At 65.5% G+C, this 55,895-nt stretch carries 53 protein-coding genes and 3 tRNA genes (1 of these 56 running past the window's edge); 43 read left to right on the top strand and 13 right to left on the bottom strand.

Features of this window, described 5'->3' with window-relative positions:
* From ACFOOQ_RS18955 to ACFOOQ_RS18895, 13 genes are all read left to right on the top strand, one after another.
* Positions 1–192 carry the end of an FAD binding domain-containing protein gene (locus ACFOOQ_RS18955; protein WP_379729211.1) on the top strand. Its footprint begins 678 nt before the window's first position, so the window shows 192 of its 870 coding nt (coding positions 679–870); its start codon lies beyond the left edge, outside the window; it ends in the stop codon at positions 190–192.
* Positions 193–196: 4 nt separating this feature from the next.
* Positions 197–2,923: a molybdopterin-dependent oxidoreductase gene (locus ACFOOQ_RS18950; RefSeq protein WP_379729210.1), complete on the top strand. Its 2,727-nt coding sequence runs from the start codon at positions 197–199 to the stop codon at positions 2,921–2,923.
* A gap of 13 nt (positions 2,924–2,936) precedes the next feature.
* Positions 2,937–3,161 (top strand): hypothetical protein, encoded by a 225-nt coding sequence (locus ACFOOQ_RS18945; protein WP_379729209.1) that lies wholly within the window; start codon positions 2,937–2,939, stop codon positions 3,159–3,161.
* 9 nt (positions 3,162–3,170) lie between these two features.
* A complete protein-coding gene (locus ACFOOQ_RS18940; protein WP_379729208.1) occupies positions 3,171–4,451 on the top strand; it encodes a 6-hydroxynicotinate reductase in 1,281 nt (426 codons plus the stop codon).
* Positions 4,448–5,350: a UPF0280 family protein gene (locus ACFOOQ_RS18935; protein WP_379729207.1), complete on the top strand. Its 903-nt coding sequence runs from the start codon at positions 4,448–4,450 to the stop codon at positions 5,348–5,350. Before ACFOOQ_RS18940 ends, ACFOOQ_RS18935 begins: the two co-directional genes overlap by 4 nt.
* Positions 5,347–5,931: an amino acid synthesis family protein gene (locus ACFOOQ_RS18930; protein ID WP_379729206.1), complete on the top strand. Its 585-nt coding sequence runs from the start codon at positions 5,347–5,349 to the stop codon at positions 5,929–5,931. Before ACFOOQ_RS18935 ends, ACFOOQ_RS18930 begins: the two co-directional genes overlap by 4 nt.
* Positions 5,932–5,979: 48 nt before the next feature.
* On the top strand, positions 5,980–7,188 hold the full coding sequence (locus ACFOOQ_RS18925; protein ID WP_379729205.1) for an ABC transporter substrate-binding protein: 1,209 nt from the start codon (positions 5,980–5,982) through the stop codon (positions 7,186–7,188).
* Positions 7,189–7,281: 93 nt separating this feature from the next.
* Positions 7,282–9,180, top strand: a complete 1,899-nt coding sequence (locus tag ACFOOQ_RS18920; RefSeq protein ID WP_379729204.1) for an ABC transporter permease — start codon at positions 7,282–7,284, stop codon at positions 9,178–9,180.
* Positions 9,177–9,938 (top strand): ABC transporter ATP-binding protein, encoded by a 762-nt coding sequence (locus tag ACFOOQ_RS18915; protein ID WP_379729202.1) that lies wholly within the window; start codon positions 9,177–9,179, stop codon positions 9,936–9,938. The genes ACFOOQ_RS18920 and ACFOOQ_RS18915 overlap by 4 nt, the downstream gene beginning before the upstream one ends.
* The gene (locus ACFOOQ_RS18910) at positions 9,938–10,651 is read left to right on the top strand and encodes an ABC transporter ATP-binding protein (RefSeq protein WP_379729200.1); all 714 of its coding nucleotides are present in this window, start codon (positions 9,938–9,940) and stop codon (positions 10,649–10,651) included. The genes ACFOOQ_RS18915 and ACFOOQ_RS18910 overlap by 1 nt, the downstream gene beginning before the upstream one ends.
* Positions 10,652–10,662: 11 nt before the next feature.
* Positions 10,663–12,711: a hydantoinase/oxoprolinase family protein gene (locus tag ACFOOQ_RS18905; RefSeq protein WP_379729199.1), complete on the top strand. Its 2,049-nt coding sequence runs from the start codon at positions 10,663–10,665 to the stop codon at positions 12,709–12,711.
* A gap of 3 nt (positions 12,712–12,714) precedes the next feature.
* A complete protein-coding gene (locus tag ACFOOQ_RS18900; RefSeq protein ID WP_379729198.1) occupies positions 12,715–14,439 on the top strand; it encodes a hydantoinase B/oxoprolinase family protein in 1,725 nt (574 codons plus the stop codon).
* Positions 14,440–14,448: 9 nt separating this feature from the next.
* Positions 14,449–15,240: a hypothetical protein gene (locus ACFOOQ_RS18895; protein WP_379729196.1), complete on the top strand. Its 792-nt coding sequence runs from the start codon at positions 14,449–14,451 to the stop codon at positions 15,238–15,240.
* Between the two features lies 1 nt (position 15,241).
* Here the strand turns inward: ACFOOQ_RS18895 and ACFOOQ_RS18890 are convergent, their stop codons facing one another.
* Positions 15,242–15,736 carry a hypothetical protein gene (locus tag ACFOOQ_RS18890; protein WP_379729195.1) on the bottom strand — a complete coding sequence of 165 codons (495 nt, stop codon included), beginning with the start codon at positions 15,734–15,736 and terminating at the stop codon, positions 15,242–15,244.
* Between the two features lie 163 nt (positions 15,737–15,899).
* Here ACFOOQ_RS18890 and ACFOOQ_RS18885 point away from each other — a divergent pair.
* The 7 genes from ACFOOQ_RS18885 (at position 15,900) to ACFOOQ_RS18855 (ending at position 22,137) form a co-directional block, all read left to right on the top strand.
* Positions 15,900–15,976 (top strand) — tRNA-His (locus ACFOOQ_RS18885).
* Positions 15,977–16,303: 327 nt separating this feature from the next.
* Entirely contained in the window at positions 16,304–17,395 is a 1,092-nt protein-coding gene (locus tag ACFOOQ_RS18880) for an ABC transporter ATP-binding protein (protein ID WP_379729194.1), read from the top strand.
* A gap of 39 nt (positions 17,396–17,434) precedes the next feature.
* Positions 17,435–18,784: an ABC transporter substrate-binding protein gene (locus ACFOOQ_RS18875; RefSeq protein ID WP_449265822.1), complete on the top strand. Its 1,350-nt coding sequence runs from the start codon at positions 17,435–17,437 to the stop codon at positions 18,782–18,784.
* Between the two features lie 64 nt (positions 18,785–18,848).
* On the top strand, positions 18,849–19,703 hold the full coding sequence (locus ACFOOQ_RS18870) for an ABC transporter permease (protein ID WP_379729193.1): 855 nt from the start codon (positions 18,849–18,851) through the stop codon (positions 19,701–19,703).
* Positions 19,704–19,706: 3 nt separating this feature from the next.
* Positions 19,707–20,549, top strand: coding sequence for an ABC transporter permease (locus tag ACFOOQ_RS18865; protein WP_379729192.1), 843 nt, complete (start codon positions 19,707–19,709; stop codon positions 20,547–20,549).
* 62 nt (positions 20,550–20,611) lie between these two features.
* Complete coding sequence (locus ACFOOQ_RS18860) at positions 20,612–21,406, top strand: GNAT family N-acetyltransferase (protein WP_379729191.1); 795 nt, start codon at positions 20,612–20,614, stop codon at positions 21,404–21,406.
* Positions 21,406–22,137 (top strand): aspartate/glutamate racemase family protein, encoded by a 732-nt coding sequence (locus ACFOOQ_RS18855; RefSeq protein ID WP_379729190.1) that lies wholly within the window; start codon positions 21,406–21,408, stop codon positions 22,135–22,137. The genes ACFOOQ_RS18860 and ACFOOQ_RS18855 overlap by 1 nt, the downstream gene beginning before the upstream one ends.
* 1 nt (position 22,138) lies before the next feature.
* On the opposite strand, the gene ACFOOQ_RS18850 is transcribed toward ACFOOQ_RS18855, so the two are convergent.
* The gene (locus tag ACFOOQ_RS18850; RefSeq protein ID WP_379729189.1) at positions 22,139–22,609 is read right to left on the bottom strand and encodes a DUF2147 domain-containing protein; all 471 of its coding nucleotides are present in this window, start codon (positions 22,607–22,609) and stop codon (positions 22,139–22,141) included.
* An 81-nt stretch (positions 22,610–22,690) separates the two neighbouring features.
* On the opposite strand from ACFOOQ_RS18850, the gene ACFOOQ_RS18845 reads away from it, so the two are divergent.
* Entirely contained in the window at positions 22,691–23,785 is a 1,095-nt protein-coding gene (locus tag ACFOOQ_RS18845) for an FIST signal transduction protein (protein ID WP_379729188.1), read from the top strand.
* Here ACFOOQ_RS18845 and ACFOOQ_RS18840 read toward each other — a convergent pair.
* On the bottom strand, positions 23,782–24,837 hold the full coding sequence (locus ACFOOQ_RS18840) for an alcohol dehydrogenase (RefSeq protein ID WP_379729187.1): 1,056 nt from the start codon (positions 24,835–24,837) through the stop codon (positions 23,782–23,784). The genes ACFOOQ_RS18845 and ACFOOQ_RS18840 overlap by 4 nt on opposite strands.
* A 107-nt stretch (positions 24,838–24,944) precedes the next feature.
* Here ACFOOQ_RS18840 and ACFOOQ_RS18835 point away from each other — a divergent pair, with 107 nt between their 5' ends.
* The 4 genes from ACFOOQ_RS18835 to ACFOOQ_RS18820 are packed head-to-tail and all read left to right on the top strand — an operon-like array spanning position 24,945 to position 30,047.
* Positions 24,945–25,715 (top strand): SDR family oxidoreductase, encoded by a 771-nt coding sequence (locus ACFOOQ_RS18835; RefSeq protein ID WP_379729186.1) that lies wholly within the window; start codon positions 24,945–24,947, stop codon positions 25,713–25,715.
* Positions 25,716–25,728: 13 nt separating this feature from the next.
* Positions 25,729–27,123: a cytochrome P450 gene (locus tag ACFOOQ_RS18830; RefSeq protein ID WP_379729185.1), complete on the top strand. Its 1,395-nt coding sequence runs from the start codon at positions 25,729–25,731 to the stop codon at positions 27,121–27,123.
* A 41-nt stretch (positions 27,124–27,164) separates the two neighbouring features.
* Positions 27,165–28,565 carry an amidase gene (locus ACFOOQ_RS18825; protein WP_379729184.1) on the top strand — a complete coding sequence of 467 codons (1,401 nt, stop codon included), beginning with the start codon at positions 27,165–27,167 and terminating at the stop codon, positions 28,563–28,565.
* Positions 28,566–28,568: 3 nt separating this feature from the next.
* Positions 28,569–30,047 (top strand): NAD(P)H-hydrate dehydratase, encoded by a 1,479-nt coding sequence (locus tag ACFOOQ_RS18820; protein ID WP_379729183.1) that lies wholly within the window; start codon positions 28,569–28,571, stop codon positions 30,045–30,047.
* Here ACFOOQ_RS18820 and ACFOOQ_RS18815 read toward each other — a convergent pair.
* Entirely contained in the window at positions 30,016–31,752 is a 1,737-nt protein-coding gene (locus ACFOOQ_RS18815; protein ID WP_379729182.1) for a SulP family inorganic anion transporter, read from the bottom strand. The two genes, ACFOOQ_RS18820 and ACFOOQ_RS18815, sit on opposite strands and share 32 nt — an antisense overlap.
* Before the next feature lie 21 nt (positions 31,753–31,773).
* A complete protein-coding gene (locus ACFOOQ_RS18810; RefSeq protein WP_379729181.1) occupies positions 31,774–32,040 on the bottom strand; it encodes a helix-turn-helix domain-containing protein in 267 nt (88 codons plus the stop codon).
* Positions 32,041–32,245: 205 nt separating this feature from the next.
* On the opposite strand from ACFOOQ_RS18810, the gene ACFOOQ_RS18805 reads away from it, so the two are divergent.
* The 5 genes from ACFOOQ_RS18805 (at position 32,246) to clpX (ending at position 36,966) form a co-directional block, all read left to right on the top strand.
* Positions 32,246–32,941 (top strand): glycosyltransferase, encoded by a 696-nt coding sequence (locus tag ACFOOQ_RS18805; protein ID WP_379729180.1) that lies wholly within the window; start codon positions 32,246–32,248, stop codon positions 32,939–32,941.
* Positions 32,942–33,152: 211 nt separating this feature from the next.
* Positions 33,153–33,237, top strand: a tRNA-Leu gene (locus ACFOOQ_RS18800).
* A gap of 82 nt (positions 33,238–33,319) precedes the next feature.
* Positions 33,320–34,645 carry a trigger factor gene (gene tig / locus ACFOOQ_RS18795; RefSeq protein WP_379729179.1) on the top strand — a complete coding sequence of 442 codons (1,326 nt, stop codon included), beginning with the start codon at positions 33,320–33,322 and terminating at the stop codon, positions 34,643–34,645.
* Between the two features lie 177 nt (positions 34,646–34,822).
* Positions 34,823–35,449, top strand: coding sequence for an ATP-dependent Clp endopeptidase proteolytic subunit ClpP (gene clpP, locus ACFOOQ_RS18790; protein WP_379729451.1), 627 nt, complete (start codon positions 34,823–34,825; stop codon positions 35,447–35,449).
* Positions 35,450–35,703: 254 nt separating this feature from the next.
* Positions 35,704–36,966: an ATP-dependent Clp protease ATP-binding subunit ClpX gene (clpX, locus tag ACFOOQ_RS18785; RefSeq protein WP_379729178.1), complete on the top strand. Its 1,263-nt coding sequence runs from the start codon at positions 35,704–35,706 to the stop codon at positions 36,964–36,966.
* A gap of 45 nt (positions 36,967–37,011) precedes the next feature.
* On the opposite strand, the gene ACFOOQ_RS18780 is transcribed toward clpX, so the two are convergent.
* The gene (locus ACFOOQ_RS18780) at positions 37,012–37,347 is read right to left on the bottom strand and encodes an antibiotic biosynthesis monooxygenase family protein (protein ID WP_379729177.1); all 336 of its coding nucleotides are present in this window, start codon (positions 37,345–37,347) and stop codon (positions 37,012–37,014) included.
* Between the two features lie 126 nt (positions 37,348–37,473).
* Here ACFOOQ_RS18780 and lon point away from each other — a divergent pair, with 126 nt between their 5' ends.
* The 3 genes from lon to ACFOOQ_RS18765 all read left to right on the top strand — a co-directional run bounded on the left by lon (position 37,474) and on the right by ACFOOQ_RS18765 (position 40,906).
* Positions 37,474–39,888 (top strand): endopeptidase La, encoded by a 2,415-nt coding sequence (gene lon, locus ACFOOQ_RS18775; protein WP_379729176.1) that lies wholly within the window; start codon positions 37,474–37,476, stop codon positions 39,886–39,888.
* 37 nt (positions 39,889–39,925) lie between these two features.
* The gene (locus tag ACFOOQ_RS18770; protein ID WP_379729175.1) at positions 39,926–40,198 is read left to right on the top strand and encodes an HU family DNA-binding protein; all 273 of its coding nucleotides are present in this window, start codon (positions 39,926–39,928) and stop codon (positions 40,196–40,198) included.
* A gap of 195 nt (positions 40,199–40,393) precedes the next feature.
* On the top strand, positions 40,394–40,906 hold the full coding sequence (locus tag ACFOOQ_RS18765) for a PAS domain-containing protein (protein WP_379729174.1): 513 nt from the start codon (positions 40,394–40,396) through the stop codon (positions 40,904–40,906).
* 27 nt (positions 40,907–40,933) lie between these two features.
* Here ACFOOQ_RS18765 and ACFOOQ_RS18760 read toward each other — a convergent pair whose 3' ends face one another.
* Together ACFOOQ_RS18760 and ACFOOQ_RS18755 are read right to left on the bottom strand one after the other, a co-directional pair.
* Entirely contained in the window at positions 40,934–41,833 is a 900-nt protein-coding gene (locus ACFOOQ_RS18760; RefSeq protein WP_379729173.1) for a LysR substrate-binding domain-containing protein, read from the bottom strand.
* A gap of 25 nt (positions 41,834–41,858) precedes the next feature.
* On the bottom strand, positions 41,859–42,929 hold the full coding sequence (locus ACFOOQ_RS18755; protein ID WP_379729172.1) for a YeiH family protein: 1,071 nt from the start codon (positions 42,927–42,929) through the stop codon (positions 41,859–41,861).
* A gap of 185 nt (positions 42,930–43,114) precedes the next feature.
* Here ACFOOQ_RS18755 and trhA point away from each other — a divergent pair, with 185 nt between their 5' ends.
* Entirely contained in the window at positions 43,115–43,777 is a 663-nt protein-coding gene (trhA, locus tag ACFOOQ_RS18750) for a PAQR family membrane homeostasis protein TrhA (protein ID WP_379729171.1), read from the top strand.
* A gap of 131 nt (positions 43,778–43,908) precedes the next feature.
* Positions 43,909–43,983 (top strand) — tRNA-Val (locus ACFOOQ_RS18745).
* 135 nt (positions 43,984–44,118) lie between these two features.
* On the opposite strand, the gene ACFOOQ_RS18740 is transcribed toward ACFOOQ_RS18745, so the two are convergent.
* Entirely contained in the window at positions 44,119–44,457 is a 339-nt protein-coding gene (locus tag ACFOOQ_RS18740; protein WP_379729170.1) for an RES domain-containing protein, read from the bottom strand.
* A gap of 461 nt (positions 44,458–44,918) precedes the next feature.
* Here ACFOOQ_RS18740 and ACFOOQ_RS18735 point away from each other — a divergent pair, with 461 nt between their 5' ends.
* The 8 genes from ACFOOQ_RS18735 to ACFOOQ_RS18700 are packed head-to-tail and all read left to right on the top strand — an operon-like array spanning position 44,919 to position 52,606.
* The gene (locus ACFOOQ_RS18735) at positions 44,919–45,977 is read left to right on the top strand and encodes an ABC transporter substrate-binding protein (RefSeq protein ID WP_379729169.1); all 1,059 of its coding nucleotides are present in this window, start codon (positions 44,919–44,921) and stop codon (positions 45,975–45,977) included.
* A 45-nt stretch (positions 45,978–46,022) separates the two neighbouring features.
* Positions 46,023–46,481 (top strand): RidA family protein, encoded by a 459-nt coding sequence (locus ACFOOQ_RS18730; protein WP_379729168.1) that lies wholly within the window; start codon positions 46,023–46,025, stop codon positions 46,479–46,481.
* 47 nt (positions 46,482–46,528) lie between these two features.
* Complete coding sequence (locus ACFOOQ_RS18725; RefSeq protein ID WP_379729167.1) at positions 46,529–47,608, top strand: ABC transporter ATP-binding protein; 1,080 nt, start codon at positions 46,529–46,531, stop codon at positions 47,606–47,608.
* 44 nt (positions 47,609–47,652) lie between these two features.
* On the top strand, positions 47,653–48,465 hold the full coding sequence (locus tag ACFOOQ_RS18720) for an ABC transporter permease (protein ID WP_379729166.1): 813 nt from the start codon (positions 47,653–47,655) through the stop codon (positions 48,463–48,465).
* Complete coding sequence (locus ACFOOQ_RS18715) at positions 48,462–49,277, top strand: ABC transporter permease (protein WP_379729165.1); 816 nt, start codon at positions 48,462–48,464, stop codon at positions 49,275–49,277. The genes ACFOOQ_RS18720 and ACFOOQ_RS18715 overlap by 4 nt, the downstream gene beginning before the upstream one ends.
* A gap of 5 nt (positions 49,278–49,282) precedes the next feature.
* Positions 49,283–50,518 carry a threonine synthase gene (locus ACFOOQ_RS18710; protein ID WP_379729164.1) on the top strand — a complete coding sequence of 412 codons (1,236 nt, stop codon included), beginning with the start codon at positions 49,283–49,285 and terminating at the stop codon, positions 50,516–50,518.
* A 22-nt stretch (positions 50,519–50,540) separates the two neighbouring features.
* Positions 50,541–51,647 carry a mandelate racemase/muconate lactonizing enzyme family protein gene (locus ACFOOQ_RS18705; protein ID WP_379729163.1) on the top strand — a complete coding sequence of 369 codons (1,107 nt, stop codon included), beginning with the start codon at positions 50,541–50,543 and terminating at the stop codon, positions 51,645–51,647.
* 2 nt (positions 51,648–51,649) lie between these two features.
* Positions 51,650–52,606: a hydroxyacid dehydrogenase gene (locus tag ACFOOQ_RS18700; RefSeq protein ID WP_379729162.1), complete on the top strand. Its 957-nt coding sequence runs from the start codon at positions 51,650–51,652 to the stop codon at positions 52,604–52,606.
* On the opposite strand, the gene ACFOOQ_RS18695 is transcribed toward ACFOOQ_RS18700, so the two are convergent.
* From ACFOOQ_RS18695 to ACFOOQ_RS18680, 4 genes are all read right to left on the bottom strand, one after another.
* Positions 52,597–53,274 carry a GntR family transcriptional regulator gene (locus ACFOOQ_RS18695; RefSeq protein ID WP_379729161.1) on the bottom strand — a complete coding sequence of 226 codons (678 nt, stop codon included), beginning with the start codon at positions 53,272–53,274 and terminating at the stop codon, positions 52,597–52,599. The two genes, ACFOOQ_RS18700 and ACFOOQ_RS18695, sit on opposite strands and share 10 nt — an antisense overlap.
* Positions 53,275–53,987: 713 nt before the next feature.
* Positions 53,988–55,196, bottom strand: a complete 1,209-nt coding sequence (locus ACFOOQ_RS18690; RefSeq protein ID WP_379729160.1) for a CaiB/BaiF CoA transferase family protein — start codon at positions 55,194–55,196, stop codon at positions 53,988–53,990.
* A 77-nt stretch (positions 55,197–55,273) separates the two neighbouring features.
* Positions 55,274–55,750 carry a cysteine dioxygenase family protein gene (locus ACFOOQ_RS18685; RefSeq protein ID WP_379729159.1) on the bottom strand — a complete coding sequence of 159 codons (477 nt, stop codon included), beginning with the start codon at positions 55,748–55,750 and terminating at the stop codon, positions 55,274–55,276.
* On the bottom strand, positions 55,713–55,895 hold a 183-nt coding region (locus tag ACFOOQ_RS18680), incomplete at its 5' end, for a hypothetical protein (RefSeq protein ID WP_379729158.1). The genes ACFOOQ_RS18685 and ACFOOQ_RS18680, both read right to left, overlap by 38 nt.

Here is a 55,895-nt window from a genome sequence, read left to right as displayed (position 1 = left end):
CTGTCGTGGCTCGAATCGGAACTGACCGGCCGCCGGCTCAATGCCGGGCTGGCCAACCGGGTGAAGCCCGAGCATCTCGATGCGCTGGCACCGATCGACGACATCCGCGCCGATGCCGCCTACCGGCGCGTTGCGGCGCTGACCCTGGTCCGGCGGGCGATCGTTGCGCTCGCCAAGCAGAAGCGGAACTGATGCCATGCGTCTGATCGTCAACGGACAGCAGCATACCTATCACGGCGAACCGCAGCGGCGCCTCAGCGACGTGCTGCGCGACGATCTCGGCCTGACCGGCACCAAGGTCGGCTGCAACGCCGGCGATTGCGGCGCCTGCACGGTGATGCTGGGCGGCAAGCAGGTCTGCGCCTGCCTGACCCCGGTGGCGCAGGCCGTGGGCAAGCCGGTGGTGACCGTCGAGGGCCTGCAGGCCCATGGCACGCTGTCGCGCCTGCAGACGTCTTTCCTCAAGCATGGCGCGGCGCAATGCGGCATCTGCACGCCCGGCATGTTGATGGCGGCGACCGACCTGCTGGCCGAGGTTTCGAAGCCGGACGAACAGCAGGTGATGGATGCCATCGGCGGCGTGCTGTGCCGCTGCACCGGTTATCGCAAGATCGTCGAGGCGGTGCTCGACGCCGCACATCATCCGAAACTGCCGGCCCAGCCGGCCGACGGCGCCGCGGTCGGCGCGCGCAGTCTCAAGGTCGACGGCCTGCAGAAGGTGGTCGGCACCGAGAAATATGGCGCCGACTACATCCCGGCCGATGCCCTGTGGCTGCGCATCATCCGCAGCCCGCATGCCCGCGCCAGCTTCACGCTCGGCGATTTTTCCGCCGTGATCGCGCAATACGGCCTGGAGCGGGTGTTCACCGCCGCCGATGTGCCGCGCAACGGCTTTGCCATTTTCGAGGACAAGGACCAGCCGGTGCTGGCCGACGGCATCGTGCGCTATCGCGGCGAGGCGGTGGTGGCCGTGGTCGGCCCGCGCAATGCGGTCGAGGCGCTGCGGCCGGAAGACCTGCCGATCACCTATGTGCCGGAAGACCCGGTCCGCGGCGTGGTTGCCGCTGCCGCGTCGGATGCGAAACTGGTGCAGGCCGGCAAGCCGGGCAACGTGCTGATCCGCGGCGCGGTCACCAAGGGCGATGTGGCCGAGGGCTTTGCCGCCGCTGCCGCCATCGTCGAGGGCCAGTTCCAGACCAGCTTCGTCGAGCATGCCTATATCGAGCCGGAAGCCGGCTGGGCCCGGCGCGTCGGCGACCGCATCGAAATCCATGCCTCGACCCAGGCGCCCTATATGGACCGGGACGAGGTGGCGAGCGTCATGCAACTGCCGCCGGACCGCGTGCGCATCGTGCCGACCGCCTGCGGCGGCGGCTTCGGCGGCAAGCTCGATGTCTCGGTGCAGCCGATGCTGGCCGTGGCGGCCTGGGTGCTGGGCAAGCCGGTCGCCTGCGTCTACACGCGGCCGGACAGCATGGCGTCCAGCACCAAGCGGCATCCGGCGCGCATCGCGGCGAAATTCGCCGCCGCGAAGGACGGCCGGCTGCTCGCCGCCGAGACCCATGCCGAATTCGATACCGGCGCCTATGCCAGCTGGGGGCCGACGGTGGCCAACCGCGTGCCGGTGCATGCCTCGGGGCCCTATCTGGTGCCGCATGTGAAGAACCGCAGCGTGGCGCTGTTCACCAACGCGCCGCCGTCCGGTGCCTTCCGCGGCTTCGGCGTGCCGCAGGCCGCCATCGCGCATGAAACCCTGATGGATGACCTGGCCGCCCGGCTCGGGCTCGACCGGCTGGAAATCCGCTTCATCAACGCGATCCGCGCCGGCGACCTGACCGCGACCAGCCAGAAGCTGGAACATTCCGCCGGCCTCGCCGACTGCATCGCCGCGCTCAGGCCGCACTGGCAGAAGCTCGATACCGAGGTCGCCAGCTTCAACGCCCGGCGCAAGACGCTGCGGCGCGGCATCGGCATCGGCTGCATGTGGTACGGCCTCGGCAATACCTCGATCTCGAATCCGTCCACCATGCGGGTCGGCCTGCGCGGCGACGGCCGGGTGTTCTTCTACAACGGCGCCGTCGACATCGGGCAGGGCTCGAACACCATTTTCGTGCAGATCCTGGCCGATGCGCTTGGCGTCGCCATGGACCGCATCGATTACGTGATGGGCGATACCGACCGCACGCTGGACGCCGGCAAGACCTCGGCCTCGCGGCAGACCTTCGTGTCGGGCAAGGCGGTCGAACTGGCCGGGCGCGACCTGCGTGGCCAGATCCTGCGGCTGGCCAATGCCGGCGAGGATGCCAGGCTGAAATTCGACGGCGCGACGCTGACCGTCGACGACAAGGGGGCCGTGCGGCGCATCGCGCTCGCCACCCTGCCGCGGCTGAATGACGACGGCGACGTGCTACTGGGCGAGGGCCGCTTCGATCCGCCGACCACCATGCTGGACGAGAACGGCCAGGGCGTGCCTTACGCCACCTACGGCTTCGCCGCCCAGATGGCCTTGGTCGAGGTCGATACCGAACTCGGCACCATCAAGGTGAAGAAGATCATCGCCGCCCATGACGTCGGCAAGGCGGTCAATCCGGTCCAGGTGGAAGGCCAGATCCATGGTGGCATCGCGCAAGGTTTGGGCCTCGCGCTGATGGAGGAATTCCTGCCCGGCCGCACCGAGAACCTGCACGATTATCTGATCCCGACGGTGGGCGACATCCCGGAGATCGACGTGATCATGATCGAGGATGCCGAACCGCTCGGGCCCTACGGTGCCAAGGGCGTCGGCGAGCCGGGCCTGGTGCCGACCGCGCCGGCGATTCTCGGCGCCATCCGCCACGCCACCGGGGTGCGGGTAACCGAGGTGCCGGTGCTGCCGCACCGCCTGTTCGCCGGGCTGCAGGCCCTGCCGCAGGCGGCAGAGTAAGGGGAGGGGCGCCATGAGCGAAGCCGTCGCCACTCAGACCCCGTCGCCGAAGGACGCCGTCGTCCGCTGCGATGCCTGTCCGGTGCTGTGCCGCATCCGCCCCGGCAAGGCCGGCGCCTGCGACCGCTATGCCAATGTCGAGGGCGTGCTGACCCGGGTCGATCCGCTGGTCATCACCGAAAAGGCTGCCGCCAAGGGCGAAAGCGTCATCCCCTTCCTGTCGGGCAGCGAGGGCTAGAACGGCTCGGTGGCCGCGCCGCCACCGGAAGCCATCAAGCCGGCGTCTTTCGTTACCGGCATCGGCGCCGGCACGACGTATCCCGACTACAAGCCGGCGCCCTTCATCGTCTCGTCGCAGTATGACGGTGTCGACATGGTCACCGTGGTGACCGAGGGCATCTTCAGCTACTGCGGCGTCAAGGTGAAGATCGACACCGACCGCCACCTCGGCCCCGAGCAGGCGCCGGTGCGGGTCAACGGCGAGGCCATCGGCCATGTCACCACTGCCGAATACGGCTCGCAGATGCTGTCGCTCGGCGGCGTGCATCACCTGACCGGCGGCAGCAAGAAGGAAGGCACCGTCACCTGCGACGCGCTGCTGGCTCTGTGCAACAAGCAGCCGGTGACCGTGCAGATCGACGGCGGCGCCGCAGTGACGATCCAGGCCGACCGGGCGCCGATCGTCAACGGCGTGCCGGAAGCCCGCATGCGGGTCGGTTGCGGCTCGGCCACCATCGGCATCTTCGCCAAGCAGTGGCTCGGCCATGCCGACGAGGTGATCGTGGTCGACGACCACATCACCGGCGTGCTGAGCGAGCATCAGGCGGGCCGCTTCCTCGACATGCCGCTGGCCGGCATCCGCGTGCGCGGCCGCAAGTCGACGCCGGGCCGCTATTTCCAGGTCGCCGAGCCGGGCCTCGGCTGGGGCGGCACCAATGTCTCCGATCCGCTCGAAATCATCGAGAGCATCGATGCCAAGACCGCCTGGCCGGGCATGCGGCTGCTGATGGTCTCGACCACCGGCGAACACAGCGCCTGGTATGTGCTGGACGACAACCTGAAGCCGCAGCCGGCCGCGATGCCGGCGCCGATCACCAAGGTGGTCGAGCGTATCGCCGAGAATTGCGAACCCTCGCTGTGCACCGTGCTGTTCATGGCCGGCGCCGGCGGCTCCCTGCGTGCCGGCGTCACCGAGAACCCGGTGCGCCTGACCCTGTCGGTGAAGGACCGGCTGACCCGCGTCACCGCCGGCGGCGCCCCGGTCTTCGTCTGGCCGGGCGGCGGCATCACCTACATGGTGGATGTCGCGCGCATGCCGGACAATTCCTTCGGCTATGTGCCGACCCCGGCGCTGGTGGCGCCCATCGAGTTCACCATGCGGCGCGATGACTATGCCGCGCTCGGCGGCCATATGGATTACGTCGTGCAACTCGATGACGTGCTGCAGGGCGGGCGGCTCAGCCGCCAGAGCCAGCCGGCCGACAATCCCTGGCCGGCGGCCCTGCCGGGCTTCGGGGGGCGCGCATGAGCGGACCCCGGGTGAGCGGACCTCGGGCTGCGTGGCTCGTCGCCGCCGATGGCGGCCGCCGGCTGCATCTGCAGCACGGGCCCATTGATCTGGTGATCGGTGCCTATGGCGCCGGGGACGACACCGCCCGCGCCTATGACAAGGCCTGGGCCCGCTTCCAGGATATCCTGCCGGTACTGGCGGACGAACTGGCCGAACTGCGCCGGCCGCTCGGCGCGGCGCATCCGCTGCTGCGCGGGCCGGTCGCGCGGCGCATGGCGGCGGCCTGCTGGCCCTATCGCGACGTTTACATCACGCCGATGGCCGCCGTGGCCGGCAGTGTCGCCGACGAGATCCTGCAGGCGATGCTTGCCGATACCCGGCTCAGCCGCGCCTATGTCAACAACGGCGGCGACATTGCCGTGCATCTGGCGCCGGGCGAACACTTGCGTGCCGGTGTGGTCTGCAACCCCGAGCATCCCCATGGCGACGCCATCGCCGTGCTGCATGCGGCTCAACCTGCGCGCGGCATCGCCACGTCCGGCTGGCGCGGGCGGTCCTTCTCGCTCGGCATCGCCGATGCGGTCACCGTGCTGGCGGCGACTGCGGCGCTGGCCGACGCGGCGGCAACGATGATCGCCAATGCCGTCGATGTGGATCATCCGGCGATTGAACGGCAGCCGGCGCACGCATTGCGCGATGACAGCGATCTCGGTGCACTTCCGGTGACGGTATCCGTAGGTGTACTGCCGTTTTTTGCCGTGCAGGAAGCCTTGTCGCGCGGTGTCGCGCGCGCCCATGATCTGCGCCGGCGCGGCCTGATTCAGGCCGCGTTTCTGTCGCTGCAGGGCGCCAGCGAAACCGTCGGCGGCGACGACCTGATCGGAACCGAAGCAAAGACAGCAGTGGGGCAGGCATGAGTCTGGTGGATGTGCGCAGGATCGTGATGATCACCGAGGAAATCTTCCATGACGGTGGTCCGAAATCGGCCAGGCCGCCGAAGCGCGGCGTGATCGGCGCCATCGTGCGCAATCCTTACGCCGGCCATTATGAAACCGACATCACGCCGATGATGGAGGCGCTGAAGCCGCTCGGCATGGAGCTGACCAAGCGTCTGGTGGCAGGCCTCGGCGGCGACCCCAAGGCGGTCGAGGCCTATGGCAAGGGCGCCATCGTCGGCGCCAACGGCGAGCTGGAGCATGGCGCGCTGTGGCATGTGCCCGGCGGCTATTCGATGCGCGAGGTGCTGGGCGAAGCCAAGGCCATCGTCCCCTCGGCCACCAAGCTGGCCGGCGTCGGCGCCCGTATCGACATCCCGCTGCATCACATCAATGCCGCCTATGTGCGCAGCCATTTCGACGCCATCGAATTCTGCGCGCCCGACGGGCCGCGCGACAACGAGATCGCCTTCATTCTCGCCATGAGCACCGGCGGCCGGGTGCATGCCCGCGTCGGCGGCCTGCAGGTGGGCCAGATCAAGGGCGAGGACGGACTTCGGTAAACGCGTACCGGTTCAATGGGGGACCACGGATAACAAGGAGGCAGAGTAATGGATCGCAGAAGCTGGTTGAAGTTGAGTGCCGCTTTCGGTGCGGCGATGTTCGGACTGGCGTCGGGCGCCCAGGCGCAGGACACCATCAAGGTGGGTGAGCTGAATTCCTACAAGAATTTCGCGGCCTTCCTCGAGCCCTACAAGAAGGGCATGGAGCTGGCGGTTGACGAGATCAACGCCACGGGCGGCGTGCTCGGCAAGAAGTTCGAGATCGTCAGCCGCGACGATACCGGCAACACCGGCGAGGCGGTCCGCCTGGCCGACGAGCTGATGACCCGCGAGAAGACTGCCTTCCTGATCGGCACCTTCCCGTCGAACGTCGGCCTGGCCGTGGCGAGCTATGCCAAGGAACACAAGGCGCTGTTCATCGCCGCCGAGCCGCTGACCGACAAGATCGTCTGGGACCAGGGCAACAAGTATACCTTCCGCCTGCGTGCCTCGACCTACATGCAGACGGCCATGCTGGTGCCCGACGCGCTGAAGCTGAAGAAAAAGCGCTGGGCCATCGTCTACCCGAACTACGAATATGGCCAGGCCGCCACTGAAGCCTTCAAGAAGCTGATGAAGGAAAAGCAGCCCGACGTCGAATTCGTCGTCGAGCAGGCGCCGCCGCTCGGCAAGATCGAGGCCGGTGCCGTGGTCGACGCGATTGCGGCGGCCAAGCCGGACGCGATCTTCTCGTCGCTGTTCGGCGGCGACCTCGCCAAGTTCGTCCGCGAGGGCGAGACCCGCGGCCTGTTCAAGGGCAAGGCGGTGTTCAACCTGCTGGCCGGCGAGCCGGAATACCTCGACCCGCTGAAGGACGAAGCCCCGGTCGGCTGGTATGTCACCGGTTATCCCTGGTACGGGATCACCACGCCGGAGCACAAGAAGTTCTTCGATGCCTATGAGAAGAAGTTCAAGGACTATCCGCGTCTCGGCTCCATCGTCGGCTATTCGACGGCGATGAGCGCGGCGGCAGTGATCAAGAAGGCCGGCACGCTCGACATGGAAAAGCTGGTGGCGGCGATGAAGGGCCTGCAGGTGGAAACCCCGCTCGGCAAGGTGACCTATCGCACGCAGGACCACCAGTCGACCATGGGCGCCTATGTCGGCCGCATCGGCCTGAAGGACGGCAAGGGCATCATGACCGACTGGCATTACGCTGACGGCGCCAAGTTCCTGCCGTCGGATGCCGATGTCGCCAAGATGCGGCCGGCCGAGTAAGCCAGCCGAACCACCTGTCCTGCAACCGGCTGTCCCGCCGCGGCGCCGCGCCAAACCGGCGCCGCGGCGGGAAGCCAACCTTCCGGGCCCGCCGTGTCCTTCGCCAACATCGTTATCCAGTTCCTCAACGGCCTCGCCGGCACCTCGTCGCTGTTCCTGGTCGCAGCAGGACTGTCGATCATCTTCGGCGTCAGCCGGATCGTGAACTTCGCCCATGGCTCGCTCTACATGCTGGGCATCTATGTGGCCTACAGCCTGATCGAGTGGTTCGGCCGCTCGTCGGTGCTCGGCTTCTGGGGCGGGGTGCTGCTGGCGGCCGTGATCGTCGGCCTGATCGGCGTCGTCATCGAGGTCGTCGTGCTGCGCCGCATCTATCGCGCACCCGAGCTGTTCCAGCTGCTGGCCACCTTCGCGCTGGTGCTGGTGATCAAGGATGCCGCGCTCTACATCTGGGGTGCGGAAGACCTGCTCGGGCCGCGCGCACCGGCGCTGCGCGGCGCCGTCGAGATCTTCGGGAACCGCTTCCCGCAGTATGATCTGGTGCTGATCGCCATTGGCCCGCTGGTGCTCGGCCTGCTGTGGCTGCTGCTCAACCGCACGCGCTGGGGCACCCTGGTGCGCGCCGCTACCCAGGATCGCGAGATGGTCGGCGCGCTCGGCGTCAACCAGGCCGGCCTGTTCACCGGCGTCTTTTTCCTCGGCGCCTTCCTCGCCGGCCTCGGCGGCGCGGTACAGATCCCGCGCGAGCCGGCCCAGCTGATGCTCGACATCACCGTGATCTCGGATGCCTTCGTCATCGTCGTGGTCGGTGGCATGGGCTCGATCGGCGGCGCCTTCCTCGCCGCGCTGGTCATCGCCGAGATCAAGGCCTTCTGCATCGGCATCGGCGATGTCAGCGTGCTGGGCTTCGACCTGTCGTTTTCCAAGCTGACCCTGGTGGTCGAGTTCCTGGTCATGGCCGGCGTGCTGGTGGCACGCCCCTGGGGCCTGCTCGGCAAGCCGCAGGCGGCCCAGCGCGGCGCCGGCACCGTCGAGCCGCTGATGCATCCGCTGACCGGCAAGTTCTGGCTGGCCGTGCTGGCCGCCGTTGCCGTGCTGGCGGCGATGCCGCTGCTCGGCGACAGCTACTGGCTGGTGCTGATGATCGACATGGCGGTCTTCGCGCTCTTCGCCGTCACCCTGCATGTGCTGATGGGCCCATCCGGCATGGTCAGCTTCGGCCATGCCGCCTATTTCGGGCTCGGCTCCTACGGTGCAGCGCTGGTGCTGCTGAAGCTGCATGCGCCGATGACCCTGTCGCTGGTGGCGGCACCCGTCGTCGGCGGCCTCGGCGCGCTGCTGTTCGGCTGGTTCTGTGTCCGCCTCAGCGGCGTCTATCTCGCCATGCTGACGCTGGCCTTCGCCCAGATCGCCTGGTCGGTGATCTTCCAGTGGGATGCCTTCACCGGCGGCTCCAACGGCCTGATCGGGCTGTGGCCGAGCGAATGGCTGAAGGACCGCACGGTCTATTACTTCTTCGCCACCGCGCTGTGCACCGGGGCGATCTTGGTGCTGTGGCGCATTGTGCATGCACCCTTCGGCTATGTGCTGCGGGCCGGACGCGATTCGACGCTGCGGGCTGACGCCATCGGCATCAACGTGCGCCGCTTCCAGTGGTACGGCTTCGCGCTGGCCGGCGCCTTTGCCGGCCTGGCCGGCGGCATCTTCGCCTTCTCCAAGGGCAGTATCTCGCCGGAACAGCTTTCGGTATCGCGCTCGGTCGATGGCCTCGTCATGGTGCTGCTCGGCGGCGTGCAGACCCTGACCGGCCCGGTGGTCGGCGCCGCGGCCTTCACCTGGCTGCAGGACATGATCGCGCGCAACACCGAATACTGGCGCGCGGTGCTCGGCTGCACCATCCTCGTCATCGTGATCGCCTTCCCGCAGGGCATTGCCGGCTTCCTCAAGGAGATGGCGATCCGGGTCGGTCTGCGCCGGGAGGGCACGTCATGACGGTGCTCAGCGTGTCCGGCCTGCAGAAATCCTTCGGCGGCGTTCAGGCCGTGCAGGGCGTGAATTTCACCGTGGCCGCCGGCGAGCTGCTGGCCCTGATCGGCCCGAACGGTGCCGGCAAGAGCACCTGTTTCAACATGCTGAACGGGCAGCTGAAGGCGGATGCCGGCCATGTCACGCTGCTGGGGCGCAGCCTCGTCGGCCTGCCGCCGCGCGAAATCTGGCGCATGGGCGTCGGCCGCACCTTCCAGATCACGGCGACCTTCAATTCGATGACGGTGCGCGAAAACATCCAGATGGCGTTGCTGTCCTTCCACCGCCGCCTGATGGCCTTCTGGAAGCCGGCCGCCGATTACTACAGCGACGAGGCGATGGCCTTGCTCGATCGCGTCGGCATGGCCGACCAGAGCGAGCGGGCCTGCGGCGTGCTGGCCTATGGCGACCTGAAGCGGGTCGAGCTGGCCATTGCGCTGGCCAACCAGCCGAAACTGCTGCTGATGGACGAGCCGACTGCCGGCATGGCGCCGGGCGAGCGTATCGCCCTGATGGACCTGACCGGTAAACTGGCCCGGCAGGACGACATCGCCGTGCTGTTCACCGAGCATGACATGGACGTCGTCTTCGCCCAGGCCGACCGCATCATCGTGCTGAACCGCGGCCGGCTGATCGCCGAAGGCAGCCCGGCCGAGGTGCGCGCCAACGCGGAAGTACAGGCGGTTTATCTCGGCAGCGGCGCCGTTTTTGCGGGAGAGCACTGATGGCGGGCGATCTGCTCAGGGTCGAGGGCCTGCACACCTATTACGGCCGCGCTCACATTCTGGCCGACCTGGCGCTCGAGGCCGGGCGCGGCGAGGTGGTCGTGCTGCTGGGCCGCAACGGCGCCGGCAAGTCGACGACCATGAAGTCGGTGATCGGCCTGGTGCCGGCGGCCAAGGGCACCGTCACCTTCGAAGACAAGCGCATCGACCGTATGCCGTCCTACCGGGTGGCGCGGCTCGGCCTCGGCTACGTGCCGGAAGACCGGCGCATCTTCACCGACCTGACGGTGATGGAGAATCTGGAAGTCGGCCGCCAGCCGTCGCGCGAGGGCGCGCCGACCTGGACGCCGGACCGCCTGTTCGAGCTGTTTCCCAATCTCGGCCGCATGAAGGACCGGCCGGGCGGCCGCATGTCGGGCGGCGAGCAGCAGATGCTGACCATCGCCCGCACGCTGATGGGCAATCCGCGCCTGATCCTGCTGGACGAACCCTCTGAAGGCCTGGCCCCGGTGATCGTCGAGCAGATGGCGAACACCATCCTGCAGCTCAAGGCCGAGGGCCTGACGGTGCTGCTGTCTGAACAGAACCTGCATTTCTCGCAGATGGTGGCCGACCGTGCCTACATCATCGAGAAGGGTCGCATCCGCTACCAGGGCACCATGGCCGAACTGGAAGCCGATGCGGCAGTGCGCGAACAGTATCTTTCGGTGTGAGGACGTCATTCATGGGCTGGATCGTCGGAATCGATGTCGGCGGCACATTTACCGACCTGATCGGCATTGAACCCGCGCTGGGCAAGGTGGCGCTGGCCAAGGTGCCGACCACACTCGACAACCAGGCGTTCGGCGTGCTCGCCGCGCTGGAGAAAGGCGGCATCGCGCTGGCCGATACCGACACCATCGTGCATGGCACGACGACGACGACCAACGCCCTGCTCGAACGGAAAGTGGCCCGCATCGGCCTGATCACGACAAAAGGCTTCCGCGACAGCCTGGAGCTCGGCCGCCGCACCCGCCCGCAGCCTTACGGCCTGACCGGCAGCTTCGAGCCGCTGGTGCCGCGGCAGTGGCGCCTGGAAGTCCCCGAGCGCATGGATGCCGATGGCGGCGTGGTCGTGCCGCTCGACGAGGCCGCCGTGCGCGCTGCCGCCGAGCAGCTCAAGGCGGCCGGCTGCGAAGCCCTGGTGATCCATTTCCTGCACAGCTATCTCAACCCGGCACACGAGAAACGCGCGCTGGAGATCGCGGCCGAAGTCTGGCCGAACCACTACATCACTGCCGGGCACCAGCTGCTGTCGGAATACCGCGAATACGAGCGCGGCACGACAGCCTGCGTGAATGCCTCCGTGCAGCCGGTGCTGCACCGGTATATCGAGCGGCTGAACGGCGAGCTGAAGAGCAAGGGCTTTCGCCGCGACCTGCTGGTCATGCAGGGTAATGGCGGGACGATTGCCGCCGGCATCGTGTCCGAAGCCGCGGTGAATACCGTGATGTCGGGGCCGGCCTCGGGCGTGATGGCGGCGGCCTATACCGCGCGCGCCGCCGGCCTGCCCAACGTGATCACCTACGACATGGGCGGCACGTCTTCCGATGTCGGCCTGATCCAGGACGGCGTGCCGCAGGTCTCGTCGGAACTGGAACTCGAATATGCCATGCCGATCCATGTGCCGATGGTGGACGTGCATACCATCGGTGCTGGCGGCGGCTCGATCGCCCATATCAACGAGGCCGGCATGCTGCAGGTCGGCCCGGAAAGTGCCGGCGCCCGGCCCGGCCCGATCTGCTACGGCCGCGGCGGCACCCGGCCGACCATCACCGATGCCAACCTGGTGCTCGGCCGCCTGAACCCGGACGGCCTGTTGTCGGTCGACAGCAAGGTCTCGCTGGACGATGTGAAGACTGCCGTCGCCCGCGATGTCGGCCAGCCGCTCGGGCTGGCCACCGACGAAGCCGCGGCGGCGATCCTGCGCATTGCCAACGACAAGATGGCCGGCGCCATCCGCATGGTCAGCCTCAGCCGCGGTCACGATCCGCGCGACTTCGCACTGTTTGCCTTCGGCGGCGCCGGACCGCTGCATGCCGCGGCGCTGGCCCGCGAGCTTGGCATCCCCAAGCTGCTGATCCCGGCGCGGCCGGGCATCACCAATGCGCTCGGCTGCGTGGTCGCCGACCTGCGCCACGATTACGTGCGCACGGTGAACAAGCCGCTGTCCGACCTGCCGGACGGGCTGGTCGCCGCGGTGCTGGCCGCACAGATCGCCGAGGGCAGGGCGACGCTGGCCCGCGACGGCGTCGCCGTCGACGAGGTGCAGGTGCTGCATACCGCCGACATGCAGTTCCAGGGCCAGAGCCATCTGCTGACCGTGGCGGTGCCCGACCCGGCGATCAGCCGCGACGCGCTGCAGAAGGCCTTCGATGCCGCTTACTGGCATCGCTTCGAGGTGGAACTGCCGGAAATCCGCGCCGTGCTGGTCAACCTGCACACCGCGGTGATCGGCCGCCGGCCCGACCTGTCGCTTGACCGCCTGCTGGCGGCCGAGCCGGCGAAAGACGTTGCCGGGGCGCAGAAGGGCAGCCGCAAGGTATGGTACGATGCCGGCGGCTGGCAGGAGACGCCGGTCTATGACCGCGAACGGCTGCCGCGCGGCGCCAGCTTCATGGGGCCGGCGATCCTGGAGCAGCTCGATACCACCGTGGTGATCGAACCGGGCAACCGGGTCGATGTCGACAAACTCGGCAACCTGATCGTTGCCGTCAGCGCAGGGCAGGGCTGAACCATGGCAAAGACACCGATCGATCCCGTCACGCTGGTCGTGATCCAGAACGGCCTGCAGCAGGTCTGCAACGAGATGGACCTCGCCTTCTGCCGCGCCGCCTTTTCGCCGGTGATCTCGGAGGCGCTCGACCGCTCCGACGGCATCTACCACGGCCAGACCGGCGAACTGATCGCGCAGGGCGAACTCGGCCTGCCGGTTTTCGTCGGCACCATGCAGTTCTCGACCCAGGCCGTGATCGAACGGGCGCTGAAGGTGCCGATGCTGGCGCCGCAGCCGGGCGATGTCTACATCGTCAACGATCCCTATCTCGGCGGCACCCACCTGATGGATGTGCGCTTCGTCAAGCCGTTCTTCTACAAGGGCAAGCTGTTTTCCTGGCTGTCCAATACCGGCCACTGGCCGGATATCGGCGGCATGGTGCCCGGCGGCTTCTCGGCCAATGCCACCGAGGTCGAGCAGGAAGGCCTGCGTCTGCCGCCGGTGAAACTGTACAAGGCAGGCGTGCTCGACGAGGAGATCCTGTCGATCATCCTCAGCAACATCCGCATCGCCGACCAGCGCATCGGCGACATCAAGGCGCAGGCGGCAGCGCTCGCCATCGGCGAGAAGCGGCTGACCGCCCTGCTTGATCGCTACGGTGCCGATGTGGTCGAGCAGGCCATCGAGGAACTGAAGCAGCGCGCCAGCCAGCAGATGCGCGCCCGCATCGCCACCATCCCGGACGGCGTCTACGAGGGCTCGGCGGTGGTCGATTCCGACGGCGTGGTCGACGAGCCTTTGCTGATCAGGATGAAGGTGACGAAGACAGGCGAGGAGCTGCATTTCGACATGACGGGGTCGAGTCCGCCCTGCCGTGGGCCGATGAACAGCGTGATCGCCACCACCTATTCGTCGATCTACCTCGCGGTGAAGCACATTTTTCCCGATGTGCCGATCAACGCCGGCACCTTCGAGCCGCTGAAGATCACCGACCCGCATGGCACCTTCCTCTATGCGAAATATCCGCGGCCGGTCTCGGGCTGCGCGGCGGAAGTCAGCCAGCGCATCGCGGAGGCCGTGTTCAACGCGCTGGTGCCGGCGATGCCGGACCGGCTGTTCGCCGCGCCGGCCGGCACCTCGGGCAACCTGGCGCTCGGCGGCTACGACCCCCAGCGCGACCGCAGTTACGTGATGTATGTGATTTCCGGCGGCGGGTATGGCGGCTGGCATGCCGGCGACGGCCTGACCAACGGCTGCTCGACCATCGGCATCTCCAAGACCACGCCGATCGAGGTGATGGAGCAGTATTACCCGGTGCTGTTCGAGGAATACTCGCTGCACGAGGGCTCGGGCGGCGCCGGCCAGTATCGCGGCGGCTTCGGCGTCAACTATACGATCCGCCTGCGCCGCGGCGAGGCGCGCGCCTCGATGGTGATGGACCATGGCCGCACCGGGCCGCAGGGCGCGCTGGGCGGCGAGGACGGCGGCACCAACACGGTGGCGATCGAGACCATGCAGGCCGACGGCACGCATACCTATGTGCCGCCGCATCTGTCCAAGGACCAGGATATCGAGATCAGGGCCGGCGACCGCGTGCGGGTCTCGACGCCGGGCGGCGGCGGCTTCGGCGACCCGAAGCGACGCGATCCGGCATTGATCGCCCGCGACATCGAACGCGGCTATTACACGCCAGACCAGATCAGGCAGCGCTTCGGCGTCGCCGCGACGAAAAACGCGGCCGAGTAGGGCTACGGCTTGTTCGCCGAGCTGGTCGTCTGGGCGGGCGTCGAGGCGGCCCCCGCGGCGCGCCGGCTCGGCTATGCCCGTGCCGCGGTCAGCCTGTGGTCGCGGCGCCGGCGTTGCGCCGCCGCCTGGGCGGTGCATGAAGAGAAGACCCGCAGCTTCGCCCTGTCGGTTGCCGCGACCGCGCCGCGCCGCGACACGCTGTGGCTGCTGGGCGGCGGCACGCTCGCCGACCTGCCGCTCGCCGACCTGAGCCCGCTGTTCCGTCGGATCATCGTCTTCGATATCGCGCTGCTTGGCATGGCCCGGCGCAAGGCGCGCCGCTTTGGCAATGTCGAACTGCGCGCCGCCGATGTCACCGGCATGGTGGCGCCGCTGACCGAATGGCGGCCGGGTCTGCCGCTGCCGATTCCCTCGGCCGAGGCCCTGCGCGACCTCGATCCGGTGCCGCCCGATTGCGTGCTGTCGCTGAACCTGCTGTCGCAACTGCCGCTGCAGCCGGCGCTGTGGCTGCAGAAGCAGGGCGTCAGCCGCACCTCGGCCGACGGCTTCGGCCGTGCCGTCCTGCGCGCGCATCTCGCAGGGCTGACGGCGCTCGGCTGCCCGGCCGGGCTGGTGACCGACCGCACCCGGCTGTGGCGCAACCGGGCCGGCGAACTGGTGCTGCGGGAAAACGCCGTGCTGGATGTGCCGCTGCCGGAGGCCGGGCAGGCCTGGTCCTGGCCGCTGGCGCCGCGCGGCGAGATCGATCCGGAACTCAGCCTCGACATCGACGTGATCGCCGCCCGCCTGCCGGCAGGCTGAGTTACTTGCGCACTTCCTGCACGGACTCGATGACGAAGCCGCGCTCGGGCGGAAACTTGCGCATGATCACCCGGCGCACTTCGTCGTCGGATGTCGCCTGCAGTTCGACGTAATTGATCTCGCCCCATTTGTCGTCGAGCTGGCGGTGCTTCTCGCCCATCATGTGGGCGCGGCGGACTTCCTGGTTGTAGATGCCGATCGAGAAGGTCTTGGTGTTGGTTTCCTTGGCGACCTGCTCGGCGGCCATCTTTTCCAGCTTGGCGACCTGGGCTTCCAGTTCGATTTTCTGCCGGGTCAGTTCGGCGATCTTGTGCTGGGCGCCGCGGGTCAGCTTTTCCATCTCGTCGAGCCGCTGGCCGCGGCGCACCACTTCCTGGGCGCTCCACTCATAGGCCATGACCTGCCGTTTGTGCTGGTTGATCATCTGCAGCACGATAAAGGCCGCGCCGGGAAGGCCGATCACCAGGGCGCCGAGAATGAGCCAGAAGGACGTCATGATTCTGTGTTTAACCGACTGTGGAAAACCCTGCAAGATGCTGAAAAACCGGTGAAACTCCGTATACACGCAAAAATAGCGGCGCGCCCCGCCGGGTTGCGGCATATTCGGCAGGGAAAGCTTGACCCTGACCGGGCGGGCCGTTAAAGAAACGCTGCCTGTGGCGGGGGTAGCTCAGTTGGTTAGAGCACCAGATTGTGGCTCTGGGGGTCGCGGGTTCAAGTCCCGTTCCTCGCCCCAACATTTCGAAGGCCGGTCAAGGACACCTCCTTGGCCGGCCGTTTTCATATCCGGGGCCTGGCGCCCGCGATCCTCCCTGACCCGTGATCCTCCCTGAACGGACCTTTCGTTGCTGCGCTGTTTTATCGGGCAGCCACTGCCGGCCATGCTCAATTTTTGGCCTTCCCGCCGGATTGGTGAAACCGGTGGATACAGAAATTGCATACGATTTCCCGAAAAGCCTGTCCGAGGCTGGCGGTTAGCCGCTGGCATCTGCCTTGCATCGCTGGCCGGTATCGAACCGGCCGGTACCGAACGGCCGGTACCGGACTGACAGCGGACGGGACCATGGCCGAAAAGGGCGATATCGAACTCGCAGCGGTGCTGAAGCGATACGGCGGCACCGTCGCCGTCGATACGATCAGCCTGAAGATTCCGGCCGGCACCTATTGCTGCCTGCTCGGCCCTTCGGGCTGCGGCAAGAGCACCACCTTGCGCATGATCGCCGGCCACGAGGATATTTCCGACGGCGACATCATGATCGGCAACGAGGTCATCAACGACCTGCCGCCGGCGCGCCGCGGCACCGCGATGATGTTCCAGAATTACGCGCTGTTCCCGCATCTCGACTGCACCGACAATGTCGCCTTCAGCCTGAAGATGAAGGGCGTGGCCAAGGCCGAGCGGCGCCAGCGCGCCGTCGAAATGCTGCGGCTGGTGCATATGCAGGATTACGCCGCGCGGCTGCCGGCCCAGCTGTCGGGCGGCCAGCAGCAGCGCATCGCGCTGGCCCGCGCGCTGATCACCAATCCGAGCGTGCTGTTGCTCGACGAGCCGCTGTCGGCGCTCGATCCCTTCCTGCGCGCCCGCATGCGCGAGGAGCTGAAGCGCCTGCAGAAGGAACTCGGCATCAGTTTCATCCATGTCACCCACAGCCAGGAGGAGGCGATGGCACTGGCCGACCTGGTGGTGGTGATGAACCGCGGCAAGATCGAACAGGCGGCCACCGCCCGCGAAGTCTTCAACCAGCCGCGCACGGCATTCGTCGCCCGCTTCATCGGCGGCCACAACATCATCGACTGCACCGTGGATGCGGCGGCCGGCACCATCCGCTTGCCGGGCCACCTGCCGGGCGCCGTGCCGCTGCCGGCCCGGATCGACGGCGCCCGCCAGCCGGTTTCGGTGCGCGCCGACCGCGCGCGGCTGACTCCGCCGGCGCCGGGGCAGGCGGGCTTCGCCGGCACCGTGCGTGCGGTCGAGTATCTCGGCAGCATCGTGCATGTCGGCATCGGCGCCGAAGGGCTTGGCGACTGCACCATCGATGACGGCGAATTCGCCGTCACGGTCGACGAACGCAGCTTTTTCGCATCGCCGGTCGCCGTCGGCGACCGGGTTTCGGTTTCATGGGCGCCCGAGGAAGTTCACGTCCTCGAGGGCTAGGCAAGCGGCGGTGACCGCATAACGACAGTGGAGGCAGTTATGACAGGCAAGCGTGACAAGGCAACGGGCAGCAGGGCAACGGGCAGCAAGGCGACGGACGGCCGGATGACGGGCGGCAAGGCCATCGACCGCCGCGCGGTCCTCAAGGGGGCGGCGGCCGGCATCGGCCTCGCCGCCGGCAGCGGCGCGTTCACCGGGTTCCCGACCATCTGGGCGCAGAACATCAAGAACGTCACGCTCCGCCAGTTCGGCACCGGCGTGTCGAACCTCAATGCCATCGCCGAGAAGTGCAAGGCGGATACCGGCATCACCCTGCAGATGACCGCGCTCGATTCCGATGCGGTCGCCCAGCGCGCGGTGACCCAGCCGAAATCCTTCGACATCGCCGACATCGAATACTGGATCTGCAAGAAGGTGTTCCCGGCCGGCATCATGCAGCCGATGGACGTCAAGAAGATCAAGTATTACGACAAGATCGTGCCGCTGTTCATCACCGGCAAGCTGAAGCCCGACAGCGTGATCGCCCAGGGCACGGCACCGCATACCGTCGGCTTCGTCGAGGGCAAGGACTCGGTGAAGTTCGCCAAGTCGCCGACCCAGTGGATGACCATGATCCCGACCATCTACAATGCCGATACGCTTGGCATCCGTCCGGATCTGGTCGGCCGCCCGATCGGCAACTGGAAGGACATCATGGACCCGAAGTTCAAGGGCAAGACGTCCATCCTGAACATCCCCTCCATCGGCATCATGGACGCGGCGATGATCTGCGAGTCGATGGGCGAGATCAAATACGGCGACAAGGGCAACATGACCAAGGCCGAGATCGACAAGACCATCAATGTGATGAAGGAAGCCAAGAAGGCCGGCCAGTTCCGCGCCTTCTGGAAGACCTTCGACGAGTCGGTCAACCTGATGGCGTCGGGCGAGGTGGTGATCCAGTCGATGTGGTCGCCGGCGGTCACCGCCGTGCGCGCCAAGGGCATCCCCTGCGTCTACCAGCCGCTCAAGGAAGGCTATCGCGCCTGGGGCGGCGGTCTCGGTCTCGCCAAGCACCTCAGCGGCCTCGAGCTCGAGGCGGCCTATGAATACATCAACTGGTATCTCTCGGGCTGGGTCGGCGCCTACCTGAACCGGCAGGGTTACTACTCGGCGGCGCTGGAGACCGCCAAGGCCTACATGAGCGAGGACGAGTGGGGCTTCTGGATGGAAGGCAAGCCGGCCAAGGGCGAGATCAAGAGCCCCGAAGGCAAGGTGCTCGAGAAGGCCGGCGCCGTGCGCGACGGCGGCTCCTTCGAGGCACGCATGGGCCATGTCGCCTGCTGGAATGCCGTGATGGACGAGGACCGCTACATGGTCCAGAAGTGGAACGAGTTCATCGCCGCCTGACGACCTGACGGTACTGCCGCCGCGCGGACGACAAGCCGCGCGGCGGCGGGCCGGATGCCGAGAGATGATGCAGAAGAAATCCTATATCCCGTATCTCCAGGTCGCGCCGCTGGCGGCGGTGTTCGCCGGCTTCCTGGTGATCCCGATCCTGACCATCATCGTGGTCAGCTTCTGGGACTACAATTTCGTCAGCATCATCCCGGATTTCATCTTCACCAATTACCGCGAACTGCTCGGCAGCGAGGTGACGCTGCAGACCTACCTCAACACCTTGCGCTATGCCGTGATGGCCTGGGCACTGACCCTGGCGATCGGCTTCACCATCGCCTATTTCCTGGCCTTCCACGTGCGCAGCGCGACCTGGCAGACCGCCTGCTTCCTGGTCTGCACGGTGCCGTTCCTGACCTCGAACATCATCCGCATGATCTCGTGGATTCCGTTCCTCGGCCGCAACGGCCTGATGAACAGCCTGCTGATCAAGCTCGGGGTCATCCAGCATCCGCTGGAATTCCTGCTGTTCTCGGATTTCTCGGTCGTGCTGGCCTTCGTGCACCTCTACACGCTGTTCATGATCGTGCCGATCTTCAACTCGATGATGCGTATCGACCGCGCGCTGATGGAGGCGGCCTATGACGCCGGCGCCAGCGGTTTCCAGGTGCTGGTCAACGTGATCATTCCGCTGTGCAAGCCGGGGATCGCCATCGGCTCGATCTTCGTCGTCACCCTGGTGATGGGCGATTTCATCACCGTGCGCTTCATGAGCGGCGGCCAGAGCGCCTCGGTCGGCCTGATGATGGCGAATGCCATGTCGCTGCTGCAGTATCCCGCCGCCGCCGCCAATGCCGTGATCCTGCTGATTGTCGTGCTGCTGATCGTGGTCGGCATGATGCGGCTGGTCGATATCCGCAAGGAGCTGTAGACCATGCATGGCCGCAAGCGCAGCAAGAGCTTCTATGTGCTGGGCGCCTTCTTCCTGCTGTTCGTGCTGTTCCTGTACGGGCCGATGTCGACCATCTTCATCCTGTCCTTCCAGGGCCCGAATGGCGGGCTGACCTTTCCGATGAACGGTGTCTCGGTCACCTGGTTCCGGAACCTGACCGAAAAGCAGATGGTTGGCGATTTCGCCGGCTCGTTCGGCCGGTCCTTCGTGCTTGGCGTCATCGTCATGCTGCTGACGGTGACCATTGCGCTGTCGGCCGGCCTGGCCTTTCGTCACCGTTTCCGCGGCTCGGGCCTGATCTTCTATCTCGCCATTGCCAGTCTGATCGTGCCCTCGATCCTGGTCAGCCTCGGCATCGGCCTGCAGTTCCGCATCATCGGCTGGGACACTGCCTGGTATACCTCGGCGCTCGGCGCGCATCTGACCTGGACGCTGCCCTTCGGCCTGCTGATCATGTTCGCGATCTTCAACCGCTTCGACAAATCCTACGAGGAGGCCGCCCGCGACCTCGGCGCCTCGCCGTGGCAGGTGATCCGCCATGTCATCGTGCCGATCATCCTGCCCAGCCTGGTCGGCATCGCGCTGTTCGGCCTGACCCTGTCCTATGACGAATTCGCCCGCACCCTGATGACGGCCGGCACCAGCAACACCCTGCCGCTGGAAATCTATGCCATGACCACCAATGTGACGACACCGGTGCTCTATGCGCTCGGCACTGTCACCAGCGGCTTCTCGTTCCTCATCATCCTGCTGGCGCTGGGTACGGTGGTCATCATCCGCCGTCGCCGCGAGCGCCATGGTTCCGACGCCGGGAAGGGTGTATAGGGACGGCCATGCCGTCGAATCTGTCTGTCAGGGTAATGTCGCGGGCCGATCTGGACCTCGCAGTGGAGTGGGCCGCCGCCGAAGGCTGGAACCCCGGCCGGCGCGATGCCGCCAATTTCCACGTTGCCGACCCGTCCGGGTTCCTGATGGGATTCGTCGACGACCAGCCGGTCGGCTGCATCTCGGTGGTGCGCTATGGCGACGGCTACGGGTTCCTCGGTTTCTATATCGTCGCCCGCGAATGGCGCGGCTGCGGCCATGGCATGGCGATCTGGCAGGCCGGCCTGCAGCATCTCGGCAAGCGTACCATCGGCCTCGACGGCGTGGTGGCCCAGCAGGACAATTACCGCACATCCGGCTTCGTGCTGGCCCATCGCAACATCCGCTTCGGCGGCCGGGCGCAGACCGGGCCGTTTTCCGGCCAGGCGGAACTGGTCGATGCCGCCCGCATCCGCTTTGACCGGCTGGCCGCCTTCGACCGGCGCTTCTTTCCGGCACCGCGCGATGCCTTTCTGGTGCGCTGGCTGGCGACGCCGGGCCATCATGCGCTGGCGGCGGTGGTCAATGGCGAGATCGCCGCGCTCGGCGTGATCCGGCCCTGCGGGCGCGGCCGCAAGATCGGCCCGCTCTATGCCGAGACGCCGGCGCTGGCGGCCGACCTTTTGGCCGCGCTGTGCGGCGATGCCGGCGACGAGCCGGTCTTCCTCGACGTGCCGGAAAACAACGCCGCCGCGATCCGGCTGGCCGAGGCGGCGGGGCTGACGCCGGAATTCGAGACGGCGCGGATGTATCGCGGCGCCGCCCCGGTGGTCGACATCAACGGTCTTTACGGCATCACCAGTTTCGAGCTCGGCTGATGCGCCTGCTGCTGATCAACCCGAACACCACGCAAGCGGTGACCGACCAGGTGCTGGCCGTGGCGCGCGGCATGGCGGCACCCGGCACGGAACTTACCGGCGTCACCGGCCGCTTCGGTGCGGCCTATGTCTCCTCGCGCAGCGCCTATGCCATCGCCGGCCATGCCGCGCTGGATGCCTGGGCGGCGGCCGGCGAGGGTTTCGATGCCGTGGTGCTGGCCTGTTTCGGCGATCCGGGCCTCGATGCCCTGCGCGAGCTCTGTCCGGTGCCGGTGATTGGCATGGCCGATGCCGCGGTGGCGCAGGCGGCCGGGCAGGGTGGCCGCTTCGGCATCGTCACCGGCGGCGAACGCTGGGAAGCGATGCTGCGGGAGTTCGTCGCTGCCCGTGGCCTCACCGACCGGCTGGCCACGATCCGCACCGTGGCGCCGACCGGCGGCGATATCGCCCGCGCGCCCGACGCTGCCCTGCCGCTGCTGGCGCAGGCCTGCCGCGATGCCGCGGCCGATGGCGCCGAACGGGTGATCCTCGGCGGCGCCGGGCTTGCCGGTCTGGTGCCGGCTCTGGCCGGTGCCGTGCCGGTGCCGCTGATCGACAGCACCCAGGCCGCGCTGCGGGCGGCCGAGGCGGCCACGGCCCATGCCTGTGCGGGTTATGATGCGACGCTGCCGCCGGTGCCCAGCACCGGGCTGTCGCCGGCGCTGGCGGCCAGAATTTCCGGGACTACCTAGATCAGCGGTCGCCGCGCAGCCAGGTCTGGCTGCGCCCCAGCAGCGGCATGCCGATGAAGCCGCGCACGCGCAGGCGTTTGCCGTCGTCGCTCAGGCTCATCTTGGCCTTGTAGATCTTGCCGTTCTTCGGATCGAGGATGGCACCGCCGGCCCAGCCGTCGCCATCCGTCTTCATGCCCCACAGGAAGGTCATGCCGATGACCGGCTGGTCCTTGCGGGCGCCTTCGCATTTGTCGCAGACCGGGTCGGGCTTTTCGTCGGGTCGGTAGAATATTTTTGTGACACGACCCTGCAGTTCGCCGTTCACCTCGGTGATCTCGACGATGCTGCGCGGCGCGTCGGTCTCGTCGTCGATGGTGGTCCACAAGCCGACCGGGGCGGCGGCCCCGGCTGCCACGAGGTTGTTGGACAGGCCAATCATCAGGGCGGACAAAGCGGCAATCATTGCAACAGCGCGCACAATATGCGTCATACTTTCCCTCCCGGGCTCTTTTTGGGCTTCGATCATGAGACGAGAATACTATACTCGGGCCGGAAGCACAGGAGGTGCGGCATGACCGAACAGACAGCCGGCTCGCGATTCCGGCTTGGAGTCAGCGCGGCAGAGGACTGGCGGATGGCCGTCGACGGCTGCCTGCTGCAGCTGATGCCGCTGTCCGATGCCGCCAATATCGGCTTCGTCTATGTCAGCGACCGGCTGGCCGACCGCCTGCCCAAGATCGTGCGCCGCCTGAGCGCCGCCACCGGTATCGAGATGATCGTCGGTGCCTGCGCCTACAGCGTGGCGGCCGGCGATACCGAATTCTGCGACGAGCCGGTGGTCGCCTGCCTGATCGGCGAGGTGCCCGACGACAGCGCCACCCTGTTCAGCAGCCCGACCGAACGGCCGCAGGGCTGGTTCGGCGTGGTGCATGCCGATCCCCAGGTCCCGGCATTGCCGGAACTGATCGAGGATTTCTCGGAGGCCAGCGGCGCCTATCTGGTCGGTGGCCTGATCGCCGGCCGCGGCGCGCGGCCGCAATGGGCCGGCAAGGTTGCCGAGGGCAGCATGTCCGGCGTGGTCTTCTCCGAGGCGCAGCCGGTGCTGACCGGCATGAGCCAGGGCTGCGCCCAGGTCGGCGACCTCCATACCGTGACGGCGGCCGACGGCAACCTGGTGCTCGAACTCGACGACCGCCCGGCCTATGACGTGCTGCGCGACAGCTTCGGCGTCGAATCTTTGCAGGACCTGCGCAAGCTCGGCACCGGGCTGATGATCGGCCTGCCGGTCAGCGGCACGGATCGGCCCGACTATCTGGTGCGCAACATCATCGGTGTCGATCCGCAGGCCGGCGGCATCGCCATCGGCGCCATGGTAGAAGAGGGCGACAGCCTGTTCTTCTGCCGCCGCGATGTCGAAAGCGCCGGCCGCGACATGGATCGCATGCTGGCCGACCTCAAGCGGCGCTGTGGCGACCAGACGCCGCGCGGTGCCCTGTGGTTCTCCTGCATGGCACGCTGCCAGGACCAGTTCGTGCAGACGCCGGGCGAACTGTCGCGGATTCAGACGGTGTTTCCCGACCTGCCGCTGGTCGGCATGTACTGCGGCGGCGAGATCGCCCAGTCGCGCCTCTATGGCTATACCGGCGTGCTGGCGCTGTTCCTCTAGGCCTCCAGCACGATGCGGCCGACGACCGTGCCGGCCTTGAGCGCGGCGAGCGACTCTGTTGCTTCGGCCAGCGGGCGCGCGGTGATCGGCAGGGCCGGCAGCGGCGAGCGGCGGGCCAGCGCGATCAGCTCCTGCAGTTCGGCGAGGCTGCCGACATAGGAGCCGGTGAAGCGCAGCCCTTTCAGCACATGCAGGCCGAGCGAGATCGTCGCCTGGCCGCCGAGCAGGCCGACCGAGACGAGATGACCGCCCTTGCGCAAGGCGCCATAGGCAAAACCGAAGCTGGCGTCCGAGCCGGCGAAATCCACTGCTGCCATGACGCCGCCGCTGGCTTTCAGCAGCGTCTTCAGCGCACCCTCGGCGCGCGGGTCGATGGCATCCCTGGCGCCGAGCTGCATCGCCGCCGTGCGCTTGGCCGGATCGAGGTCGGCGACCACCGGCGCCTGCCCGGTGACGGCTTTCGCCAGCGCCACTGCATTGAGGCCGACGCCGCCGGCGCCGACGATCAGCAACGTGTGATGGTCGGCCAGCGGGCCGACCTTCTTCAGCGCCGAATAGGCGGTCAGTCCCGAGCAGGCATAGGTGGCGGCGAGTGCCGGATCGAGGTCGCCGATATCGAGCAGATACTTCTCGTCAGGCACCAGCACATGGCTGGCGTAGCCGCCGTCGGTGAAAATTCCGATCGCCTTCTGGGCCCCGGCGCAGAGATGCTCGGCGCCATCGCGGCAGGGCGGGCAGCTGCCGCAGCCGATCCACGGAAACACCAGCCGGCGCTGGCCGGGCTTGGCGCTGATGGCCTCGGGGCCGGTTGCCGCAACGGTACCGACGATCTCGTGGCCCATGGTCAGCGGCAGCAGGGCGCCATTGTTGGCCGCCACCACGCGCTTGCCGCCGCCGAGGTCGAAATAGCCCTCCCAGATATGCAGGTCGCTGTGGCAGACGCCGCAGCGTTCCACCTGCACCAGCACCTCGCGGCCCTGCGGCACGGGCAACGGCCTGTCGGCGGCGACCAGCGGCTTGCCGAATTCGGCGACCTGATAGCAGCGCAGCATGATGGCGTCCTCCGGGCGGTTTTTCTGTTTGCCGAGGATGGTAAAGAGCCGGCCGGGCTGGTGTCCAGCGCCGGAGCCGTTAAACTCGGTGGCCGGGAGGTACCGTCATGGCTTTGTTGCAGCAGATGTTCGACCTGAGCGGCCGCGTGGCGCTGGTCACCGGCGCGTCGCGCGGCTTCGGTCTCGAGATCGCCAAACTCTTCGCCGAGGCCGGCGCGTTGGTGGTGATCAACGGCCGTCATGCCGAGACCCTGCAGGCGGCAGCCGACGCCGTGCGGCCGCATGGCCTGGTCGAGACGGCAGCCTTCGATGTCGCCGATGCGCCGGCTGCCGAGGCCGCGATTGTCGCCATCGGCAAGACCCATGGCCGGCTCGACATCCTGATCAACAATGCGGGCATCAATATCCGCAAGCCGCTGGACGCCTTCACCGTCGACGACTGGCGGCAGGTGCTGGAGGTCGACCTGACGGCAGCCTTCGTGCTGTCGCGCGCCGCGGCGCCGGGCATGGTCCAGCGCGGCTTCGGCCGCATCGTGAATATCGGCTCGGTCCTCTCGGTGAAGGGGCGCGCCAGCATCCCGGCCTATACGGCGGCCAAACACGGCCTGCTCGGCCTGACCAAGTCGCTGGCCGCCGAACTCGGATCGGCCGGCGTCACCTGCAACGCCATCGCGCCGGGTTATTTCGAGACCGAGATCAACCGCGACCTGCTGAAGGACGAAGCCTTCGTGCGCTTCGTCAACGAGCGCACGCCTTTGCGCCGCTGGGGCCGGCCGGAGGAACTGGCCGGGGCGGCGCTGTATCTCGCCTCGCCGGCGGCATCTTACGTGAACGGCCATCTGCTGACGGTGGATGGCGGCATGACCACGACCTTGTGATGGAACGCCGGCAATGAGCGCAGCGGCGGCGGCAGACAGCGGTTTCGTTCCGGCCTTTCCGGAGCGCTATGAGCGTCGCCTGCCGCTGATCCGGCTGATCCGGACCCTGCGCGAGAATTCCATCGGCACCTGGACGCGTGAGGCCTTCGAGCGCGACATCATCGTCTACCGGTTCGGCTTCCGGCCGGTCGTCGTGGCCAACCACCCCGACCTGATCCGCCATGTCATGCTCGACAATGCCGCCAGTTACGAGCGCGATCCGGTCGGCAAGCGGCTGCTGGAGCCGGGCCTCGGCCAGGGCCTGCTGACCAGCGAGGGCGCGGTGTGGAAACGCCAGCGCCGCATGATGGCGCCGATCTTCCAGCCGCGCCGGCTGTCCGGCTTTGCCGCCATCATGACCGAACGCAGCACCGCGCTCGCCGACCGGCTGTCGCGACAGCCATCGGATCAGCCGGTCGACATGGCGCGCGAGATGATGCTGCTGACGCTGGACATCATCGCGCAGACCATGTTCGGCGCCGATACCACCACCGACGTCTCGACGGTCGGCGGCGCCATGGACCGCTACCAGGCCACCGTGCGGCCCAACATCCCCGACCTGCTCGGCCTGCCGCGCTGGGTGCCGCGGCCGTCGGTCCGCGAAGGCCAGGCGGCGCTGGCCGGCATGGATGCCATCATCCGTGACCTGATCCGCCGCCGCCGCGACCGCGCCGCGGCCGGCGGCGATCTCGGCGGCGACCTGCTCGGCCTGCTGCTGGCGGCGGAAGACGACGAGGGCGGCAGCCGGCTGGACGACCGCGAGGTGCGCGACCAGATGGCGACCTTCTTCCTCGCCGGGCATGAGACCACGGCGACGGCGCTGGCCTGGATCTGGTATCTGCTGGCCCATGCGCCGGCGGTCGAGGCGAAGCTGCGGGCGGAACTCGCTGCCGTACTCGGCGGCCGGCCGGCGGAGTATGGCGATTACGACAAGCTGGCCTATACCCGGATGGTGGTGGAAGAGGCGATGCGGCTCTATCCGCCGGCCCATACCACGGCACGGCTGGCGATGGCCGACGACCGCTTTGGCGATCTCGAGATGCCGGCCGGCACCAATGTGATCATCTCGCCCTGGCTGATGCACCGGCACCGGCTCTACTGGCCACAGCCCGATGTTTTCGATCCGGAGAATTTCGCGCCGGAACGGGTGGCCGCCCGCCGGCGTTACATCTATCTGCCGTTCGGCGCCGGTCCGCGCATCTGCATCGGGCAGGGCTTTGCGATGATCGAGGCCGTGCTGATCCTCGCGACGCTGGCACAAAGACTGCATTGCCGCATGGTGCCGGGCAGTATTGTGCAGCCGGTCGGCAAGATCACCCTGCGGCCGACGCCCGGCCTGCCGATGACCATCGAAAGCCGCAGGCAGTAATTCCCCAGACAGAAAACTTCAGGCAAGCGAAAGAGAGAGTAATGAGCGACGATCTCTGTTTTTCCACCGCGTCCGACCTGGTTGAAGCCTACAGCACCGGCGGCCTGTCGCCGGTAGAGGTGACCCAGGCCCTGCTGAAGCGCATTGCGGCGGTCAATCCCAAGCTCAACGCCTATTGCCTGGTGGACGAGGAGTCTGCGCTGAAAGACGCCCGGGCATCGGAAGCGCGCTGGCAGGCGGGCAAGCCGCTCGGTCCCGTCGACGGCGTGCCGGCCTCGATCAAGGACATCCTCCTGACCAAGGGCTGGCCGACCCTGCGTGGTTCGAAGACCACCAATCCGGACCAGCCCTGGGACGAGGATGCGCCGGTCACCGCGCGACTGCGCGAGGCCGGTTGCGTCATCCTCGGCAAGACCACTTCGCCGGAAATGGGCTGGAAAGGCGTGACGGACTCGCCGCTGACCGGCATCACCCGCAACCCGTGGAACACCGACACCACGCCCGGCGGTTCGTCCGGCGGTGCCTCGGCGCAGGTCGCCGCCGGCCTCGGGCAGTTCGCCGTCGGCACCGACGGTGGCGGCTCGATCCGCATTCCGGCCGGTTTCACCGGCATCGCCGGGCTGAAGCCGAGCTTCGGCCGCGTGCCGGCGGCGCCGCTCAGTCCCTTCGGCACGGTGGCGCATCTCGGGCCGATGACCCGCACGGTACGCGATGCCGCACTGATGCTGCGCGAGATGGCGAAGCCCGATGCGCGCGACTGGTTTGCGCTGCCCTATGCCGATACCGATTACGCCGCCGGACTGGCGGCCGGCGTGAAGGGGGTGAAGATCGCTTACAGTCCGACGCTCGGCTATGCTAGGGTCGATCCGGAAATCGCGGCGGCGGTGGACGCGGCGGCGAAGCAGATGGCGGCGCTCGGCGCCATCGTCGAACAGGTCGATCCGGGCTTCAGTGATCCGGTCGATGCCTTCCACACCCACTGGTTCGCCGGTGCCTACAACGCGCTGATGGCGCTGCCGGCGGAGAAGTTCAAGCTGCTCGATCCGGGGCTGGTGAAGACCTTCGAGCGCGGCGCGGCGATCACGCTGAAACAGTATCTCGAAGCCGCCAACGCGCGCGGCGCGCTTGGCGTGCGCATGAAGACATTCCATGAAAAATACGACCTGCTGCTGACCCCGAGCCTCGCCGTGCTGCCGTTCACTGCCGGCAAGCTGGTGCCCGACGGCATGGGCGACGCCTACTGGACCGCCTGGACGCCGTTCAGCTATCCCTTCAACCTGACCCAGCAGCCGGCGATGTCGGTGAACTGCGGCTTCTCGGCCTCCGGCTTGCCGATCGGCCTGCAGTTGGTCGGCCCGATGCATCGCGACGACCTGGTGCTGCGCGCCGCGGCCGCCTATGAAGCGGCGACCGACTGGCACAAGCGCCGGCCGGCGATCTGAACCATGAGCGCCAACGCCGTCCTGCTGACCGTGGCCGAGATGGGCGAGGCCGACCGCCGCACGATCGCGGCCGGCACGCCAGGTCTCGTGCTGATGGAGGCAGCCGGCGCTGCCGTGGCGCGCATCGTGCAGCGCTGTCATCCGCGCGGGCCGGTGCTGGTGTTGTGCGGGCCGGGCAACAACGGCGGCGACGGCTTTGTCGCCGCGCGGCTGCTGGCAGGCCAAGGCCGCGCGGTCGCATTGGTGCTGCTGGGCAGCCGGGAAGCACTGCACGGCGATGCGGCGGCCATGGCGGCGCAGTGGACCGGCCCCGTGCTGGCGCCGGCGGATGCTGACCCGGTGGCGGCCGGCGTCATTGTCGATGCACTGTTCGGCGCCGGCCTCGGCCGGCCGCTCGATGGCATGGCGAAAGTGCTGGTCGAGGCGGTGAATGCCTGCGGCCGTCCAGTGGTGGCCGTCGACCTGCCGAGCGGCCTGCATGGCGATGACGGCCAGCCGCGCGGTGTGGCGATCCGTGCCACCCGCAGCGTCACCTTCTTCCGGCCGAAGCCTGGCCATCTGCTGCTGCCCGGCCGGCTGCTCTGCGGCCAGCTGCATGTCGCCGATATCGGCATTCCGGCGGCTGTGCTCGAGGGTATCGCGCCGCGACAATGGCTGAACGACCCGGCCCTGTGGCGCGGGCTGCTGCCGCGACCCCGGCTCGATGGCCACAAATACGCCCGCGGCCATGTGCTGGTGCGTGGCGGTGGCCGCGCCGGCGCGGCGCAGCTTGCCGGTCATGCTGCGCTCAGGATCGGCGCCGGGCTGGTGACCCTGGCGCTGCCGGCTGCGGCTTTGCAGCAGGCGGGTGGCCCCGATGCGCTGATGCGCCAGCCGTGTGAAGGCGTGCCCGACTGGCGCATGGCGATTGCCGATGCACGCCGCAATGCGCTGCTGCTCGGGCCCGGCAACGGCACCGGCGATGCGACACGCATGGCGGTGCTGGCGGCATTGGGTACCGGGCGTGTCCCCCGGCGTGCCGTGGTGCTGGACGCCGATGCGCTGACGGCCTTTGCCGCCGATCCATCACGGTTATTCGCGGCGATGCAGGGCCCGGTGATCCTGACGCCCCATGACGGCGAATTCGCCCGGCTGTTTCCCGATCTGGCCGGGGACGGCAGCAGCAAGCTTACGCGCGCCCGGGCCGCCGCCGCGCGCAGCGGTGCCATCGTTGTGCTGAAGGGTGCCGATACGGTGATCGCGGCGCCAGATGGAAAGGCGGCGATCAATGCCAACGCGCCGCCCGATCTGGCCACCGCCGGCGCCGGTGACGTGCTGGCGGGGTTCTGTGCGGGGCTGCTGGCTCAGGGTATGCCGGCCTTCGAGGCGGCCTGTGCCGCCGTCTGGCTGCATGGCGCGGCAGCGGCGGAAGCCGGCGCCGGACTGATCGCCGACGACCTGCCGCTGGCGGTCAGGAGGCCGCTGGCGCTGCTGCGGCGCTGATCGCCTGCCGGCTGCCGAGTGCGGCCTCGACGGTCGGCTGGTACTGCACGCGCGGTGCGATGATGCCATGGGCGCGGAGCACATGCCGCACCGGGGGCGTGACGCCGGTCAGGATCAGGGCCGTGCCGCTGCGTTCCAGCTTGCGGGCGAGGCCGTCGATGGTGTTGGCGGCGGTGGAGTCGAGGAAGGGCACTGCGGCGAAATCGAGGATGAAGGTCTTCGGCCGGTCGGCAATGCGGTCGAGCACCGCGCCGATGCTGGAGGCCGCACCGAAAAAGAAAGCGCCGGAAATCCGGTAGATCACAATGTCCGGATCGCTGGCCAGCGCGGCGTCGTAAGGCCGGCGGCCACCGTTGGCATCGTCGGCGCGGTCCTCGGGCACCAGCGGAATATGGCTGTCGACCGTGGTCGCCTGCGCCATACGGTTGAGGAACAGCAGGGTGCCGAGGCCGAAGCCGACCAGGATGCCTTCGGTCAGGTCGCGGAAGATGGTCAGCAGGAAGGTCGCCAGCAGCACGGCGGCATCGCCCCAGGACGAGCGCAGCAGGGTGGCGAAGGCATGCTTCTCGGCCATGTTCCAGGCCACCACAGTCAGCACGCCGGCCAGCGCGGCGAGCGGGATGTAGCTGGCCAGCGGCGCCGCCACCAGCATGAACAGCAGCAGGAAAACCGAATGCAGCATGCCGGCAATGGGACCGCGCGCGCCGGCCCGCACATTGGTGGCGGTGCGGGCGACCGTGCCGGTGACGCAGATGCCGCCGAACAGCGGCGCGACGATATTGGCGACGCCCTGGGCGACCAGTTCGCAGTTCGAGCGGTGGCGGCGGCCGGTCATGCCGTCGGCGACGATGGCCGACAGCAGGGATTCGATGGCGCCGAGCAAAGCGAAGGCGAAGGCGTCGGGCAGCACGGCCTGTATTTTCGCCAGCGAGATGGCAGGCAGCGCCGGCAGCGGCAGGGTGCGCGGGATGCCGCCAAAGCGGGTGCCGATGGTCTCGACCGGCAGGGCGACGACAGCGACGACCACCGCGGCGAGCCCGACGGCGATCAGCATGCCGGGCCAGTGCGGCCGCCAGCGTTTCAGGCCGGCGATCACCGCGATGGTGAAGACGGCGACGGCGATGGCGGCCGGGCTGGCGCTGGGCAGGGCATCGCCCAGCGCCAGCAGCTTGGGCACCAGCGGGCCGGGCTCGTGGCCGCTCAGGCTGAGGCCAAGCAGGTCGCGGATCTGGCTGGCGAAGATGATCACCGCGATGCCCGCCGTGAAGCCGACGGTGACCGGGTAGGGGATGAACTTGATGTAGGTGCCGAGCCGCAGCCAGCCGATCACCAGCAGGAACAGGCCGGCCATCATGGTGGCGAGCAGCAGGCCGTCGATGCCGTTGCGCGCGACGCAGGCCGCCACCAGCACGATGAAGGCGCCGGCCGGGCCGCCGATCTGGAAGCGGCTGCCGCCCAGTGCGGAAACCAGGAAGCCGCCGATGATGGCGGTGAAAAGCCCGCGATCCGGCGTGGTGCCGGACGCGATGGCGATCGCCATCGACAGCGGGATGGCGACGATGGCGACCGTCAGCCCGGCCACCATATCGGCGCGCAGGTCGCGCAGGCCATAGCCCTCGCGCAGGATGGTCACCAGCTTCGGCATGAACAACTCGGCGAAGCTGGGCTTGTGGCTGGCAGGCGAGGGGCGCTCGGGCGTGGTCATGGCATCATCACCCTTGGGGGGTCATTTGTCCGGGAGAGGGGTTGGCATACGGAGGCGGACACCGCGCCCGCCGCCGGTGCTGGGGGCGTTGTCGCCGAGCAGCTCGATGCCGGCGGTCTCCAGTGCGCCGACCAGCTTCATCAGGGAATCGACATTGCCGCGCACGACGCCGTCGCTGGCTTCCATCCGCTGGATGGTCGGCAGCGACAGGCCGGAGAGTTCGGCCAGCCTGCGCTGGTCGATGGCAATCAGGGCGCGGGCCGCGCGCATCTGGGCACCGGTGATCATGACGGGATATCTCTGTTAACGGTTTGAACGGTAGTATGTTTATATAGTATAGTCAATATTATATATTATACATCAATATTGATATATTTAATTGATCCCGCCATCGGACCCGCTTCCCTTGCGCCGGATCAAGCTGCCTCGCTTAACTTTGCGGTAGGACGCTATGGTGTAGGGCTAGCCGCACGCAATTCTGAGAGAAGCTCGAATGATCCGTGTTTTCATTGGTTACAGCCGCGCGGCACCCGTGGTGTCGAGCGTGGCCGCGCTCAGCATCAATCGCCGCGCCTCGCAGCCGGTCGCCATCACCCATCTGGCGCTGAACCAGCTGGGCGGCCTCTATACCCGGCCGCAGCACGAGCTGCAGTCGACCGATTTCTCGTTTTCGCGCTTTCTGACGCCCTCTCTGGCCGGTTTCCAGGACTGGGCGATCTTCATGGACGACGACATGCTCGTCCTCGACGATATCGCCAAACTGTGGGCGCTGCGCGACGACCGCTATGCCGTCCAGGTGGTCAAGCACGACCATGTGCCGCAGGAGGATGTGAAGTTCCTCGACAAGGTGCAGACCAAATACGAGAAGAAAAACTGGTCGAGCGTGATGCTGTTCAACTGCGCCAGATGCACGGCGCTGACCCCCGATTACGTCAACAGCGCCACCGGGCTGGAACTGCACCAGTTCAAATGGCTCGGCGACGACGGCCTGATCGGCGAGATCCCGCACCGCTGGAATTACCTGGCCGACTACGACCCGACCATCCCGGCCAGGGACATCTCCATCGTGCATTACACCTTGGGCGGGCCGTATTACGACGACACCAGCGACTGCGCCTACAGCGACCTCTGGCTGGCCGAGCGCGAGGCGATGCTGCATTGCGCCCAGCGGGTCGCGAAAACGAAGTGATCGCCCCCTGCGGGCATTAATCCGCGAAACCGGCCGATATATTCCCGTTTAAGGGGTGTTGCGCCGGTCCGGACCCGGTCGGGCAGCGCCGGCCACCGGCATGGCTTGCGGGCCGGTAATCCGGCGCCCGGCACCCCTTGCCACCGCAGGCCGATATTTGTATGAAAGCCCGCTCAACGCGGGCCCCGGGCCGGCGTGGATGCTGTCGGCCGCGGGCGTGGTGGAACTGGTAGACACGCAGGATTTAGGTTCCTGTGCCGCAAGGCGTGTGGGTTCAAGTCCCTCCGCCCGCACCAGTCCGGCAACGCGTGTCGCGCCCCAGCCGCCGCACCAAGGGGCGGCGGACCGGAATTTACTCAAGAGACAGGTGTCTTCGTCATGCAGATCACGGAAGTCAGCGCCTCGGGCCTGAAGCGCGAATACAAGGTGGTGATCGCCGCCGCCGCGCTGGAGAGCACGGTCAACGAGAAGCTCGAGGGCCTGCGCGAGCGCGTCAACATGCCGGGCTTCCGTCCGGGCAAGGCGCCGGCCGCGCTCATCAAGAAGCAGTACGGCAAGGCACTGCTCGGCGAGGTGATGGAAGAGCAGGTCAATTCGGCGCTGCAGAAGGCCATCGAGGACAACAAGCTACGCCCCGCGATGCAGCCGAAGGTCGACATCGTCAGCTTCGACGAGGGCAAGGACCTCGAATGCACCATCGCCATCGAGGTGCTGCCGGAGATCGAGCCGGGCGACTTCAAGAAGGTCAAGCTGGAGCGTCTGGTGGTCGAGCCGGGCGATGCCGAGGTTGACGAGTTCATGACCCGTCTGACCGAGCAGCAGAAGACCTACGAGAAGGTCGAGCGTGCCGCCCAGAACGGCGACCAGGTGGTGATCGACTTCGTCGGCAGCGTCGACGGCGTGAAGTTCGACGGCGGCGCGGCGGATGATTATCCGCTGGTGCTGGGCTCGAACAGCTTCATCCCGGGCTTCGAGGACCAGCTGGTCGGCGCCAAGGCCGGCGATGCGGTCACCGTCAAGGTGACCTTCCCGGAGGCCTACGGCAATGCCGACCTCGCCGGCAAGGCTGCCGAATTCGCCTGCACCATGAAGGAAGTGCGCGGCGCCCAGGCGGTGACGCTGGACGACGAGTTTGCCAAGCGCTTCGGCCTCGCCTCGCTGCAGGAGCTGAAGGACAACATCAAGAAGGACCTCGGTCAGGAATATAAGGGCATGGCCCGGCTGACCATGAAGCGCAGCCTGCTCGACCAGCTGGCCGAGCAGCACAGCTTCCCGGTGCCGGAAGGCATGGTCGAGATGGAATTCGGCCAGATATGGGGCGAGATCGCCGCCGACCAGGCCCGGCTCGAGGCCGAGCTGAAGGAAGAGGGCAAGTCGGAAGACCAGCTCAAGGGCGAGTACCGCGGCATTGCCGAGCGCCGCATCCGCCTCGGCCTGCTGCTGTCGGAAGTCGGCCGCATCAACAATATCGAGGTCAAGCCGGACGAAATCACCAAGGCGATGATCGAGCAGGCCCGCCGCTTCCCCGGCCAGGAGCGCCAGGTGATGGAATACTTCCAGAAGAACCCGGAAGCCGCCCAGAGCCTGCGCGCCCCGATCTTCGAGGACAAGGTGGTTGATTTCATCATCGAAATGGCCGATGTCAGCGAAAAGCCGGTCACCAAGGAAGAGCTGCAGAAGGAGGCCGAGGCGGTCGCCTCCTGACCTCCGGCCTGCGGTTCAGCCGCGAATCAGCGAAGCGCCGGGCTTGAAAACAGGCCCGGCGCTTTCCATTTCCGCATACAGCCGATCCGGCCCAGCCATTGCCGGAAGGCCCCGACTGCGCCACATTAAGCGCAATACGTATCTTCCTGTTTCAGCAAGGCGCGCATCATGGACAAGATGGTCGACACCTACATGAACATGCTGGTCCCGATGGTGGTCGAACAGACCAACCGGGGCGAACGTGCCTATGACATCTATTCCCGGCTGCTCAAGGAACGCATCATCTTCCTGGTCGGGCCGATCAACGATGCCGTGGCGTCGCTCGCCACCGCCCAGATGCTGTTCCTCGAGGCCGAGAATCCGAACAAGGAGATCGCCCTCTACATCAACAGCCCGGGCGGCGTCGTCACCTCCGGCCTCGCGATCTACGACACCATGCAGTACATCAAGCCGAAGATCGCCACGCTGTGCATCGGCCAGGCGGCCTCGATGGGCTCGCTGCTGCTGACTGCCGGCGAGAAGGGCATGCGCTACGCCCTGCCGAACGCCCGGGTAATGATCCACCAGCCGTCCGGCGGCTTCCAGGGCCAGGCCGCCGACATCGAGATCCACGCCAGGGAGATCCTCGACCTGCGCGCCCGGCTGAACGTAATCTACGCCCGGCATACCGGCCAGGATGTCGCCGCGATCGAAACGGCAATGGAACGCGACCGCTTCATGACCCCGGAGGAAGCCAAGACCTTCGGCCTGGTCGATGAGGTGGTGTCCAAGCGCCCCGAGCAGGGCGAAGCTGCCAAGGCCTGACCGGCCGATCCCGCCGGGCCGGGCGGCGGCGCTGTGCCGGCGCCCGGTGAGCATCCCGGTGAATATTCGGTAACCCCTTGTCATATATGATGGCTTGTCCGGGGCCCGGGCTGCCATATTTGAACCGGGTGGGTCCGGGTTGTGGCCGCCTGCGGCCCTGTGTCCGTTGTGTGGCGCGGCGCGGTTCCTTATGATGACGATTCGATGGAACAGGGCAGGTGGCGCCCGGCGCCGGCCCGCGGAGTGGAGTAGGCATGACCAAATTGAGCGGCGGTGACTCCAAAAATACCCTGTACTGCTCGTTCTGCGGCAAGAGCCAGCACGAGGTGCGCAAGCTGATCGCCGGTCCGACGGTGTTCATCTGCGACGAGTGCGTCGAGCTTTGCATGGACATCATCCGCGAGGAGCACAAGTCGGCGCTGGTGAAGACCCGCGACGGCGTGCCGACTCCGCAGGAAATCTGCCGCGTCCTCGACGATTACGTGATCGGCCAGTACCACGCCAAGAAGGTGCTGTCGGTGGCCGTGCACAATCACTACAAGCGCATCGGCCAGGGCGGCAAGAACAACGAGGTCGAGCTCGCCAAGTCGAACATCCTGCTGATCGGCCCGACCGGCTGCGGCAAGACGCTGCTGGCGCAGACCCTGGCGCGCATCCTCGAAGTGCCGTTCACCATGGCCGACGCCACCACGCTGACCGAAGCCGGTTACGTGGGCGAGGACGTCGAGAACATCATCCTCAAGCTGCTGCAGTCGGCCGACTACAATGTCGAGCGGGCGCAGCGCGGCATCGTCTATATCGACGAGGTCGACAAGATCAGCCGCAAGTCCGACAACCCGTCGATCACCCGCGACGTGTCGGGCGAGGGCGTGCAGCAGGCCCTGCTGAAGATCATGGAAGGCACGGTTGCCAGCGTGCCGCCGCAGGGCGGCCGCAAGCATCCGCAGCAGGAATTCCTGCAGGTCGACACCACCAACATCCTGTTCATTTGCGGCGGTGCCTTCGCCGGGCTGGAGAAGATCATCGCCGGCCGCGGCAAGGGCACCTCGATCGGCTTCGGCGCCAATGTGCGCGGCCCCGACGAGCGCCGCTCCGGCGAGATTCTCGCCGAAGTCGAGCCGGACGATCTGTTGAAGTTCGGCCTGATCCCGGAATTCATCGGCCGCCTGCCGGTGATCGCGACCCTGCATGACCTCGACGAGGCGGCGCTGGTCGACATCCTGACCAAGCCGAAGAACGCCCTGATCAAGCAGTACCAGCGCCTGTTCGAGATGGAAGACGTCAAGCTGACCTTCTCCGACGAGGCGGTCGCGTGCGTCGCCCGCAAGGCGATCGCCCGCAAGACCGGCGCCCGCGGCCTGCGCTCGATCCTCGAGGCCATCCTGCTCGACCCGATGTTCGATCTGCCGAACATGAACGGGGTGGAAGAGATTGTGATTTCTCCCGACGTGGTTGAAGGCCGCGCCAAGCCGCTGCTGATCTACGCCGATCGCAAGCAGGAAGATGTCAGCGCCTGACCGGCCTGCGGCCTTCCGTTAACCTTGCCGTTTTTTCGGGCTGCCCTACATCAGGGGCAGCCCGAAATGTTTCACCTCGGGAAAAGGCTCGTAAAATCCGTGCAGTAGGGCGCGCCAGCGGCGGTAGTCGCCGGACTGGCGGAAGCCGGGGTCGTGATCTTCGAGCCGCGCCCAGGTCACCAGCAGCACAAAGCGCTGTGTATCTTCCAGGCAGGGGCGCACCTCGGCACCGAGGCAGCCCGGCTGGCGGCGGATCAGCGGCAGGGCCTCGGCCAGCGCCTGCCGGAAGGCGCCGGTCTGCCCGCTGCGCACGTCGAGCAGCGCTAGCTCAAGAATCGGTGAGGCGGCCGTCGACTCCGCCGCCGACTCGGTTTGTCTCATGATGTTGCCCTTAGGTTGCCCGACCATGCCTTGACGGACCTTGCCGGAATTCCCATCTTAATCGCAACGGGTGGCAAAGGAATGCTGATGTCAGGTTCCGGCTGCCGCCACACAGGAACACCCGCCATGTTCACATCGCCCCGTGCCCAAGTCTTCCCCGTCCTGCCGCTGCGGGACATTGTCGTCTTTCCGCATATGATCGTGCCGCTGTTCGTCGGCCGCGAAAAGTCGGTGCGGGCGCTCGAGGACGTCATGAAGGACGACAAGCAGATCCTGCTGGTCGCCCAGAAGAACGCCGGGCAGGACAATCCCGAGGCGGATGACATTCACGCCGTCGGCACCATTGCCTCGGTGCTGCAGCTGCTGCGCCTGCCCGACGGCACCGTGAAGGTGCTGGTCGAGGGCAGCCAGCGCGCCAAGATCGTCAAGTTCGTCGAGAACCCGGAGTTCTTCCAGGTCCAGGCCGAGGTGGTCGAGGAGGATGCCGGCGAGGCGCGCGAGATGGAGGCACTGTCGCGTTCGGTGATCAACCAGTTCGAGCAGTATGTGAAGCTGAACCGGAAGATTCCGCCCGAGGTGCTGGTCTCGCTGAACCAGATCGACGATCCGTCGAAGCTGGCCGATACCGTTGCCTCGCACCTCACCATCAAGATCAGCGACAAGCAGAAACTGCTCGAGATCGCCTCGGTGGTCGAGCGGCTGGAGCGCGTCTACGCCCTGATGGAGGGCGAGATCGGCGTGCTGCAGGTCGAGAAGAAGATCCGCTCGCGCGTGAAGCGCCAGATGGAGAAGACCCAGCGCGAGTATTACCTGAACGAACAGCTCAAGGCCATCCAGAAGGAGCTGGGCGAGGGCGAGGACGGCCGCGACGAGGTGGCCGAAATCGAGCTGCGCATCAAGAAGACCAAGCTGTCCAAGGAAGCCCGTGAAAAGGCGATGGCCGAGGTCAAGAAGCTGCGCTCGATGAGCCCGATGTCGGCCGAAGCGACCGTCATCCGCAACTACCTCGACTGGATGCTGTCGATTCCGTGGGCCAAGCGCACCAAGGTGAAGAAGGACATCAAGAACGCCGAGAAGGTGCTGAACGACGACCATTACGGTCTGGAGAAGGTCAAGGAGCGCATCCTTGAGTATCTCGCCGTGCAGCAGCGCTCGGGCAAGCTGAAGGGCCCGATCCTCTGCCTGGTCGGTCCGCCCGGCGTCGGCAAGACCAGCCTAGGCAAGTCGATCGCACGGTCGACTGGCCGCAACTTCGTGCGCGTGTCGCTCGGCGGCGTGCGTGACGAAGCCGAGATCCGCGGTCACCGCCGCACCTATATCGGGTCGATGCCCGGCAAGGTCGTGCAGTCGATGAAGAAGGCCAAGAGCACCAATCCGCTCTTCCTGCTCGACGAGATCGACAAGATGGGCCAGGACTTCCGCGGCGATCCGTCCTCGGCGCTGCTGGAAGTGCTCGACCCCGAGCAGAACAACACCTTCAGCGACCATTATCTCGAGGTCGACTACGACCTGTCGGACGTGATGTTCATCTGCACGGCCAATTCCCTGCGCATGCCGCAGCCGCTGCTCGACCGCATGGAGATCATCCGCATCCCCGGCTACACCGAGGACGAGAAGATCGAGATCTGCAAGCGGCATCTGCTCGACAAGCAGGTCAAGGCGGCCGGCCTGAAGAAGGGCGAGTGGTCGATCACCGACGAGGCGATCCGCGACCTGGTCCGCTATTACACCCGCGAGGCCGGCGTGCGTTCGCTGGAGCGCGAGCTGGCCAACCTGGCCCGCAAGGCGGTGAAGGAAATCCTGTCGAAGGGCGTCAAGTCGATCAAGGTGACGCCGAAGAACCTCGACAAGTACGCCGGCGTGCGCCGCTTCCACTATGGCGAGGCCGAACTCGAGGATCTGGTCGGCACCACCACCGGCCTGGCCTGGACCGAAGTCGGCGGCGAGCTGCTGACCATCGAAGCCGTGATGCTGCCCGGCAAGGGCCGCATGACCATCACCGGCAAGCTCGGTGAGGTGATGCAGGAATCCGTGCAGGCCGCGCGCTCTTTCGTGCGGTCACGGGCGATCGCCTTCGGTGTCAAGCCGCCGATCTTCGACCGCCGCGACATCCACATCCACGTGCCGGAAGGGGCCACGCCCAAGGACGGCCCGTCGGCCGGCGTGGCGATGGTCACCTCGATCGTCTCGGTGCTGACCGGCATTCCGGTCCGCAAGGACGTGGCGATGACTGGCGAGGTCACCCTGCGTGGCCGCGTGCTGCCGATCGGCGGCCTGAAGGAGAAGCTGCTGGCTGCCCATCGCGGCGGCATCAAGACGGTGCTGATCCCGAAGGACAACGAGAAGGATCTGGTCGAGATTCCCGACAACGTGAAGAAGGGGCTCCAGATCATTCCGGTTTCGACCTGCGAGGAGGTGCTCAAGCACGCCCTCACGGCGGAACTCAAGCCGATCGAGTGGAATGACGTCGACGATCTCACCAAGCCGGCGGTGGTCGAACCGGACGGCGATGTGGATCGCGAAGGCGTGGTCAAGCATTGATGGACAACCGGATCAGCATATTCCGGAGGGCGACAGCGTGAACAAGCAGGACCTGATGGCTGAGGTGCGGGATACCACCGGACTCAGCAAGGAGCAGGCGGAACGCGCCGTGGAGGCCGTATTCGGCCTGATCACCGAGGCCTTGCGCCGCGGTGACGAGGTGCGGATCGTCGGTTTCGGCAGCTTCTTCGTCGGTACCCGGGCGGCAAGCCCGGGGCGCAACCCGCGCACCGGCGAACGCATCGACCTGCCGCCGACGCGGCAGCCGAAATTCCGCGCCGGCAAGACGCTCAAGGAAGCGGTGAGCTGACCGCAGGCCAGCGCCGTCACGCTACTCCACCCGGGGCGGCGGATCGAAAGACCAGACTCAACGGCCGGCTGCACAAGCCGGCCGTTTTTCGTAATGGCCGATACCGGAGCGCGTGGCCGTCATATTCCGCGCAAGGCCGGCATGCTAATCTGCACGCCAGCCCGGCTGCGTTGCCGGGCCGGGAGTGCAGGGGGCATGGACATCCGTTTCGACCAGACCAGGCCGGCCGAGCTGTCGGGCGCCGAAGGCGACCTGCTGACGGAAATTCCGCAGCCGCAGCATGCCGGCGCAGTCGCCCTATACCGGCTGTGGCAGGAGCTGACGCCGACCGGCGGCCTGCCGGCGCGGGATGACTTCACGTTCGAGCGGCTCGGCGCGCTCGGCATCCTCGGCAATTTCTTCGTTGTCGAACCGCTGGATGGCGGCCGCGACTGGCGCTACCGCCTGCTCGGCACGCATATCACCTGGCTGTTCGGCGCCGATGTCACCAACGTGCCCTTCACCCGGCATTTCGATGAGACCGAGGCCGCGCTGTGCATCCGGCTGTCCAACCGGGTGGCGCAGACGCGGCAGCCGGTCTTCCTGGTCGGCAGTTTCCGCACCGGCGATTTCAGCGGGCGGCTGGAAACCATGTCGCTGCCGGTGCTCGGCCGCGATGGCGCCGCGGTGTGGCTGATCGGTGCAAGCTTTCCGTCGACCCGGCCCTGACGGACAACCCTGACTAGCGGCCGCCGATTAGCGACCGGGCAGGCCGTTGTCGCCGCGCACCAGCCGCAGCAGGGCGTCCTCGGCCTTGCTGATATAGCGGTCGCCATGGCGCAGGATGATGAAATGCCGCTCCGGGAAGGGCAGGTCGATGACGCGCAGGCGGCCGGCGAACAGGCTGTCGGCAACCACCAGGCTGGACAGCACGGTGGCGCCGGCGCCGGCCTCCACCGCATTGCGCACCGCTTCGTTGGAGGGCAGTTCGAAGGCCACGTTGATGCCGGCCGGATCAACGCCGAGCTGGCGCAGGCCAAGTTCGAAATTCTGCCGCGTGCCCGAGCCCTTCTCGCGCAGGACCCAGGCCGCCTGCTTCAGGTCGGCAGGCGTGACCGCCTGCGCGCTGGCCCAGGGATGCCGCGGCCCGACCACCAGCAGCAGCCGGTCACCCGGCACTGGGATCTGCGCCAGCAGCGGGTTCTCGAGATCGCCCTCGATGAAGCCGAGATCGGCCGCGCCGGCGCCGACGGCATCGCCGACTTCGGTGGTATTGGCGATGGTCAGGTTGAGCGCGATGCCGGGGTAGAGTTTGCGGAAGGCATGCAGCTGTGGCGGCAGCCAGTAGTTGGCGATGGTCTGGCTGGCATGCAGGGTCAGCGAACCACGCTGCAGGCCCGACAGTTCGGTCAGCGCCAGTTCCGCCTGCGCGGCGCGCGCCAGCACGGCCTTCGCCTCGGGCAGGAAGCTGCGGCCGGCTTCGGTCAGTTCGATGCGCCGGCCAATGCGGTGGAACAGCCGCATGCCATGCCGGGTTTCCAGCGCGGCGATCGAGGCGCTGGCCGCCGACTGGGTGATATTCAGGCTCTGGGCCGCCCGGGTGACATGCAGGCTGTCGGCAACCGCGACGAAGATGCGAAGCTGTTCGAGCGTCATCGGGTGCCGGCAGCCTCCGTCATGGTCAGAACACCGTCTCGATCAGCCCGAGGCTGAGCAGCGAGATGAACAGCGCCGCGGCGGTGCCGAGCGCCAGCGGGCGCAGGCCCTTGGCGCGCAGCTTGCGGATGTCGGTTTCCAGCCCCATGGCGGCCAGCGCCATGGTCAGCAGGAAGGTGGTGGTCTGCACCAGCCCGTGACGGGCTTCTTCGGGCAGCACGCCGAGGCTGTTGAACAGGATCATGGCGATGAAGCCGATCACGAACCACGGGATCGGTGCGCGCGCGCGGCCATGACCGTGGCCTTTCTTCATGCGGCTCATGCCCCAGCCCATCAGCAGGATCACCGGCGCCAGCATGGCCACCCGGCTCAGCTTGGCGATGGTGCCGAAATCGCCGGCTTCGTGGCCGCCCTGGAAGGCGGCGGCGACCACCTGGGCGACCTCGTGGATCGAGGCACCGGCCCACAGGCCGTAGGCATGCGGTGACAGCTGCAGATGGCCCTGGATCAGCGGGTAGAGCAGCATCGACAGCGAGCCGAAGACGGTGACGCAGGCCACCGCATAGGCGACATCCTCGTCGGGCGCCTCGGTCACCGTGTTGGCGGCGATCACGGCAGAGGCGCCGCAGATCGAGGTGCCGGCGGCGATCAGCATGGCGAGCTTGCTGTCGACGCCGAGCCGCCGGCCGAGCCAGACGGTGAACAGGAAGGTGGCGCCCAGCGACAGTGCGACGACCAGCAGGCCGCGACCGCCGACCGCGGCGATCTGCAGCACGGTGAGCTGCAGGCCGAGCAGGATGATGGCAAAGCGCAGGATGCGTTTCAGGCTGAAGGCGACCCCGGGTTTGCAGCGGGCAGGGGTGCCGATGGTGTTGTGGAAGGCCATGCCGAGCACGATGGCGATGATCAGGGGGCTGAGCACCGTATGCGGCGGCAGCAGGCTCTGGATGCCAAACGCCACGGCGGACAGGCCGCCGGTCAGCAGCAGGCCCGGCAGCAGACTTTTGGCGGTCTGCGCGTGGCTTTTGCGGGTATGGCCGGCAGCAGGGTGGCCGGCAGCGGGAAGGGCGGGATGGGCAATGCTCTGGTCCGACATGGGATCCTCCAAAATCCACAGAAGTTTCGGAGGATTTTTAAAACAATTCAAAGTAATCATTTCTGTTATTTCGATCAATAATTTTTGTTAATTGAGGAACGGCAGAATCGCCACGGCCGTCATTTTCTGGCCATGGAAATCGGCTGATAATCCGTGGACAGTCTCCTCCGCAACGGGAGCGGATCATGCCGCCGAGCCTTGCAGACCATATTGCCACCTATCGCCGGGCCGAATGGGCGGCCGATGCCGTGGTGCATGTGGTGGGCCTGGCCTTCGGGCTGGCCGCCTGCATCGCCATTGCCGTGCTGGCGATCCCCCAGGCCGGCGCCCTGCGGCTTGCCAGCCTCGGCCTCTACGGCTTTGGCCTAGTGGCCATGCTGGGCTGTTCGGCGCTGTACAACCTGTCGGGCAGTGCGGTCTGGAAGGGCGTGTTCCGCCGGCTCGACCATGCCGCCATCTTCCTGATGATCGCCGGGACCTATTCGCCCTTTGCGCTGATCGTGATGGGCGGCGGCTGGGGGCGCGGCGTCTTCCTGTTCGTCTGGGCGATGGCGCTCTGCGGCGTGGCGATGAAGCTGCTGCTGCCGCTGCGCTTCGAGCGGCTGTCGGTGGCGATCTACCTGCTGCTCGGCTGGACCATCCTGGTCGCCTTCAACCCGCTGGTGGCCGGTGCCTCGCTGCCGGCGCTGGTGCTGCTCATCGCCGGCGGCGGACTGTACAGCCTGGGCGTGATCTTCCACCTGTGGGAGCGGCTGCCGTACCAGAACGCCATCTGGCACGTCTTCGTGCTGGCGGCGGCGGCCTGCCATTTCACCGCCATCCTGCTGGATGTCGCCATCGTGGCCTGAGGCCTGGGCCTGACGTTGTGGCCTGAGTCTGTAGCCTGAGCCTGCGGTCGGACCGGCTTGCCGCCCGGCGCGGGCGTCTGCTATAGAGCCCCATCCGCTGCCTGCCGGCAGTCGGTTTTATCTCAGCCGGGGGGCGGTTAGCTCAGTGGTAGAGCGCCTCGTTTACACCGAGGATGTCGGGAGTTCGACCCTCTCACCGCCCACCAATTTCCGCAACGCACAACCGATCTGGCGCCAATTCAGCGATAAATCTCAGCGCTGTCAAATGACGGCGTCATGTGGGCTCGGCCGCAGTGACGCCGGGAACTGTCAGGAAATAACGGGTGGGAAAGCCGGCGGCCTTAGCCTCGTTTCGCCAGCACTGGTGAGCCGGCCCATTCAAGCCGCCAGATGGCGCCTTGGGGCACGGTCTGGACGGCGTGCGGATGAAACGCAAAGAGACAGATGCCTTCGAGTCGGCGTACTGACCGGTCGCGCGGCCCATTACTGCCTCGCGCAACAATCTCGGTAATCTCGGCTGCCAGCGCCTGGTCGGATGGGTAGCCTATGACCGGATCAGCACTGCGGCAGGACTGCGCAGCTTTAACATCGCGAAGATTGTGAAACGGGCCAAAAAAGCCGGCAATGAGCTCGGTGTAATCAGTCTGATCTCTAGCAGCGATCAATTTGGGCGCGGCCACCTCATGTAGCTAACAGCCAGGAGCGTAGTTGGGAAATCTTACTGAGGTCGAACTACCTCTAGACAAGGATTCTTCTAGAAAAGCTGCTGAGACTACGTTCAGAGTCTTAAGAGGTTTTGCCTTTATTGCCGTTGCCAAAACGAAAGGCGGCAATCCACTTGAGCGTTCGTCGCGATCACATTTAGTGCTGGCCGGCGAGACTTTTTCATCACTGCGGCGAATTGCGCAGATCATGCTTTTATGCCGGAAGTCGTTTTTTAATACCTTGGAGGAGGCCTGCAATAGGAGCAAAGGGCAACATCTCCCAGTGGCCAATGCAAGAGGGGCGCCCGCGATTTACTCATATGACGTTAATTTACTCATTTGTCAGATAAAATTAAAAATGTCGAAAATATGTTGACAGTGCTGACGGGGCTTTTCTAGTCTGGTCTCGAAGATCAACGAATAGAGAGGAACTGACCATGCCGAGCGCCCGTCCGAACCGCCGTCGTTTCATCCAGTCGGCCGGTACCCTCGCTGCCGCTGCCAGTTTCGGCGCGCCGTTCATCTCCAGTTCGGCCCGAGCCGCCGGCCAGCTCGTTTTCGCGGGCTTCGGCGGCGCGTACCAGGAGGGCCAGACCAAGGCGCTGTTCGAGCCGTTCGAGCGGGAAACCGGCATCAAAATCGTGCAGACCACTGGCGTTGATCTTGCCAAGCTGCGTGCGCAGGTCCAGTCCGGCAATATCGAGTGGGATTTCATCTCGCTGCCCGATCGGCTGCGCTATACGGCAGTACATGACGGCCTGCTGATGCCGCTGGATTACAGCGTGATCAACAACAAGAAAATCGTGCCCGAACTGGTAACCGAATTCGCCGTCGGCGGCGTTACCATCCCGATGCTGATGGCTTATTCCACCAAGTATTATCCTTCGCCGGACAAGGCCCCGAAGACCTGGGTGGATTTCTGGAACATCGGCGGCGTGCCCGGCCAGCGCGGCATGTACAACGGCGCCGTCTATACCTTGGAATTCGCGCTGATCGCCGATGGCGTACCGAAGGACAAACTCTATCCGCTCGACCTGGATCGCGCTTTCCGCAGCCTGGATAAGATCAAGTCCAAGCTGATCTGGTGGAGCCAGATGTCGCAGCCTGGCCCGATGCTCGCCTCCGGCGAAATCCATGTCACGCCCTCGGTGCGTGCCATTACGGCCATGCTGGCGGGAGAGCCGATAGGCGTGAGCTACGACGGCGCCGCACTCACCTACGAAGCCTGGGTTGTGCCGAAAGGCACTAAGAACGCCGCGAACGCTATGAAGTTCATCAATTTTGCGTTGCAGGGAAAGAACCAGGCCGAATTGACGAAGTATATCGCCTTCGGTCCCACCAACAGCGACGCCGCCGAGTTCATCAATCCCAAGGTGCGGCCTTATCTTTCTTCCAATCCGGAAAATGCTGCCAAGGGCTTCCTGCTCAGCGGCGATTACTGGGGGCCAAATCTGGACAAGGTCATGGAACGCTGGAACGAGTGGCGCCTGCGCTAAAGGCAGTGCGTCCGCGTTAAAGATATTGTCAGCACGAGTAGATCGATGAATATCCTTGAAAAGCTTGCATCCCTGGGTCTGGAGTTGCCGAACGTGCCGCAGCCGGTGGGGAACTACCGTCCGGCCAAGCGCAGCGGCAATCTGGTCTTCACGTCCGGCCAGACTGCCCGGATCAATGGTGTCCGGCGCTATGTCGGCAAGGTGGGACGAGAGGTTTCCGATGAGGATGCCTATCTTTCGGCGCGTGACGCGGCTCTGAACTGTCTGGCATGTGCCGCCTGGGCGGCTGGTGGGACCGACAAGTTACGCGACGTGATCAAGGTGCTGGGCTTCATCAATTGTGTCGATGGTTATGAGAAGCAGCCGGCGGTAATCAACGGGGCCTCCGACCTGATCGAGAAGCTGTTCGGCCCCCTCGCGGCCCATGCCCGCTCTGCCGTCGGTGTAAATGCCCTGCCATCCAACGTCTCGGTCGAACTCGAGATCATTTTCGAGGCGGACTGATCCGGCGCTGGTGTAGTCTGACCAGGATGGTGAAGCGGGAGTATGTTATGCAGGCGCAGGCAGCCACGCTCGACGTCGAGCATTTGATGAAGGTGTTCGACAGACAGGTCGTTGTCCGCGATGTGTCCTTCTCGCTCCAGGGCGGAGAGCTTCTGACACTGCTCGGCCCCAGCGGTTCGGGCAAGACCACCACCATGCGCATGATCGCCGGCTTCGAGGAGCCCACGGGCGGTGATGTGCGCGTGGCGGGCGAGAGCATAGTCGATCTGCCTGTGCACAAGCGCGATATCGGGGTGGTCTTCCAGCAGTATGCGCTGTTTCCGCACCTGAGCGTGTTCCGTAATCTGGCGTATCCGCTGGAGATGCGCGGTCTGCGCAAGGCGGAAATTGCCAATCGCGTCGAAAGAGCTTTGGCCATGGTGCGGCTGGAAGGCTTCGCCGGTCGTCTGCCGAAAGAGTTGTCGGGCGGTCAGCAGCAGCGCGTGGCGCTGGCGCGGGCGATCGTGTTCGAACCACGCCTCTTGCTGATGGATGAGCCGATGGGGGCGTTGGATAAACGCCTGCGCGAGCTGATGCAGATCGAGATCCGGCAGCTGCAGCAGCAGCTTGGTATCACGACCGTCTCGGTGACGCACGACCAGATCGAGGCGTTGGTGATGTCCGACCTGATCGCGGTGCTGGATGGCGGCGTTCTGCAGCAACTGGGGCCGCCGCTGGAAGTCTACCAGAAACCGGTCAACCGCTTCGTCGCGGATTTCCTGGGCGAATCCAACCTGATCGACGTGGCTGCGTGCCAGCCGCGAACCGAGGGCCTGCTCTGCCGTTCGAGTCGAGGACTGGAAACCCTGGCTGCCCCGCTGCGGCCCGGCGAGGAAGCGGCATCGTGGCTGGTGGTTCGGCCGGAAAACATCCAGATTGGCGATGCTGCAGCCGAGTTGCCCAATCACTGCCGCGCCGGCATACGCGAGGTTCTCTATGTCGGCGACCTGCTGAAATATCGCGTTGAAACAGAGACCGGCGAGCAGTTCAGCATCAAGGCCCTGGCCTCTGCCGGGCAGCCATGGCGGGTCGGCGACACATCCCTGATCGGCTGGCGCACCGAGCACTGCCTGCCGATACGATCATGAGACTGCGATCAAGACGACTTCTGGCGCCGGTCGGGCTGGATCACATGGTTCTGCTCGGGCCACCGCTTGTCTTCGTGCTCCTGTTCTTCCTAGTGCCTCTGGCTCAAGTGATCTGGGGAAGTTTCTTCACGCCCTCTTTTACTCTGGCGCATTACCTTCGCATCTGGAATACGCCGATCTACCTGCAGGTGTTCGGGCGTACGCTCTATGTTGCCTTTTGTACAGCCGGCCTGTGCGTGCTGCTGGGCTACGCGGCAGCTTTGTTCCTGGCCCAGTGCGGCGCGCGCACGCGGCAATACCTGTTGCTCTGCGTTGTGATCCCGTTCTTCCTCAGCATGCTGATCCGGAACTATATCTGGATGGCCCTGCTGCAGCGCGCCGGTCTGATCAACAACCTCCTGCTTGATCTTGGCGTCATCGAGCAACCGTTGGCGCTGATGTACAATGAGTTCGGCATGCTGGTCACCATGACGAACATGCTGTTGCCCTACACCATTTTTCCAATCCTTTCCGCGCTTCTGGCGATCCCGCCGGAACTGCATGATGCTTCGGCCAGCCTGGGAGCCGGCCGGCTGCGCGGTTTCCTGCGCGTCACCCTGCCGCTCAGCATGCCCGGCGTTGCCGCAGGGGGATTGCTGGTTTTTATCGTCGCACTTGGCTTTTTCATTACGCCAGCCCTAGTCGGCGGACCCAAACAGATGATGATTTCCAATCTGATCGACTTCAATGTGCGTGAGGTTCTGAACTGGCCCTTTGCTTTCGCGCTGGCCAATATGCTGCTCTGGGTCACTCTGGCGATCTATTATTTCTATGTTCGCTTTGTTGAGAGGCGCGGGGCGCGCCCGGGCCTGCCATGAAATACCGCCGCATCATGGCAAGCCTGTGCCGAATCGCCGTGGCAATTCCCGGAGCACTGGTCCTGTTCTTCCTGACGGCGCCGGTATTGGCCGTGATTCCCATGTCCTTCGGGGCGGCCGGTCCATTGCAGCTGATTCCCGATCATCCCAGCTTCGACCAGTACAGCCGCTTCTTCTCCAGCCCCGACTGGATGACGGCATTGTGGATTTCGGTGCAGGTGGCATTGGGAACAACCTGCCTCGCAACCGTGTTCGGCGTTGCCGCCGCGCTTGGTTTGTCCCGCCTGAGTGCGCGATGGCGGCTGCTGCTTGATGCGGTCCTGATCCTGCCGCGCATTGTGCCGACCATCGTTTTCGCCGTGGCGGCCTACAGTGTGTTTCTCAAATTTCACCTGGTTGGCTCCGTCTTTGGCCTGATGCTGGCTCATAGCGTCCTGGCGATGCCTTTCGTGGTAGTTTTCGTCGGCAGCGCGCTCCGCGGTCTTGACCATAGTCTGGAGGAGGCCTCGCGCAGCCTGGGCGCCAACCCCGCCATCACATTCTTCCGCGTCGTGCTGCCGCAGATACGACTGTCTCTGATCGGTAGTGCCCTGTTCGCATTCAATATTTCCTTCGATGAAGTTGTCGTGACGCTGTTTATCAGCGGCGTGTACAGCAAGACCCTGCCGGTGAAGGTATGGGATGCGATCCAGTATGAAGTCACGCCGATACTGCCGGCCATCTCCACTCTCGTAATCCTGACGACCCTGGCACTGCTGTTGCCGCTACTTCTGCTGCGCCAGCGGCTGGACACCACTGCAAAACATAGGTGACAAGAATGTATTTCACCGGGTTCCGCTGCTTCGAATGCGGCAAGCTTTATCGTCCGGACGAGGATCTCCTGCTTTGCCCGGCATGTCACAACCTGCTGGATGCGACTTATGACTACGACGCCATCGGCCGGGATTTGGATCGGGACGCGATAGCGGCGCGACCGCACGGCGTTTGGCGGTGGCGCGAATTCATGCCGGTGCTCGATGACGCGGCCATTGTCAGTCTGGGCGAAGGCGACGGGCCAATGCTGCGCTGTGATCGCATTGCCAAAGCGGTCGGCGTGCGCGAACTGTGGGTGAAATCCGATGCCAACAATCCGACCGGTTCCCTGAAAGATCGTTCTATCACGGTCTCGGCAACCAAGGCGGTGGAATTCGGCTACAAGATACTGTCCTGTGATTCCACCGGAAACAAGGCATCATCGGTTGCGGCCTATGCTGCGCGTGCAGGACTGGACAGTGTGGTCTTCTGTCCCGATGACACGCCGGTGCCGAAGGTGACGCAAGCCCTGTATTTCGGCGCCAGGGTCATCCGGGTGCGCGGACATTACTCGCAGATCAATGCCATGTACCGGAAGCTGATCCACAGCGGCGCGGTCAAGTGGTATGATTGTGGCACCGACAATCCATTCCGCTACGAAGGCAAGAAGTCTTACGCCTACGAGATTGCGCAACACCTGGGCTGGCGGGCGCCGGATCGGGTAGTGCACCCGGCCAATGGTGGCATGTCCATCGTAAAAGCCTGGAAGGGTTTCGGCGAGCTGAAACGGATCGGCTGGCTGGAGGGCTTGCCGAAGATGACGGGTGTGCAGGCGGCTAACTGTGCGCCGATCGCCAAGGCGGTCCTCGCCGGTGCCAACATCGTGACGCCGGTCGAAAAAGGGCCAACCATCGCCAGTGCGCTGGCCGGCGCGGACCCTGGCCTGCTTGGCAACCGTGCGGTGGCATCCATCCGCGAGTCCGGCGGTACAGCGCTCGGCGTGAGCGATGCTGAGACGCTTGAGGCGATGCAGCTTCTCGCCAGTGAAGGCCTGTTCATCGAGCCGAGCGGTGCCGTGGCGATTGCCGGCATCAAGCGGTTGGTGGCGGAGGGCAAGGCATCGCCGGACGAGAGGGTGGTTTGCGTCGTCACCGGCTCGGGATTCAAGGATTTCGACCAGATTGCCAGTCAGGTGCGCATTCCGGAGGAAACGGTGGGCAGCTACGAGGAATTATTGGCCGCGGCACAGGCCCTGGGCTGAGCCACGGGCGAAGGAACCGGCCATGAAGATCACCGATATTACCGCCACCGTGCTGTCCAGCCGTTACGACCGGCCGATCCACTTCGCCCATATGGAGCTGACCGAGCGGCGGATCATTCTGGTCCGGGTCTATACCGATGAAGGCCTGGTTGGCCTGGCCGATGTGGATGGGCCGCCAGCTGGCGACATGGCCTGCGTACAATTGATCCGCGACACGTTCAGGCCGCTGCTGCTCGGTCGGAACCCTCTGGATATCGGCGCGCGCCTGAAGGACATGTTCTACGTTCTGGACAAGCTCGGTCGTTATCGCAGCCTGGAGTCCTACGTGCTGGGAGCCATCGATACCGCGCTGTGGGATATCTTGGGCAAGGCATCCAACCAGCCGATCCACCGTCTGCTGGGCAGCCGGCGCGACGAGATCAGTCTCTATGCCAGCCTGGGGCAATTGCCCTTGGGCATGATCGCCGAGGAGGTGGGAAAACGCGCGGCGGAAGGCTTCAGCGGTGTCAAGATACGCATCGGATTCCAGACGGAACAGGATGAATCAATCGTCGCCGAGGCGCGCCGTGTGCTCAAGCCGACCGACTCCACCAGGCTGATGGCCGATGCTAATTCCGGCTGGAACCGGGCCCATGCCGTGCAGTACGGTAAGCGGCTGGAGAAGCACGAGCTGCATTGGCTTGAAGAGCCTCTGCCGCCTTACGACCTGACCGGCTATGCCCATCTTGCTGCCAACCTCGACACCCCGGTTGCGATGGGCGAGCACGAGATTTTCAATCGCTATGACGCGCGCGACATCCTGCTAGCCGGTGCAGCTGATATCCTGCAACCCGACCTGCGCCAGGGAATATCCGAAGTGGTGAAGATCGCCCATCTTGCCAGTGCCTGGGACATCCCCTGCATCCCGCACTTCTTTGGCCCCGCTCTCCGCTTTGCCGCGCAGGTCCAGGTTCTGGCCAGCATCGACAACTACCAGCTTTGCGAATATCCGGTGGCTTTCGATCCAATCCGCTTCGAACTGACCGATCCGCCATTGGCCGCCGAAAAGGGCAAGATCGCGGTGCCGCAGGGACCTGGGCTTGGCGTCACGTTGAATGAGGCGACGGTAAAACGCTATACGGTGGAATGAGCATGACCGACCTGCCGCTTGTTCTGGCGACCAATCCGCTGGATCCCAGCGGCGAGGATCTGCTGCTCGGGCATGTCCGGCTGCTGGTGGCGCCGGATACGTCTGCCGGAACGCTCAATCGCCTGGCAGGAGAGGCCGAAGGCATCATCGTGCGCGTGCCATTGCCCTCCGATATCTTGGAGCATGCACCCCGGTTGCGTGCCATCGTCCGCCATGGTGCCGGACTGGATATGATCCCGATGGTGTCCGCCACGGCGCGCCGCATCCCGGTGGCCTATGTGCCCGGCGCCAACGCCACAGCTGTGGCGGAATACTGTTTCGCGGTCATGCTGAAATTCGGCCGCCGGCTCGGTCGTGTGGATGACGGCCTGCGCATAGCCAGCTGGCAGGAAGTCCGCCAGTCTGTCGGAAGCGCTGGCGAGCTGGCGGAAAAAACTTTGGGAATTGTCGGATTCGGCAATATCGGCCGACGTGTTGCCGCCATCGGCGCGGGCTTCGGTATGCGCCTGCTGGCTCATACGCCGCGGCCGGAAAACCTTCCCGATGGCATAACGGCTGTGGATCTGGCAGGGCTGTTCAGCCAGGCCGACTTCATCGTCTTGTGCTGTCCGCTGAATGACCGAACCCGCGGCATGGTGGATGCCGGTCTACTACGGCAGGTGCGTCCCGGAGGCCGCCTGATCAACGTCTCGCGCGGTGCGGTGATCGTGGACGAGGCACTGGCCGAAGCCTTGCGCAGTGGCCGGCTGGCGGCTGCCGCACTTGATGTATTTGCCGTGCAGCCGCTGCCGGCCAGCCATGTCTTCTTCGGTTTGCCAAACCTGCTGCTGACCCCCCATATTGCGGGGCTGACACAGGAAAGCCTGCGTCGCATGAGTCAAGGAGCGGCCGAGGAAATGCTGCGCATGTTGCATGGTGAGCGGCCGCGCAACCTCGCCAATCCGGAAATCTACGGCTGACCCTGGCGGCGCGCCTCGGGGCCCCAGAGTTCCTCCACCGTGGCCAGGCTCTGCGCTGTCTTCTCGAGATGCAGGGTCAGCAGAGCGACGGCACGCTGCTTGTGCCGGCCGATGGTGGCTTCCATCAGGTCGCGGTGTTCCTGCGGAGAGTTGCGGTAGTCAGGGAGATATGAGGTCTGCAGCCGGCGATAGCGTTCGGACTGGTCATAGAGAAGGTCAAGGACGCGCAGGCGCCAGACCGAGGGGCAGGCGGAGAGCAAAGACATATGGAAAAGCTTATGCAGCAGCGCCCCTTCCTCACTGAGCAGGGCGGGTGTGGTATCGTCGCGATCCTCATATTTCGATAGCCGGTGCAGCGAGGCTAGGACGTTGGCTTCCCAGCTATCGTCGCCATGCTCGATTGAATCGGCGAGCGCTGTCGATTCGATTTCCGCCCGCAACTTTGTGATGTCCCATAACTCGGTGAGCGAGATCGGCGCCACGCGAAAGCCGCGCTGTCCCTCGACAGTTACAAGGCAATCCGCAGTAAGCCGCGAGAGGGCCTCGCGTAGCGTACTGGTGCCTGCATCGTAACTGGTTTTCAGGTCGGCAAAGCGCAGCTTACTGCCTGGCTTCAGCTTGCCGCTGAGAATGTCTTGGCGAATCTGTCTGTAGATCGCCTCGACCAAGGTCTTGGGCTCGGACCCCGAGCGACCGTCCCGTACCAAGTCAATCATTCGCAAGGCATGCACCGGGGACTCCGCCTTCGTGTTTTGTAGTAGGCGCTTGTATTAGCTCAATTATTGGGTATGTCAACGACAGCAAGGTGAAAAGCAGAAGAGATTAACTATATCATATATATTTTAGAAAGTCGATATTTTTTGATTGAGGCTAAGGAGCAGGCTAAGGAGCGTACGATGAGCCGGCTATAGGGTTGTTGCTACGCTTCTTGTGTTGTAGCGACGCCGTGCGCTTGATCGGCTCGAAGAGATTGCCGACGGGGGCCTTTTCGAGCGGGTGCAGGCTGTAGCAGCCTTGATCGATGCCGCCAAGATGATCGAGCCATAGATCAATCGACTTGTCGCTTCTTTCGGTTGCGCAAGCCAAGCCCAATCTGACCGATGCGCAGATCAAGCAACAAATCATTCAAGAGTCGATACAGAATTATCGTGGCAGTTGCCCATGCCCCTATAATGCCGCCAAGAATGGCTCGCGCTGCGGCAAACGCAGTGCCTATTCGCGGCCGGGTGGGGCGGCGCCGTTGTGCTATGAGAGCGACGTAACAGAGCCAATGGTATGCGACTGGCGCAAGCGGCATGGCGAATAGCGGCGCTATGCACGTAATCTTATCGCGATGATGAAATGTCTAAAATCTACTGACTCGGACAAAAAGTTGGTAATCCTACTGAGGCTGTTTGTGTCTCGCCCGCGGGCGTGTCAATTCGCCGCCCTGATTCTGGCTGTCCGAGATGATATGCTGATCTTGGCCGAGCTTTGGGGCAGTCATTCTGATCCCTGGCGTTTTACCGTTGAATTGCAACGGAAAGCCAAGCGTCTTTGTATGGACGCCATTTGCGAGGACTATTGGGTTTGCCCATCCCATATGCTCGCTTTGGGGATCCGATAGTGCGCGAGAATAGCTGTTGATCAGAGAGCAGGGGATTCCCGCGCGGGACAGCAGGTCGATCAGCTCCTGCGCAGAGAAGCTTGAAAACGTCATCTCGAAGGTCTCCTTGAGCGGCGCCTGATTGCGGGCACGCAATGCCGTAGTGGAGAAGCGGGGGTCTGCGATCAGCTCTTCCCGGTTGAGCAGTCTGCATGCAGTCTCCCACAGGTTCTGGGTGCCGGCTGCCATCACGAAATAATCGTCGCGCGCCTTGAATGCCTGGTACGGGGCATTGCGCGGATGCGCCGATCCGAGCTTCACGGGGTCCTTTCCGGAACCGAAGTATTCGCTGACTTGCAGGGCGGCAATGGCAAGGGAGGCCCCCATCATGGGTACGTCGATATGCACGCCCTCGCCGGTTTCCGCCACTCTGCGCAACTGCGCACAGATAGCGAAGGCGCCGTAGAGGCCGGCCGCGAAATCGGAGATGGGCACGCCGGCTTTCACTGGGGCGCCATCTTTCTCGCCGGTGACGCTCATGATGCCGCTGATCGCTTGAACGGTGACATCGAAGCCGCCTTCGTCCGCGCGCGGCCCGTGCTGGCCATAGGCTGAGATCGAGCAATAGATGAGCCTGGGGTTGTGTTGGCGCAGGACTTCATAGCCGAGTCCCAGCCGGGTCAGGACGCCAGGGCGGTTGTTTTCCAGAAGGACATCCGCGTCGGCCGCTAGCACGATTGCTTGCTCCCTGTCCGTCTGCTGCTTCAGGTCGAGCGTGACGGACCGCTTGTTGCGGTTCAGCGACGCAAAATTCTCGCTGAAGGTATTGCCATCCGGACCGGAGTGGGGCGGCCAGCTGCGCAAGGTATCGCCGCCGTTCGGATTCTCGATTTTAATGACGTCGGCGCCGAGATCGGCCAGAACCATTGCGCAGAACGGCCCAGCCGCAACGTTGCAGATTTCAATGACCTTGATTCCGGCGAGCGGCAGAGTCACGTCATGCATGGGGGGATCCTCGGAATTGTCAGTAGACATCTCAGCGGAAAGTAGGGGCGGACCCGCCTACCGCTGCGCTCCGCCATCTATTTCCAGATGTTGGGCAGGCTGTCGTTGGAATAGGAGGAGATGAAGGGCTTGGCCGTCCCGATGGAAGGCGTAAAGGTCTTGCGCGTTATCCGCCCGATATTGCCGCCATAGGCGTGGATGCTGATGGCAGGGCTAATCGTGCTGGGGTTCCAGACCTGGTGGATGTCGCCGATGCGAGGAGAGACCGAACTTACATCGCCCGGATGTGCCATATGGGCGTCTCCGACCGGCGCCAAGCTGCCATCCGTGTCGAACGCAAAGGATTGCGCCATTTCCTCGCCGACGAGCTGTCCGATGACGCCCCAGACTGCATGATTGTGGATCGGGGTCTTCTGCTCGGGGCCCCAGACAAAGCTGACGACGCTGAATCGTTCGAATGGATCGCAGTAAAGCAGGTACTGGCGATAGGAGCTCTCCGAAACTCGGGCGTAATCGTCAGGCAGCCAGTCCGCCGTCGACACCAGCTTCTTCATCGAGTTTTCCATGATCGGAAGCAACTGGTTCTCCGACAGGTCCTGTTTCCCCACATTCTCCAAGTAAGTCGCTGATTTCGCTGTCGTAATCGTGATATTTCGCATATAAATCATGGCGTTGACGGCTGCGAGGGGCGCGTTTCAT

The sequence above is a fragment of the Ferrovibrio xuzhouensis genome, assembly GCF_042648965.1.
Classification (GTDB): Bacteria; Pseudomonadota; Alphaproteobacteria; order Ferrovibrionales; family Ferrovibrionaceae; genus Ferrovibrio; species Ferrovibrio xuzhouensis.
The sequence above is the reverse complement of the archived record's forward strand: the minus strand, read 5'-3'. Positions and strand labels throughout refer to the sequence as shown.

What these genes read in the sequence shown, in the direction of transcription:
- ACFOOQ_RS18950 (WP_379729210.1), top strand. Translation starts at nt 197, where the DNA reads ATGCGTCTGATCGTCAACGGACAGCAGCATACCTATCACGGCGAACCG.
- ACFOOQ_RS18945 (WP_379729209.1), top strand. Translation starts at nt 2,937, where the DNA reads ATGAGCGAAGCCGTCGCCACTCAGACCCCGTCGCCGAAGGACGCCGTC.
- ACFOOQ_RS18935 (WP_379729207.1), top strand. Translation starts at nt 4,448, where the DNA reads ATGAGCGGACCCCGGGTGAGCGGACCTCGGGCTGCGTGGCTCGTCGCC.
- ACFOOQ_RS18930 (WP_379729206.1), top strand. Translation starts at nt 5,347, where the DNA reads ATGAGTCTGGTGGATGTGCGCAGGATCGTGATGATCACCGAGGAAATC.
- ACFOOQ_RS18925 (WP_379729205.1), top strand. Translation starts at nt 5,980, where the DNA reads ATGGATCGCAGAAGCTGGTTGAAGTTGAGTGCCGCTTTCGGTGCGGCG.
- ACFOOQ_RS18915 (WP_379729202.1), top strand. Translation starts at nt 9,177, where the DNA reads ATGACGGTGCTCAGCGTGTCCGGCCTGCAGAAATCCTTCGGCGGCGTT.
- ACFOOQ_RS18910 (WP_379729200.1), top strand. Translation starts at nt 9,938, where the DNA reads ATGGCGGGCGATCTGCTCAGGGTCGAGGGCCTGCACACCTATTACGGC.
- ACFOOQ_RS18905 (WP_379729199.1), top strand. Translation starts at nt 10,663, where the DNA reads ATGGGCTGGATCGTCGGAATCGATGTCGGCGGCACATTTACCGACCTG.
- ACFOOQ_RS18900 (WP_379729198.1), top strand. Translation starts at nt 12,715, where the DNA reads ATGGCAAAGACACCGATCGATCCCGTCACGCTGGTCGTGATCCAGAAC.
- ACFOOQ_RS18890 (WP_379729195.1), bottom strand. Translation starts at nt 15,736, where the DNA reads ATGACGTCCTTCTGGCTCATTCTCGGCGCCCTGGTGATCGGCCTTCCC.
- ACFOOQ_RS18880 (WP_379729194.1), top strand. Translation starts at nt 16,304, where the DNA reads ATGGCCGAAAAGGGCGATATCGAACTCGCAGCGGTGCTGAAGCGATAC.
- ACFOOQ_RS18875 (WP_449265822.1), top strand. Translation starts at nt 17,435, where the DNA reads ATGACAGGCAAGCGTGACAAGGCAACGGGCAGCAGGGCAACGGGCAGC.
- ACFOOQ_RS18870 (WP_379729193.1), top strand. Translation starts at nt 18,849, where the DNA reads ATGATGCAGAAGAAATCCTATATCCCGTATCTCCAGGTCGCGCCGCTG.
- ACFOOQ_RS18865 (WP_379729192.1), top strand. Translation starts at nt 19,707, where the DNA reads ATGCATGGCCGCAAGCGCAGCAAGAGCTTCTATGTGCTGGGCGCCTTC.
- ACFOOQ_RS18855 (WP_379729190.1), top strand. Translation starts at nt 21,406, where the DNA reads ATGCGCCTGCTGCTGATCAACCCGAACACCACGCAAGCGGTGACCGAC.
- ACFOOQ_RS18850 (WP_379729189.1), bottom strand. Translation starts at nt 22,609, where the DNA reads ATGACGCATATTGTGCGCGCTGTTGCAATGATTGCCGCTTTGTCCGCC.
- ACFOOQ_RS18845 (WP_379729188.1), top strand. Translation starts at nt 22,691, where the DNA reads ATGACCGAACAGACAGCCGGCTCGCGATTCCGGCTTGGAGTCAGCGCG.
- ACFOOQ_RS18840 (WP_379729187.1), bottom strand. Translation starts at nt 24,837, where the DNA reads ATGCTGCGCTGCTATCAGGTCGCCGAATTCGGCAAGCCGCTGGTCGCC.
- ACFOOQ_RS18835 (WP_379729186.1), top strand. Translation starts at nt 24,945, where the DNA reads ATGGCTTTGTTGCAGCAGATGTTCGACCTGAGCGGCCGCGTGGCGCTG.
- ACFOOQ_RS18830 (WP_379729185.1), top strand. Translation starts at nt 25,729, where the DNA reads ATGAGCGCAGCGGCGGCGGCAGACAGCGGTTTCGTTCCGGCCTTTCCG.
- ACFOOQ_RS18825 (WP_379729184.1), top strand. Translation starts at nt 27,165, where the DNA reads ATGAGCGACGATCTCTGTTTTTCCACCGCGTCCGACCTGGTTGAAGCC.
- ACFOOQ_RS18820 (WP_379729183.1), top strand. Translation starts at nt 28,569, where the DNA reads ATGAGCGCCAACGCCGTCCTGCTGACCGTGGCCGAGATGGGCGAGGCC.
- ACFOOQ_RS18815 (WP_379729182.1), bottom strand. Translation starts at nt 31,752, where the DNA reads ATGACCACGCCCGAGCGCCCCTCGCCTGCCAGCCACAAGCCCAGCTTC.
- ACFOOQ_RS18810 (WP_379729181.1), bottom strand. Translation starts at nt 32,040, where the DNA reads ATGATCACCGGTGCCCAGATGCGCGCGGCCCGCGCCCTGATTGCCATC.
- ACFOOQ_RS18805 (WP_379729180.1), top strand. Translation starts at nt 32,246, where the DNA reads ATGATCCGTGTTTTCATTGGTTACAGCCGCGCGGCACCCGTGGTGTCG.
- tig (WP_379729179.1), top strand. Translation starts at nt 33,320, where the DNA reads ATGCAGATCACGGAAGTCAGCGCCTCGGGCCTGAAGCGCGAATACAAG.
- clpP (WP_379729451.1), top strand. Translation starts at nt 34,823, where the DNA reads ATGGTCGACACCTACATGAACATGCTGGTCCCGATGGTGGTCGAACAG.
- clpX (WP_379729178.1), top strand. Translation starts at nt 35,704, where the DNA reads ATGACCAAATTGAGCGGCGGTGACTCCAAAAATACCCTGTACTGCTCG.
- ACFOOQ_RS18780 (WP_379729177.1), bottom strand. Translation starts at nt 37,347, where the DNA reads ATGAGACAAACCGAGTCGGCGGCGGAGTCGACGGCCGCCTCACCGATT.
- lon (WP_379729176.1), top strand. Translation starts at nt 37,474, where the DNA reads ATGTTCACATCGCCCCGTGCCCAAGTCTTCCCCGTCCTGCCGCTGCGG.
- ACFOOQ_RS18765 (WP_379729174.1), top strand. Translation starts at nt 40,394, where the DNA reads ATGGACATCCGTTTCGACCAGACCAGGCCGGCCGAGCTGTCGGGCGCC.
- ACFOOQ_RS18760 (WP_379729173.1), bottom strand. Translation starts at nt 41,833, where the DNA reads ATGACGCTCGAACAGCTTCGCATCTTCGTCGCGGTTGCCGACAGCCTG.
- ACFOOQ_RS18755 (WP_379729172.1), bottom strand. Translation starts at nt 42,929, where the DNA reads ATGTCGGACCAGAGCATTGCCCATCCCGCCCTTCCCGCTGCCGGCCAC.
- trhA (WP_379729171.1), top strand. Translation starts at nt 43,115, where the DNA reads ATGCCGCCGAGCCTTGCAGACCATATTGCCACCTATCGCCGGGCCGAA.
- ACFOOQ_RS18735 (WP_379729169.1), top strand. Translation starts at nt 44,919, where the DNA reads ATGCCGAGCGCCCGTCCGAACCGCCGTCGTTTCATCCAGTCGGCCGGT.
- ACFOOQ_RS18730 (WP_379729168.1), top strand. Translation starts at nt 46,023, where the DNA reads ATGAATATCCTTGAAAAGCTTGCATCCCTGGGTCTGGAGTTGCCGAAC.
- ACFOOQ_RS18725 (WP_379729167.1), top strand. Translation starts at nt 46,529, where the DNA reads ATGCAGGCGCAGGCAGCCACGCTCGACGTCGAGCATTTGATGAAGGTG.
- ACFOOQ_RS18720 (WP_379729166.1), top strand. Translation starts at nt 47,653, where the DNA reads ATGGTTCTGCTCGGGCCACCGCTTGTCTTCGTGCTCCTGTTCTTCCTA.
- ACFOOQ_RS18715 (WP_379729165.1), top strand. Translation starts at nt 48,462, where the DNA reads ATGAAATACCGCCGCATCATGGCAAGCCTGTGCCGAATCGCCGTGGCA.
- ACFOOQ_RS18710 (WP_379729164.1), top strand. Translation starts at nt 49,283, where the DNA reads ATGTATTTCACCGGGTTCCGCTGCTTCGAATGCGGCAAGCTTTATCGT.
- ACFOOQ_RS18705 (WP_379729163.1), top strand. Translation starts at nt 50,541, where the DNA reads ATGAAGATCACCGATATTACCGCCACCGTGCTGTCCAGCCGTTACGAC.
- ACFOOQ_RS18700 (WP_379729162.1), top strand. Translation starts at nt 51,650, where the DNA reads ATGACCGACCTGCCGCTTGTTCTGGCGACCAATCCGCTGGATCCCAGC.
- ACFOOQ_RS18690 (WP_379729160.1), bottom strand. Translation starts at nt 55,196, where the DNA reads ATGCATGACGTGACTCTGCCGCTCGCCGGAATCAAGGTCATTGAAATC.
- ACFOOQ_RS18685 (WP_379729159.1), bottom strand. Translation starts at nt 55,750, where the DNA reads ATGAAGAAGCTGGTGTCGACGGCGGACTGGCTGCCTGACGATTACGCC.